The 57,535-nt window shown below is 64.1% G+C and carries 48 protein-coding genes and 3 pseudogenes; 17 read left to right on the forward strand and 34 right to left on the reverse strand.

Going from position 1 to position 57,535, the window contains the following annotated elements:
• From QTI45_RS32485 to QTI45_RS32495, 3 genes are all read right to left on the reverse strand, one after another.
• Window positions 1-751, reverse strand: a 751-nt coding sequence (locus QTI45_RS32485) for an HlyD family secretion protein (protein WP_286657301.1), incomplete at its 3' end; no start/stop codon positions are given.
• Window positions 748-2,343 (reverse strand): efflux transporter outer membrane subunit, encoded by a 1,596-nt coding sequence (locus QTI45_RS32490; protein ID WP_353621364.1) that lies wholly within the window; start codon window positions 2,341-2,343, stop codon window positions 748-750. The genes QTI45_RS32490 and QTI45_RS32485, both read right to left, overlap by 4 nt.
• Entirely contained in the window at window positions 2,321-3,577 is a 1,257-nt protein-coding gene (locus QTI45_RS32495; protein ID WP_286657302.1) for an AI-2E family transporter, read from the reverse strand. Before QTI45_RS32495 ends, QTI45_RS32490 begins: the two co-directional genes overlap by 23 nt.
• A gap of 82 nt (window positions 3,578-3,659) precedes the next feature.
• Here QTI45_RS32495 and QTI45_RS32500 point away from each other — a divergent pair, with 82 nt between their 5' ends.
• Window positions 3,660-4,232, forward strand: a complete 573-nt coding sequence (locus QTI45_RS32500) for a hypothetical protein (protein WP_286373155.1) — start codon at window positions 3,660-3,662, stop codon at window positions 4,230-4,232.
• Here the strand turns inward: QTI45_RS32500 and QTI45_RS32505 are convergent.
• Window positions 4,229-5,671 (reverse strand): patatin-like phospholipase family protein, encoded by a 1,443-nt coding sequence (locus QTI45_RS32505; RefSeq protein ID WP_286657303.1) that lies wholly within the window; start codon window positions 5,669-5,671, stop codon window positions 4,229-4,231. The genes QTI45_RS32500 and QTI45_RS32505 overlap by 4 nt on opposite strands.
• A 1,216-nt stretch (window positions 5,672-6,887) precedes the next feature.
• Between QTI45_RS32505 and QTI45_RS32510 the strand changes: the two genes are divergently transcribed.
• Window positions 6,888-7,796, forward strand: coding sequence for an alpha/beta fold hydrolase (locus QTI45_RS32510; protein WP_286657304.1), 909 nt, complete (start codon window positions 6,888-6,890; stop codon window positions 7,794-7,796).
• A 60-nt stretch (window positions 7,797-7,856) separates the two neighbouring features.
• Here QTI45_RS32510 and QTI45_RS32515 read toward each other — a convergent pair whose 3' ends face one another.
• The 3 genes from QTI45_RS32515 to QTI45_RS32525 form a co-directional block, all read right to left on the reverse strand.
• Complete coding sequence (locus QTI45_RS32515; protein WP_286373158.1) at window positions 7,857-8,048, reverse strand: hypothetical protein; 192 nt, start codon at window positions 8,046-8,048, stop codon at window positions 7,857-7,859.
• Window positions 8,049-8,290: 242 nt separating this feature from the next.
• Window positions 8,291-8,692, reverse strand: coding sequence for a ferric uptake regulation protein (locus tag QTI45_RS32520; protein ID WP_286373159.1), 402 nt, complete (start codon window positions 8,690-8,692; stop codon window positions 8,291-8,293).
• Window positions 8,693-9,617: 925 nt separating this feature from the next.
• Complete coding sequence (locus QTI45_RS32525) at window positions 9,618-11,261, reverse strand: amidohydrolase (RefSeq protein WP_286657305.1); 1,644 nt, start codon at window positions 11,259-11,261, stop codon at window positions 9,618-9,620.
• Between the two features lie 148 nt (window positions 11,262-11,409).
• Here QTI45_RS32525 and QTI45_RS32530 point away from each other — a divergent pair, with 148 nt between their 5' ends.
• Window positions 11,410-13,113: a winged helix-turn-helix domain-containing tetratricopeptide repeat protein gene (locus QTI45_RS32530; RefSeq protein WP_286657306.1), complete on the forward strand. Its 1,704-nt coding sequence runs from the start codon at window positions 11,410-11,412 to the stop codon at window positions 13,111-13,113.
• 304 nt (window positions 13,114-13,417) lie between these two features.
• Here QTI45_RS32530 and QTI45_RS32535 read toward each other — a convergent pair whose 3' ends face one another.
• The 6 genes from QTI45_RS32535 to QTI45_RS32560 all read right to left on the reverse strand — a co-directional run bounded on the left by QTI45_RS32535 (window position 13,418) and on the right by QTI45_RS32560 (window position 20,273).
• The gene (locus tag QTI45_RS32535) at window positions 13,418-14,635 is read right to left on the reverse strand and encodes an FAD-dependent monooxygenase (RefSeq protein WP_353621367.1); all 1,218 of its coding nucleotides are present in this window, start codon (window positions 14,633-14,635) and stop codon (window positions 13,418-13,420) included.
• A gap of 328 nt (window positions 14,636-14,963) precedes the next feature.
• Window positions 14,964-16,202 (reverse strand): multidrug effflux MFS transporter, encoded by a 1,239-nt coding sequence (locus tag QTI45_RS32540; protein ID WP_286657307.1) that lies wholly within the window; start codon window positions 16,200-16,202, stop codon window positions 14,964-14,966.
• A 32-nt stretch (window positions 16,203-16,234) separates the two neighbouring features.
• On the reverse strand, window positions 16,235-18,025 hold the full coding sequence (locus tag QTI45_RS32545) for an acyl-CoA dehydrogenase (protein ID WP_286373164.1): 1,791 nt from the start codon (window positions 18,023-18,025) through the stop codon (window positions 16,235-16,237).
• A 28-nt stretch (window positions 18,026-18,053) separates the two neighbouring features.
• Complete coding sequence (locus QTI45_RS32550; protein ID WP_286373165.1) at window positions 18,054-18,992, reverse strand: electron transfer flavoprotein subunit alpha/FixB family protein; 939 nt, start codon at window positions 18,990-18,992, stop codon at window positions 18,054-18,056.
• A gap of 11 nt (window positions 18,993-19,003) precedes the next feature.
• Window positions 19,004-19,753: an electron transfer flavoprotein subunit beta/FixA family protein gene (locus tag QTI45_RS32555; RefSeq protein WP_286373166.1), complete on the reverse strand. Its 750-nt coding sequence runs from the start codon at window positions 19,751-19,753 to the stop codon at window positions 19,004-19,006.
• A gap of 139 nt (window positions 19,754-19,892) precedes the next feature.
• Complete coding sequence (locus tag QTI45_RS32560; RefSeq protein ID WP_286373167.1) at window positions 19,893-20,273, reverse strand: carboxymuconolactone decarboxylase family protein; 381 nt, start codon at window positions 20,271-20,273, stop codon at window positions 19,893-19,895.
• A gap of 149 nt (window positions 20,274-20,422) precedes the next feature.
• Between QTI45_RS32560 and QTI45_RS32565 the strand changes: the two genes are divergently transcribed.
• A complete protein-coding gene (locus QTI45_RS32565; protein ID WP_286373168.1) occupies window positions 20,423-21,442 on the forward strand; it encodes an AraC family transcriptional regulator in 1,020 nt (339 codons plus the stop codon).
• 60 nt (window positions 21,443-21,502) lie between these two features.
• Here QTI45_RS32565 and QTI45_RS32570 read toward each other — a convergent pair whose 3' ends face one another.
• Window positions 21,503-22,510 (reverse strand): GlxA family transcriptional regulator, encoded by a 1,008-nt coding sequence (locus QTI45_RS32570; protein WP_286373169.1) that lies wholly within the window; start codon window positions 22,508-22,510, stop codon window positions 21,503-21,505.
• Between the two features lie 116 nt (window positions 22,511-22,626).
• Between QTI45_RS32570 and QTI45_RS32575 the strand changes: the two genes are divergently transcribed.
• Window positions 22,627-23,880, forward strand: coding sequence for an acyl-CoA dehydrogenase family protein (locus QTI45_RS32575; RefSeq protein WP_286657308.1), 1,254 nt, complete (start codon window positions 22,627-22,629; stop codon window positions 23,878-23,880).
• 559 nt (window positions 23,881-24,439) lie between these two features.
• On the opposite strand, the gene QTI45_RS32580 is transcribed toward QTI45_RS32575, so the two are convergent.
• The 5 genes from QTI45_RS32580 to QTI45_RS32600 all read right to left on the reverse strand — a co-directional run bounded on the left by QTI45_RS32580 (window position 24,440) and on the right by QTI45_RS32600 (window position 28,947).
• Window positions 24,440-25,231: an SDR family NAD(P)-dependent oxidoreductase gene (locus QTI45_RS32580; protein WP_286373171.1), complete on the reverse strand. Its 792-nt coding sequence runs from the start codon at window positions 25,229-25,231 to the stop codon at window positions 24,440-24,442.
• Between the two features lie 11 nt (window positions 25,232-25,242).
• Complete coding sequence (locus QTI45_RS32585; RefSeq protein WP_286373172.1) at window positions 25,243-26,310, reverse strand: TauD/TfdA family dioxygenase; 1,068 nt, start codon at window positions 26,308-26,310, stop codon at window positions 25,243-25,245.
• A 24-nt stretch (window positions 26,311-26,334) separates the two neighbouring features.
• Complete coding sequence (locus QTI45_RS32590) at window positions 26,335-27,357, reverse strand: Bug family tripartite tricarboxylate transporter substrate binding protein (protein WP_286373173.1); 1,023 nt, start codon at window positions 27,355-27,357, stop codon at window positions 26,335-26,337.
• A 22-nt stretch (window positions 27,358-27,379) separates the two neighbouring features.
• Window positions 27,380-27,793, reverse strand: coding sequence for a carboxymuconolactone decarboxylase family protein (locus QTI45_RS32595; RefSeq protein WP_286373174.1), 414 nt, complete (start codon window positions 27,791-27,793; stop codon window positions 27,380-27,382).
• Between the two features lie 149 nt (window positions 27,794-27,942).
• Window positions 27,943-28,947: an AraC family transcriptional regulator gene (locus QTI45_RS32600; protein WP_286373175.1), complete on the reverse strand. Its 1,005-nt coding sequence runs from the start codon at window positions 28,945-28,947 to the stop codon at window positions 27,943-27,945.
• Window positions 28,948-29,126: 179 nt separating this feature from the next.
• Here QTI45_RS32600 and QTI45_RS32605 point away from each other — a divergent pair, with 179 nt between their 5' ends.
• From QTI45_RS32605 to QTI45_RS32630, 6 genes are all read left to right on the forward strand, one after another.
• Window positions 29,127-30,182: a beta-keto acid cleavage family enzyme gene (locus QTI45_RS32605; RefSeq protein WP_286373176.1), complete on the forward strand. Its 1,056-nt coding sequence runs from the start codon at window positions 29,127-29,129 to the stop codon at window positions 30,180-30,182.
• 10 nt (window positions 30,183-30,192) lie between these two features.
• Window positions 30,193-30,525, forward strand: coding sequence for a Rieske (2Fe-2S) protein (locus tag QTI45_RS32610; RefSeq protein WP_286373177.1), 333 nt, complete (start codon window positions 30,193-30,195; stop codon window positions 30,523-30,525).
• 117 nt (window positions 30,526-30,642) lie between these two features.
• Window positions 30,643-31,566, forward strand: a complete 924-nt coding sequence (locus QTI45_RS32615) for a Bug family tripartite tricarboxylate transporter substrate binding protein (RefSeq protein WP_286657309.1) — start codon at window positions 30,643-30,645, stop codon at window positions 31,564-31,566.
• A 23-nt stretch (window positions 31,567-31,589) separates the two neighbouring features.
• Window positions 31,590-33,218 (forward strand): 3-(methylthio)propionyl-CoA ligase, encoded by a 1,629-nt coding sequence (locus tag QTI45_RS32620; RefSeq protein WP_286373179.1) that lies wholly within the window; start codon window positions 31,590-31,592, stop codon window positions 33,216-33,218.
• A gap of 4 nt (window positions 33,219-33,222) precedes the next feature.
• On the forward strand, window positions 33,223-34,236 hold the full coding sequence (locus QTI45_RS32625; protein WP_286657310.1) for a YeiH family protein: 1,014 nt from the start codon (window positions 33,223-33,225) through the stop codon (window positions 34,234-34,236).
• 29 nt (window positions 34,237-34,265) lie between these two features.
• A complete protein-coding gene (locus tag QTI45_RS32630; RefSeq protein WP_286657311.1) occupies window positions 34,266-35,090 on the forward strand; it encodes an SDR family NAD(P)-dependent oxidoreductase in 825 nt (274 codons plus the stop codon).
• 217 nt (window positions 35,091-35,307) lie between these two features.
• On the opposite strand, the gene QTI45_RS32635 is transcribed toward QTI45_RS32630, so the two are convergent.
• The 4 genes from QTI45_RS32635 to QTI45_RS35440 form a co-directional block, all read right to left on the reverse strand.
• Window positions 35,308-35,460, reverse strand: a complete 153-nt coding sequence (locus QTI45_RS32635; RefSeq protein ID WP_286373182.1) for a hypothetical protein — start codon at window positions 35,458-35,460, stop codon at window positions 35,308-35,310.
• Window positions 35,461-35,589: 129 nt separating this feature from the next.
• Window positions 35,590-36,096 (reverse strand): hypothetical protein, encoded by a 507-nt coding sequence (locus tag QTI45_RS32640; protein WP_286373183.1) that lies wholly within the window; start codon window positions 36,094-36,096, stop codon window positions 35,590-35,592.
• Between the two features lie 234 nt (window positions 36,097-36,330).
• On the reverse strand, window positions 36,331-36,867 hold the full coding sequence (locus QTI45_RS32645) for an adenylate/guanylate cyclase domain-containing protein (RefSeq protein WP_286373184.1): 537 nt from the start codon (window positions 36,865-36,867) through the stop codon (window positions 36,331-36,333).
• A gap of 264 nt (window positions 36,868-37,131) precedes the next feature.
• A complete protein-coding gene (locus QTI45_RS35440; protein ID WP_353621368.1) occupies window positions 37,132-37,308 on the reverse strand; it encodes a transporter in 177 nt (58 codons plus the stop codon).
• On the opposite strand from QTI45_RS35440, the pseudogene QTI45_RS32650 reads away from it, so the two are divergent.
• Window positions 37,284-37,502: pseudogene (locus tag QTI45_RS32650) on the forward strand (carbonic anhydrase family protein); the annotation flags it as partial. The gene QTI45_RS35440 and the pseudogene QTI45_RS32650 overlap by 25 nt on opposite strands.
• A 211-nt stretch (window positions 37,503-37,713) precedes the next feature.
• On the opposite strand, the gene QTI45_RS32655 reads toward QTI45_RS32650, so the two are convergent.
• The 8 genes and pseudogenes from QTI45_RS32655 to QTI45_RS35445 form a co-directional block, all read right to left on the reverse strand.
• Entirely contained in the window at window positions 37,714-39,768 is a 2,055-nt protein-coding gene (locus tag QTI45_RS32655; RefSeq protein WP_286657312.1) for an AsmA family protein, read from the reverse strand.
• Window positions 39,769-39,994: 226 nt separating this feature from the next.
• Window positions 39,995-40,855: an SDR family oxidoreductase gene (locus QTI45_RS32660; RefSeq protein WP_286373186.1), complete on the reverse strand. Its 861-nt coding sequence runs from the start codon at window positions 40,853-40,855 to the stop codon at window positions 39,995-39,997.
• A gap of 37 nt (window positions 40,856-40,892) precedes the next feature.
• Window positions 40,893-41,435, reverse strand: coding sequence for a hypothetical protein (locus QTI45_RS32665; protein ID WP_286657313.1), 543 nt, complete (start codon window positions 41,433-41,435; stop codon window positions 40,893-40,895).
• A gap of 120 nt (window positions 41,436-41,555) precedes the next feature.
• A pseudogene (locus QTI45_RS32670) lies at window positions 41,556-42,544 on the reverse strand (NAD(P)H-dependent flavin oxidoreductase).
• 43 nt (window positions 42,545-42,587) lie between these two features.
• Window positions 42,588-42,725 (reverse strand): annotated as a pseudogene (locus QTI45_RS32675) (acyl-CoA dehydrogenase C-terminal domain-containing protein); the annotation flags it as partial.
• Window positions 42,726-42,832: 107 nt separating this feature from the next.
• The gene (locus QTI45_RS32680; RefSeq protein ID WP_286657314.1) at window positions 42,833-43,351 is read right to left on the reverse strand and encodes a Bug family tripartite tricarboxylate transporter substrate binding protein; all 519 of its coding nucleotides are present in this window, start codon (window positions 43,349-43,351) and stop codon (window positions 42,833-42,835) included.
• Between the two features lie 674 nt (window positions 43,352-44,025).
• Window positions 44,026-45,012 (reverse strand): Bug family tripartite tricarboxylate transporter substrate binding protein, encoded by a 987-nt coding sequence (locus QTI45_RS32685; protein ID WP_286373190.1) that lies wholly within the window; start codon window positions 45,010-45,012, stop codon window positions 44,026-44,028.
• Between the two features lie 76 nt (window positions 45,013-45,088).
• Window positions 45,089-45,631, reverse strand: a complete 543-nt coding sequence (locus QTI45_RS35445; protein WP_353621369.1) for a CoA transferase — start codon at window positions 45,629-45,631, stop codon at window positions 45,089-45,091.
• Window positions 45,632-45,721: 90 nt separating this feature from the next.
• Here QTI45_RS35445 and QTI45_RS32690 point away from each other — a divergent pair, with 90 nt between their 5' ends.
• Window positions 45,722-48,493 carry an adenylate/guanylate cyclase domain-containing protein gene (locus QTI45_RS32690; protein ID WP_286373191.1) on the forward strand — a complete coding sequence of 924 codons (2,772 nt, stop codon included), beginning with the start codon at window positions 45,722-45,724 and terminating at the stop codon, window positions 48,491-48,493.
• Window positions 48,494-48,864: 371 nt separating this feature from the next.
• Window positions 48,865-50,667, forward strand: a complete 1,803-nt coding sequence (locus tag QTI45_RS32695; RefSeq protein WP_286373192.1) for a sulfatase family protein — start codon at window positions 48,865-48,867, stop codon at window positions 50,665-50,667.
• Window positions 50,668-50,981: 314 nt separating this feature from the next.
• Here QTI45_RS32695 and QTI45_RS32700 read toward each other — a convergent pair whose 3' ends face one another.
• The 3 genes from QTI45_RS32700 to QTI45_RS32710 are packed head-to-tail and all read right to left on the reverse strand — an operon-like array spanning window position 50,982 to window position 53,786.
• Window positions 50,982-51,899, reverse strand: a complete 918-nt coding sequence (locus QTI45_RS32700; protein ID WP_286373193.1) for an alpha/beta hydrolase — start codon at window positions 51,897-51,899, stop codon at window positions 50,982-50,984.
• A 4-nt stretch (window positions 51,900-51,903) separates the two neighbouring features.
• Window positions 51,904-52,878, reverse strand: coding sequence for a Bug family tripartite tricarboxylate transporter substrate binding protein (locus tag QTI45_RS32705; protein WP_286657315.1), 975 nt, complete (start codon window positions 52,876-52,878; stop codon window positions 51,904-51,906).
• A 26-nt stretch (window positions 52,879-52,904) separates the two neighbouring features.
• Complete coding sequence (locus tag QTI45_RS32710) at window positions 52,905-53,786, reverse strand: TauD/TfdA dioxygenase family protein (protein ID WP_286373195.1); 882 nt, start codon at window positions 53,784-53,786, stop codon at window positions 52,905-52,907.
• 23 nt (window positions 53,787-53,809) lie between these two features.
• On the opposite strand from QTI45_RS32710, the gene QTI45_RS32715 reads away from it, so the two are divergent.
• The 3 genes from QTI45_RS32715 to QTI45_RS32725 all read left to right on the forward strand — a co-directional run bounded on the left by QTI45_RS32715 (window position 53,810) and on the right by QTI45_RS32725 (window position 57,518).
• The gene (locus QTI45_RS32715) at window positions 53,810-54,859 is read left to right on the forward strand and encodes a LysR family transcriptional regulator (protein WP_286373196.1); all 1,050 of its coding nucleotides are present in this window, start codon (window positions 53,810-53,812) and stop codon (window positions 54,857-54,859) included.
• A gap of 149 nt (window positions 54,860-55,008) precedes the next feature.
• Window positions 55,009-56,007, forward strand: a complete 999-nt coding sequence (locus QTI45_RS32720; RefSeq protein WP_286657316.1) for a Bug family tripartite tricarboxylate transporter substrate binding protein — start codon at window positions 55,009-55,011, stop codon at window positions 56,005-56,007.
• A gap of 14 nt (window positions 56,008-56,021) precedes the next feature.
• Window positions 56,022-57,518 carry a hydroxymethylglutaryl-CoA lyase-like TIM-barrel protein gene (locus QTI45_RS32725; RefSeq protein WP_286373233.1) on the forward strand — a complete coding sequence of 499 codons (1,497 nt, stop codon included), beginning with the start codon at window positions 56,022-56,024 and terminating at the stop codon, window positions 57,516-57,518.
• Window positions 57,519-57,535: the final 17 nt, after the last annotated feature.

Raw genomic sequence — 57,535 nt, forward strand, 5'->3', positions numbered from 1 at the left:
CGGGCGTGCCGGCCTGCGCGAACTGGCCGGCATCCGTGCGCAGGTCGGTGACCCGGCCGCGGGCGGGTGCGACCACGCGGGTGCGCTGGAGGTCGAGTTCGGCCTTCTCGACCGCCGAGCGGGCACTGATCAACTGCGCGTTGGCTTCACCGCTGTCACCCGCGGTCTCCTGGGCGCGTCGCAGGTCGGCCTCCGCCGCCTTCACCTGGCTCTGCGCCTTGATGAGGCTGGCCTGCGCGGTTTCTACGCGGCGAACCGAGATCGCCCCGGGGTCCTCCTTGAAGATCTGCTCCAGCCGGCTTGCATCCTGGCGGGCATAGACATGGTTGGCCACGGCCGCCTGCAGGCTGGCCCTCGCCGCCTCCACGCCGGAGGTGGACGCATTCACCGAACGCCGCACCGACTCGTAGTCCGAACGGCTGCGCTGCAGCGCGATGCGGTACGAGCTCGGGTCGATGTCGAACAGCGGGGCGCCGCCTTGCACGTCGTCATTGTTCTTGACGTACACCTTCAGAACCTTGCCCGTGACCTCGGCCGCCACCGGCAACACGAAGGCCTGCACCCGGGCCTGGTTGGTGTAGGGGGTCAGTCGGTCCGAGACGAAGTACCAGAGCAGGCTGATAAGGATCAGTGCCAGCACGATGAAGGCACCCAGGCGGGCGCCCTTGCCTTTGCCGGGCGGCATCGGCGACACGGCGGCCTCGGCGGCAGGCGGCGTCGATGGTGCCGCGGGGACAGGTTCTGGACTCATGGTCGTGGGGTTCCAGCAGAGGTGGGTGTCGCGTCGGGGCCGGGCGCGGGCAGGGGGGCGGCCAGCAGGTCTTTCCAGTCGTTGCGCAAGCCCATGGTCTCGCGGGTCGCATCATCCAGCACGGGCCGGCTGCGGGCCCCTTCCCAACCGCCGCCCATGGCCTTGTAAAGGGCGATCAGGCTCTGCGCCAGGCTGCCTTGGTTGGCCACAAGCAACTCCTGCTGGCTGAAGAAAGTCCGCTGGGAGTCGAGGACGCGCTGGAAGTCGGTCAGTCCTTCCCGATACTGGAGCGTCGCGATGTCGAGCGAGCGCCGCGCGGCCTTCACCGATTCAGCGAGCAGCACGATCTGCTCCTTCGTCCGGGCGAAGCTCACGGCCGCGTCGTCGACCTCGCGCGCCGCGCTGAGGACGACACCCTGATACTGTTCATAGATCTGCTGGAACCGGGCATCCTGGACCAGCACGGTGTCCGTCAGCCGGCCATGGTCGAAGACGTTCCAGACCAGACTCGGCCCAACGGCCCAGCTGAGGACATTGGGCGAGCCGTTCACGGATGTGGCCGACAAGCCGAGCGATCCCAGCAGCGAGATCGCCGGATACAGGTCGGCGGTGCTCACGCCAATCAGGGCGGACTGGGCGGCCAACTGCATCTCCACGGCCCTGACGTCGGGCCGGCGGCGCAGCAGATCAGCCGGCAGGTCCACGATGACCTCCAGTTCGGCCTTCGGGATGACTTCCCGGCCGGTTTCCATCGCGGGCAGCGGACCGGGCGGGCGGGCCAGCAAGGTGCTCAGCGCATTCTGGTTCTGGCGCAGGGCGATCTCCAGCTGAGGAATCGTGGCCAGTGTGCCCAGGTACTGGGCCTTGGCCTGTTGCACATCCAGCTCGGAATCGCCGCCGCTCTTGAACAGCAGTTCGGTAATGTCGAGGCTGCGCCTCTGGAGAGCGGCGTTCTCGCGGGCGATCCGCAGGCGTGCCTCTGTGGTGCGAATCGCCGCGTAGAGCCCCGCCACCTGCGCCGCCATCAGCACCTGCACGTCGTCGTACTGCGCGATGCTGGCGAGGTAGCCGGCGTCCGCGGCTTCGATGCTGCGCCGGAACTTGCCCCAGAAGTCGAGTTCCCAGCTGATGCGCGCTCCCAGGCCGAACGATGCAGCGCTGCTGTCCGGCCCTCCAGCTCGCCGCGTGCCGACGTTCAACAGTTCGCCGGTGGCCTGCTGCACCTGGGGATACAGCGTGCTGCCTGCGATCCCGAGTTGCGCACGCGCTTCCATGATGCGCATGCCGGCGGTGCGTACGCCGGGATTCACACGCTGGGCCTCGGCGATCAGCTGATCGAGCACGGGGTCGTTGAAGGTCCGCCACCAGACCTGCAGTTGCCCGGCGCTTGCCGGCCGCGGGCCTGCGGCGATGGCCTCGTCGAGCGAGCCGCCCTTCCAGTCGGGCAGCCAGGGCACTGCGGGACGCTGGAAATCAGGTCCCACGGTCGTGCAGGCTCCGAGCAGCAAAGCGCCCATCAGCGCCAACCCCAACAGGCCGGACCTGACCATCGACCGGCCGCTCGCGGGCTCAGTCGACACGTCGCGGGGCACTTTCGGGTTGCACGGCATCCGGCGAGGTCGCAACCCACCACATGAAGATCTGATAACCCAGGGCCAACAGGGTCGCGCCGACGAACATCCCGACGATGCCGGCGCTTGCCAGGCCGCCCAGCGCTCCCAGCAGGATGACCGGCATCGGCGCATCGACACCGCGGCCCAGCAGCAGTGGCTTCAGCACGTTGTCGAGCATTCCCGCCACGAACAGCAGCACGCTGAAGAGGACGGCCGACGCGGTGCCGTACTCGCCGCTCATCCAGATCCAGGCGATGACCGGCAGGGTGACGATGACCGCGGGCGCCTGCGCGACACCCAGCACCAGCACGACCATGGCCAGGACGCCTGCGAACGGAACCCCGGCGACGATCATGACGAGGCCGACCACGATGGCTTGAATGAAGGCGACACCGAGGACGCCAAGGGCCACCGCGCGGATGGTGGCGGTCGAAAGTCTTGCAAAGCCTTCACCGCGCAGCGGCCCCACGATGCGGTCGAAGATCCTCCGGGTGCTCGCGGCGCCGGACTGGCCGAAGGCCATGATGATCCCGGCGATGATGAATGACGCCAGGAACAGCAGCACCGTGCCGGCGATGTTCGCCACCATCTCCAGTGCGGTCCGGGCCAGGTCTCCGATCTGGGGCTGCATGCGCTGGACGACACTCGGCAGATCTTCATGGGCCTGCGACCACAGGCCGTGGATCGCGTTCCCGACAACCGGCCACTCGGCCACGCCGGGTGGGGGCACGGGAACCCGCAGGGTACCGTCGCGCACGCTGGCGATCAGTTCATGGACCGAATCGCCCATGGAGGCCAGCAGCACGCCGGTGGGCGCAACGATCAGCACGATGCCGGCAAGCACCAGCAGCGTGGCCGCGAGCCCTTGCTTGCCCCCGAGGCTCCGGGCGAGCTTCTGGTGCAGCGGATAAAGGGTGACGGCCAGGATCAACGCCCAGACCATCAATGACAGGAACGGCGAAAAGATCCTGTAGCACAGCAGCGTCAAGGCCAGGATCAGGCCGGCCCGGATGAAGACATCGAGCAGCTTCCTGGACAGGCGCTGTTCGAGGTCGACATCGACCTCATGGGGTATAGGCATCGCATGCTTCCTCATCCGAAGGGACTGTTCCCGTACAGCGGGCGATCGTATCTCGGAAATGCGGCCTCCCGGCCTCCCCCAACGCGGGACCGTGAAGCCGGAGTCGTGCCGTCCGTCCTTGGCCTGGTGCATGGAGCGCTTAGACTCGGCCGCGGCTTGGCAGGACGCTCGAGGTGAGCCGATGGGCCAATCCAACTTCCAAAGGAATCAAGCAATGACCAGTGAAGCGCTCATGCAGCGTCCGGTAGCGGCACCCTCGAACCGGCAGCGTCTTTTCGTTCGCTACTTCACGGCGATCCTCATCGACCTCGTGGTTCTGAATCTGTTCGTCGAGTATTCGGACAACGTGACGATCGACTCGTTCACCATCTCGTTGCTGGCGGCCGTTCTGCTGCAGGTGCTCTTGCAGCTCACGATCGCCGTCGAGAACAGGGTCGCGGCCGTCTTCAAGGCAAGATCCGGCGGCCTCATGACATTCCTTCGGTTCTTCTTTGCGTGGCTGGTGCTGTTTGGCTCGAAGTTCGTGATCCTCGAAGCGCTCAGCTTCGCCTTCGGAGACAAGGTCCGTTTCGAGGGTGCATTCAACGGGATCGTCGCGCTGATCGCCGTGATTGTCACCATGCTCGTCGCAGAGGAAGCCATGGTCCTGATCTTCCGAAGGCTTGGCGGCAAGCCGGACGGCGCCCAGGCGACTCACCGCGATTCAAGGACGCTCGAGACCTCCCCTAGAGCGGTCCAGGAAGACCCCACTCGAACCGGACCGACGACCGTCTCGCAACGAGTCTAGGGGGCCGCGGCCGGCGCCGGAACCAGCGTGCCCCCGACGTCCCTGAGAAGGCGCTTGAACTCGGGAGAATCCGCCATGACGGTTCCTGCAGCAGCGCGCAGCCGATCGACGGCCTCGTCCGGCAGCACGAACGTGGTCGGCTGCTGGTTGAGATAGGCCAGCTCCCCCTTGTCCTTGAGCGCGGCGAACGACACGTCGATGGCGTAGATCTCGGCATCCGGACCGCGGGTGATGGCCGCGACGGCCGGGTCCTTGTTGCCCGCCATCGCCGCCGAGGTCCGAATCTTTCGCATCGTGTTCCAGCGAGCGGCCATGTCCCTCAGCAACTCGACCGCCTCGAACGAGTAGCGGTCAATGGGCACGCCGCTCGACTTGAGCAGGATCTCCACGCTACCCGGCGGCGATTCGGATTCGTCCCATGTCGTCGGCGGCACGGAGAGCGAATTGACGATGAAGACCACGATCCGCTTCGCACTGTCGAGTTGCGTCGGCACGCCGGCTTCCTGCATCGCTTCGAGGATCTCCAGCGAATCCAGCACGCCGCGCATGCCCACGTTGTCCGACACGCCGCCGTCCACGAGATGGACGTAAGGTCGCTTGGCGCTGTCTTCGAAATCGGCCAGCGACTTGAGCGAGCGGATCGCGCGCGCGGCTGGACGCGGGGGATTGTCGGTGTCGACGAATCGCTTCACCCAGGCGGGCGGTGTCATGTTGCAGGTGCCACCGTAATTGTTGAGCGTGACCGGCGATAGCACCACCGGCACCGCCGACGAGGCGGCGGCGGCGCGCGACAAGGGCACGGCGTTCAGGTCCGAGCACAGCACGTCGAACGTGCCCTGCTGGAAGACCACGCGGGCGCCGCTTGAAATGTCGGTCGCGGAGGCCAGGATGAGCGGCCCTTTGCCCCGATTCAAATCGCCGAAGGTGGCGTTGTTGAAGAGGACCTCGTCGTACAACTCGGCCGCAAGCTCGGAACGGCCCCACGCGGTCGACGACAGTCTGGCCCAGTTGCCGGGATTCAGCGAGCGCGAAATGATGGCGCCCTGCACGTCGCGCTTCAGAAAGCGCTGCTCGTAGTCGTCGAACAGCTTGTCACCGTAGAGACCATAGGCCAGCGCGGTGAAGCTGCCGCCCGATACGCCCGTGATGATGTCAACCTGGTCGATCAGCCGGCCCCTCCCTTTCGGCGTGACGATCTCGGTGCGCCGCAGGTATTCGAGCGCGCCGTACGAGAAGGCGGCCGCGCGCGTGCCGCCGCCGGAGAACGCGAGGATGACGAGGGCGTCCTTGTCCTTGACGTCGGCCTGGCGCGTTTCAAAGCGATAGCCGCTGCTGGGATTCGCTTGCGAAATGGGTGGGTTGACCGGGCGGGTGGCGCAACCCGCGAGCATCACTGCGCAGGCCACAAGGCCCCAACGAGAAACATGCGGTTGAGCCATGGGTCCTCCAAGAAGTCGATCGATGCGAACGACTGGGTTGATCCAACAATCTCACACTGTAACCGCAGCCTCTCAAGGCAACAGGGCGCACCGAGTGGGGGACCTCCTGTTGCTGCTGACCCGAACTAGCCATTGGCCGCCCTCTGACAACGGCATGTCCCGCCCGCGGCGACGCGTCTGGCGCTGCACCTGCATCGGTGACGCCGCCAACGCCGGTCAGGCCAGTCGCAGTGGCGGATGCGGCGGGCGCCGGCGGCCTCGGCGGGGTCGGAGCGCCTTGCTGATCGCCCATGAAGAGCAGTCGTCCCGCTGCCCTTCTGCCGTTGGGGCGATCACCTCTTCGCTAGGCAGCCGTACTGGCGCGACTGCGCTTGCAACCAGCCCGAGCGTGCAGGGGCAGGTCACGTGTGCCGCCCGGCGAGCGCAGCGCCTGACCGGAGGAATGCTGGACTTCACGCTGGCCCGTTTGGACGCGGCCTCACCGTCGCACTGCCCGCAGTGGATCCGCACCGCCGGGTGTCGCGGTGGAACTCGTCCTGGCGCTTCCCGGTCGCTCGATCGTTCACCGCGCACGGCGAAGGCTCGCACCGCCGAACCGGACCGGCCGATCGAGGGGAAATATCGCGACGCGATGCCAGTGGACTTGATCATGTCGCTCACCTGTTGGTAAGCCATGCCCCCCACAGCATTTGGGCTTGTCGGCGATCGACACGGCCGGCGTGACGAGACTCGTCCAGGGATGCGAGATCCAGACCAAACGGGCTCCGCGCCGGCGCGAACACCCCAACCCCGGACCGGCACCCAATTCCGTTCCAGCACCATCTCGCCGGCGAGGCGCCCTGCCCCGATTCCCGCGCGCGGAAGCAATCCGGGAGGCGCAGCAACTCGGTCACGCAGCAACCTCGCATGCGCACCGGTCCCGGACGCGCAGACATCTCCGCAGGCGGATCAAGTCCGAACGCGAAGCAGGTCCGTAGTCGGTTCAGTTCCGCATCCGAAGTGCATCCGAGAGCGGAAGGGATCATCCGGGTCCGCGGTAGATCCGCCGGCGAGCACTGATCACACCGGATTGCCATCGCATCGAATGCCGTTGCCACCTCCCTGGCAAGCAGCGAGACAATAGGCGTCGCAGGAAAGCCATCAGACTAGCTGCGCGTAAGGGCCGTTCCGCGCGCCAGACTGCTAAAAGCCGATCGGCCCAGGCATGGGGGCACGTATGCGCGCACTAAAGATCCTGTCGGTCGCAGCCTTGGTCCTTGGATGTCAATCGACACCCACGCCGATTGCTCGGACCTGGGAGCTACCCGCCGGCGTCAAGGCCGTACAGGTCAATGGCTATGAAATGGCATACGTCGAGCAAGGTTCAGGGGTGCCCGTGATATTTGTTCATGGCGCCGCGGTTGACTACCGCTACTTCTCGGCGCAGATGGAGCCCTTCTCCGGCAAGTACCGAACGATTGCCGTCAGTCTGCGGCGCTACTACCCTGAGCCATGGCGCGGCGACGGGGAATTCAGCCTTAACCAGCATGTCGACGATCTGATGGAATTCATCAAGCAGCTGAACGCCGGTCCAGTGCATCTTGTGGGCCACTCACGTGGGGGTACGGTTGCGCTCTATGCTGCGAGCAAGAATCCTGGCATGGTCCGAACGCTCACGTTTGCGGAGGGTGGAGCGGGCATGCCGGCTTTCTCGCCCGAAGATCCCGCGCTCGTGCAGCGCCGAGCGGTTGCCATGCCAGCGATTACCGAGAGACTCAAGGCGGGCCAAACCGATGCCGGCCTAGAAATTTTCATCGACTACGTGAGCGGCCCCGGCGCCTGGAAGACACTTCCGGAGGCAATCAAAAGTTCGCTTCGCGCAAATGCCTGGACGCTTACGGCCGGCGAGAAGGACACTGCGTCGTGGCCCCCGCTCTCGTGCGGCGAGGTCAAGCGGCTCGCTATGCCGGTCCTGCTCCTGGAGGGCGAGAGGACGCCAGGAACGTTCAAGGCGATCCTCGACAGCGTTCAGGTCTGCCTGCCCCGAGCCACGCGAGAGGTTGTGAAGAACTCTTCCCATGGGACGCCTAGAGCGAACCCGCAGGGCTTCAACGCGGCGGTCATGGCCTTTATTGCGGCGCACTGAACATTGCAGATGGCTGGCGGGCCGCCTGACGAACGGCGCCGCCAGTTCGACGCGAGGATTTCAGAGATTTCCTGGCTTGACCTGCTTTTTCTTCTGGAGGTTGTGCAGGCGATCGGCAGAGATCGCGGCAAGCCCGGAGGTGTCTGTCTTCCCGTTGCGCTTGCGCTTGCGCATGACCATGAGCGCGCCGCTCGCATCCTTCCACGCGGGGGTGACTTGGTCGAACTCGACGCCGAACCCGTTGCGTTCCACCGATCACTGGGTCGGTGGCGTGCCAAACTTCGCGACAACTGCGGCGGCAAACTTGTTGTAGTTGTTGACGTCGGTATCGAGCATCAGCACCTCGACTCGCCCCGTCTTGGTAAGGACAGTTTCGACCCCAGGTGGTCGCACGCGGGATGTGACGTCTGCTCGAGATGGTCGTAGCCGCAACTGACGTGGGCGCGCACCAGCTGGGGCACGGCCAAAGTCCAGGGTCGGGTCCGGCGTGGCGTTCAGCGTGGTCGTCCGAACACCGTCACGACATAGTCGGTCAATTCGAAGCCCTGCTCCAGTGCGATCGCCGTGAGCCGTTCTTCGATTTGCGGATCGAAGAATTCGTGGACCGTGCCATCCACCAGCGATACCAGGTGGCCGTGGTGCTGCTCATCGTTGAGTTCGTAGACCGCCCTGCCTGCACCGAGCTGACTTTTCTTGAGCAGCCCCGCCTGCTCGAACTGCGCGAGGACCCGGTAGACGGTGGCCAGGCCGAGATCCGTGCCCACGCTGAGCATCTGGCGGTACACGTCCTCGGCCGCGAGGTGGCGCTGGGCGCTGCGCTCGAACAGTTCAAGCACCTTCATCCTTGGCAGCGTCGCCTTCAATCCCGTGTCTTTGAGTTTGCTCGCGTGCGCCATGCGACCGGTTGGGCAGAGGAAAGTGAAGAGAAGAATGCGGGGATGGCAGGCACTTGCGTGGAAAAAAATGCATGGCTGGCCGGAGACCGGTGGCTAGCAAAAAACGACCTTGGAGACTTGGAGGTCCCGGGTCGCCCCACGATGAAAGCGGCGGAAAGGAACGAGAGTGCGTCGGACCTTTCGATGCGTGGATCATACATTAAATGCAAATGCTTCTCATTTATTAGTCATTTTTTCGCAGGGGCCTTGTAGATCTCGCCGCTACGGGTCGGGCACGACACGCCCATCCGAAGATGCACGACGCGGATGCCGGGCGGGACCATGACTGTGGCCAGCCTTCGCCGGTGGGCACGCCAGCTCTACGGCGAGCGCAGCGAGGACTTCCTGACGCTCTATTCCACCGCACCGATGCAGAGGCCTGGAATGCCATGGTCGACAGCCTCAGCGACAGGATCCACTGGGGCGCCCTTGTCTGGGCGCGCGAGCATGCCAGGACAGGCGTCGGGCCCGTCTATGTCCATGCATTCGATCGCGCCCCCCGGAGCGCAACAGCGAGTTCTCCGGCGCGTACCACATGTCTGACATCGCATATGTCTTCGACAATCTTTGGGCGATCGATCGGCCATGGTCCTTTCAAAGGTCGCCGTCGTTCGCCCCAGAAATTCGATCGGCCGCAGCAGTCTGGAGCACGCTTTCGAGCTTGGATCCCGACATGGATCTGTCGGCCATGAGCAGGCGGTCGACCACCTCCCCGCGCGCTTTTTTGATGCGTGAAGAAGGCCGCAATCGCAATCCTCGTGCCAGCATATGCCGGCATCCAAGGGGCGCATGGGATTGGGACCAGGCGATGAATTCACATGACCTTCTTGACAACTTGTTTCTGGTCTCATTCGTTGTATGCGGCACCGATGGCACCCATTCCAAGTCACTTGGGCGAGGACGTATCTGTCAAGGTCGGATCCTCGAACACGATGTCGCCGTCCACCAACGTCAGCAGGCTTCTCGTGGCGGGCAGTGCCGCCAGAGGAACGCTCAGGATGTCCTGCGACAGCAGCGCCAAGTCGGCCGCCATGCCCACCCCGATGCGTCCCTTGCTGCGCTCTTGCTTCTCAGCGTAGGCCGCACCGGCCGTATAGGCGAGCAAGGCTTGCTCGCGCGACAGGGCCTCGGGCGGAAATGCGGCGTAGGTGGTGGCCAGCATGATGTTGAGGAAAGGGTTGGCTTCCTCGGCACCTGCGTCCGATCCCAGCGCGATCGGCACCCCGGCTGCCAGTAGGCTCTTCAGCATCGAGTGTGGTTCTGCAGGACGTCGCGGTGCGCCGGCGGGCGGAAAGTGTGTCGGGTTCTGGATGACGACGACGCCCAGCCGCGCCGCCTGCGCAAGCGTGTCGTCGCGGATACCGTCGCCGTGCTCGATTCGAACCCTCTTTTCCCGCCACGCGTCCGCGGAGGCCAGCGATTCCATCATGGCGAAAACACGATCGGTTTCGGCATCGCCGACGACATGCAGCGACACCTGCCCGGGGCGACGCAACGCAGTCTGCAGGATCTCGCGCAGCTGCGCGTCGCTGTGATTCGAGCGACCGCGCCAGTCCGGGCGCCCGGCGTACGGTTCGCGCCGCAGCGCGTTCTGCTCGATAGGGGTACCGTCGAGCATCCATTTCGGGCCATCGATGCGCACCCGTAGCGGCAATGTCTTCGGCGCGGCGTCCATTGCAGACCACGCGCCGGCAATGCTGGGTACGGCACCGGTCGCCCATGAATAGACCGTCCACTTCTGCGGTGTCTCTGCCTTCGCCAGCGTGTCCAGCGTGACCTCGAGCGTCTTGCCGCTGTTCATCAGGTGGATGCTGGTCACCCCCCAGCGCGCATAGCGCTGTGCCGCGGCCTGGAACGACGGCGCGAGCTTGGCTGGGTCATTCGGCGTTGCGCCGATCTCGGGAACGGGTGACGCGCCCTCGTCCGCGCGGCCGTTGAGGCGTCCGGCGGCGTCACGCCTCCAATGGCCGCCGATCGGATCCGCGACGTCCTCGGCGATTCCGATCCGCAACAGAGCGGCGCTGTTGACGATTGCCGTGTGGCCCCAAAAGCCGCGTAGCAGCACCGGCCGGTTGGGCGCGACGGCGTCAAGCGCCACCCGCCAGTTGCGCTGGTCGCGGGCAACGAGCGGGCCGATCCAGGCGCTGATCCAGTCCCCAGACGTTCTTGCCGCGGCGGCGACGGCGGCAAGTGCCTGTTCGGGCGTCGGTCCGGGAAAGGGCAGACCTGGCATGAGCAGCGGCGCAGAAGGCAGCGTGCTGCCGAGGTGGACATGGGTTTCGATCAGGCCCGGGGTGGCGAGTCTGCCGCCTGCGTCGATGACGCGCGTGGCGGGACTTGCCAGCGCGCGAATCTGGGCATTGCCGCCGACGGCACTGAACAACCCGTCCTCGACCGCCACGGCTTCGGCCCGGGGCTGCGCCGGGTCGGCGGTGAAGACGTGGGCGTTGACGATGATCAACGAGGGTGCGGCAATGGCGACCTCGCCAGAAAGGGCCAGGGCAAGAATGGCGTGACGCGGGAAGGGCATGGCGAGCCTCGGAGGTTGACGATCTCGCACCATCGATCCGCGCGCGGGGAAAGTCCCGATCGCAGGACGAAAACGGACGAAATCAGACTAAATCGAGGTGTGCCGCGCGCAGAATGGTGCACGCGCGTTCCTGCGCAGAGGCTTCGCCGTGGATCGAGCCATACAGGATTCCATCGTCACACCGACGCGCCTGCAAGTCGCTGGCTTCGTCGTCGACCTCGCCCAGCAGGCCCTCCTGGACGCTGCCGGTCGGCCGGTGGAGCTTCGGCCGCAGGCGTTTCAGGTCTTGCGTCACCTCGCGCAAAGCGCGGGCCGGCTGGTCACCAAAGATGAGCTGATGGCCGCTGTCTGGCCGGGGGTCGTTGTTACCGACGACTCGCTCGTCCAAGCGATCGGCGACGTGCGTCGCGCCATCGGCGACACAGGCCATCGCATGGTCAAGACGGTGCCGCGCCGGGGCTACCTGCTGGTGGCGGCCACCATGGCGGATGAAACCCTGACGCGGCGCGCCGGGGTTCCGAGCGCTTCATCGAGTCTCGCGCACCGTTGGCTGGTACTCGGCAGCGTCACAATCCTTCTGGGCGCGGCGGCCTTGTGGCAGGCGCGCGTTCAGACAGAAGCGTCCAGGGCAGTGGGCGATCCCAGTGGACTGCCTTCAATCGCAGTGATCGCATTCAAGGGCCCGCCCGGTGACCCCGACAGCGCGGTGATCGCCCGCAACGTGGCGGCGGACTTGGTGTCCGAGTTGGCGCGCAGCCCCAACTTGCGCGTCGTCTCGAGCCAGTCAAGCTTCCAGTTTGCCGACGGCAAGACGCCGTTGGCGGAGGTAGGCAGGCGCCTGAGCAGCCGCCACATCGTGGACGGAACGGTGCGGCGCGAAGGCGAGCAGTTGCGGATGGGTATTGAATTGCTTGACAGTCAGGAGAGTCGGGTGGTCTGGTCTACCTCCGAAATCGTCGATCGGGCCACGCTCGGCGCCGCCCAGCTGGCGCTGGCAGGCCGAATCGCCGGCACGCTGCAGGCTAAGGTGGCCGGGACCGAGCAGCAGCGTGCGATTGCGCAGCCGCCGAAGACGTTGGACGCCTATGTGTTGGTGGCGCATGGAAGGGCCAGGCTGTTGAGGTACAACGCGCAGGGCATTCGCGATTCGCGGCGCTATCTAACCGAGGCCATCGCGATCGACCCCGACTACGCACCCGCCTGGGCCTTTCTCGGCATTGCAAACACAGTCGACATTGGTCTGCATCTGACTGGCGAGTGGGACGAGCGGCGCATCGACGAAGCGCTGCACCAAATCAGACGTGCGATCGAACTGCAGCCGGGCCTTCCGATCGCCTATGTCGCTTTGTCGCAGGCGCTGAGTCGGACAGGTGACCTTGATGGCGCACTGGCCGCCGCGCAGCAGGCATGCCGACTCAGTCCGAACGATGCTGAATGCTTTTACGTCGTTGGCGCGGCACATCTTCAACTCGGCCAGATCGAACCCGCTCTCGGCAACCTAGAGCAGGCAATGAACCGAAATCCGCTACCACCTGCGTACCTTCCGGCTTTCTATGCCACCGCGCTATGGGCGAATCGACGCTTCGAAGAAGCAATCCGCGTGGCAGATGACTGCCTGACGCGGGCGCCGGACTTCTGGCGTTGTCGCCAGGACCGGATCGCCGCCCTGGTCGAACTCGATCGCCTGCCCGAAGCGCGGAAGGAGGCGGCAGTGCTGCAGTCGAAGATTCCTCGCATAGGGAGCGGATGGTTCGGCTCGACATTCGGCGATCGCGCCGCGGCCCTGCGTGAGCGGCGCGTGACTGCTGCGCGGGTGGCTGGGATCCCTGACAAGCCCAAAGTCGAGCAATAGAAAATTGGATTAGCCAAGCATTCGTCGAAAGCCGGGCCAGAACCAGTTGCCAGTGTCTTGGCTGCGAATGCGACCGCTTTCGGGCGGGCTGTGCGGTGCCAGCTACTTTCGCTCAGGGCCCGTCCCAACCCTGTCTTCTCCACATCGAGGTCATGCGCCCGGTGAGCAGATTGCAGCGTACGAGTTCCGGGCGGCAAAGGCTTAGATCGACCAGAAGCGGTAGTTTGACCAACCGCCCTAAAGCGGGCGGCCTGGACGACCCGCTTGATCCGATGAAGCCGGTCGCGCCGGCCCCTAAAGAGACCTATTCCAGAAGCGCTGTCGCGGCGGCGCGCGCATGCGGCACCACGTCGTAGGCATAGAGGTGCTTGCGGAATTCGGCGTGCGCGGCGAGCTGCGCGTCACGGGCACTGAGATCGATGTCGGTCGAGTCGAGACGCAGTCCATTCTGCCGGGCGCCAAGCTGAATCTCTGCCACGCGCTTGCGGCGCAATCGCTCGTAGGCAAGCAACGACGCCGGTACTCTCGTTGTGTCCACATGGCCCAGAATCGTCGCGAGCGCCATGCCGTCCTCGATGCACTGGTTGGCCCCCTGACCCAGATGCGGCAGCATTGGATGTGCTGCGTCGCCGAGCAGCGTCAACCGGCCCTTGGTCCAGGTCGGCAGCGGCTCACGGTCGTAGAGTGCCCAGCGAAATGTCTCGTCGACTTGCTGCAGCACATCGGCGATGCGCGGGTCCCAACCTTCGAACTCGCGACGCAGCACCGCTGGATCGCCGGGCGCGGACCATGATTCCTTCATTTCCTGATCGGTCGGTACAAACCCCACGTAGTTGACCATCGTTCCGTGACGAACAGGGAAGACCAGGAAATGCCTGGACGGACCGGCCCACATTTGCCATCGGTCCATCGGCCAGTTCGGCAGGCGCTCGCGCGAAACCAGACCTCGATACGAAATGGTGCCGTGAAAGACGGGCTTGGAGGGCGGGAAAACATGGGAGCGCAGTTCGGAATGTATGCCGTCGGCGGCAACTACAACGTCGGCCTCGGCAATGGCGCCGTTGGCAAATTCGACGCGGGCAACGTCCTCGGTTTGCGCGAATCCGACAGCACGATGTCCGGTGTGGACGATTCCAGCGGGCAGATTGGCAGCGAGAAAACCGACAAGGTCGGCGCGGTGCATGCCAAAGGTCGCGTTCCAGCCAGAGGCATCCGACACCTGCACCGGGGCGATTGGCGTACCGTCGTGGCGAAAGTAGTAGGAACCGGAACCGACTCGCGCACCCCATCTTTCGACGGCGGGCCCGAGGCCCACACGCTCCAGGTGGCGCACCGCGTTCGGTGTCACAAACACACCAGCGCCGATCTCGCCCAGTGCAGACGCCTGTTCGTAAACCGAAACGCGCAGCCCCTGTCCGATCAGCGCGTTCGCGGCGAACAAGCCGCCAATGCCGCCTCCGATAACCAGGACGTTTGGCCGAGGTGCCATTTCATTCCACTCGAAAATGCTGTCACACGGCATTCTGCGAGCGTGGCGGGCAGAGGGCAACGGGCCATCAACAAGCAGCCGCTTCTCGCCATGCCGGTTACCGCGACTGAGGTGGGTCGTGGGTGGGTCGCCACGCGCGAAAGCCGCCTGGCCATGTGGCAGGCCGAACACGTCGGTGAAGATCGTGAATGGCCGCTCTGAGCCGCCGCCTTTGACCGTTTTGGGCCCAATCCGGTCAACCGAGGCGACGAATTCGCTCGCATAAAGCGGTCACTCGATGTCGATTTGCGGCCGGCGAATCGGTGCTCGCCACGAGCTGCTTTTTCCCTGATCGCCACTTGTAAGTCGTCGTGCCCGGCTGCTAGGCCGGGCCGGTCGCACTTTGACTCAGGGCTTCGCGCTCGGCGTGGCCTTGCCACAGCAGCAAGATGGCTCCAGACACAATCAGCGCCGCATTGCCCAGCGCTAAACGCAGTAGCGAGTCCCACAGCAGTGGAGCAAGCAGGCCCGAACACAGTGCCATGAGGGCGAATTGAATGAACAGCTGGGTGGATGCGGCCAAGCCGGCGTTGTTGCCCATGGGCTGCAGTGCATGGCCCAGGAGCAGGGGCATGGACATGCCGATGGCATACGATCCCACCGCGAGGGGAAGCAAATGGGCCAGGCCCATGGGGGCCAGCCATGCCAGCCCCAGGTTCAACACGACGGCCAGCATGAAAAAACCATAGCTGACACGCATCGCGCCCTGCAGGCGAAAGCGCTCAAGCCATCGTGGCAGGGTCGCAAAGCCCAGACTCATCGCCACCATGATCGGCCCGAATATCAGGTACATCTCCGTGACCGAACGACCAAGCAGTGTCACGAGGAATTGCCCAGCGCCTGCCACATAGATGAACATGGCGACCCAATTAAGCCCATGCGCAAGCGACACGCGCATGAACTGCGCCGAACTAAACACGGCACGGTAGCCGGACAGGATGTTGCGGGCATTCAGGCGTTGACGACGCTCTGGCGGCAATGACTCTGGCAACTTGCGCGCATACATGATCAGCATCAGCGCGCCGACTGCGCCGAGAAAGGCGAACACAGTGCGCCACCCCCCAAGTACGGTGAGCCAGCCCGCTAGCACGGGCAGAACAATGGGGCCAGCGGTCTGGATCAAGCTGGTGCGGGCGATCATCTTCTGTGCGGTTTCTCCACTGTACAGATCGCGGATGATGGCGCGCCCGAGGATCAGACCCGAGCCGGCGGCCAATCCTTGCACGATCCGCAGCGCCCACAAGTGTTCGATTCGAGTTGCCAGCAAGCAAGCGAGGGAAGTCACGGTGAGCACGCCAAGCGAGGCGAGCAACACCACTCGGCGTCCCAACGCATCTGACAGCGCCCCGTGCCAGAGAGCCATAAAGGCGCTGGCCAGTAAGGACAGGGAGAGCACCTGCTGCGCTTGCGATGGGGACGCATCCAGATCTTTCTGCAGAGCTGGCAACACGGGAATCAGCATGTCGTTCCACAGGGATGTAAGCACACCCATGAACCCCAGCAATAGCATCATGTGGACGGCCTTGAAATCGGCGGGCGCTGAGGGAGCGTCGGTTGTCATGGCGGCCTTCGGCAAAGTTTCAGCGCCCCCCGTCAGAACGCTTCCGGCACGAAGTGATTGACCGAGCGCGCGCCGTCCACGATGCTGTCCCGAAGCCCTGGCACACGTGTGAGCACATGATCTGCGTAGAAGCGTGCCAACGCAATTTTCTGGTGCATAAACTCGGCATCGTCGCTGTCAATCCGCTTGCGTTCCGCCACCAGCAGCGCGCGGCCGAGTTGCCAGCCTGCCACGAGATTGCCGGCGAGCATCAGGTAGGGCACTGACCCGGCGTAGACCGCATTGGGGTCGCTCTTGCCGCGGATTGCGACAAAATCGACCACGTCGAGAAAGGCATGGCGTGCTGCAGCCAGACGGGCCGCCACTGCATGCGCCGCCTCGCTGTCGCAGCGAACCAGTGCCGTCTCCGTCACCTCGATCTCCCCGGCGATGGCTTGCGCGAGGGCACCGCCGTCGCGCGCCGTCTTGCGGCCCACGAGATCGTTGGCCTGGATCGCGGTCGTGCCTTCGTAGATTGTGAGGATCCTGGCATCACGCAGGTACTGCGCCGCGCCAGTCTCCTCGATGAAGCCCATGCCGCCATGCACCTGCACGCCGAGGCTGGCGACTTCCACGCTCGCTTCGGTGCTGTAGCCCTTGACCAGCGGCACCAGGAATTCGTAGAAGGCCTGAGCGCGCTCGCGGACTTGCGCGTCGGGATGCGCGTGCGCAGTGTCGTATGCCGACGCGGCGGTGAGTGCCATCGCGCGGCAGCCCTCGGTCAGCGCGCGCATCGTCAGCAGCATGCGGCGCACGTCGGGGTGATGGATGATCGCGCCGGCGCCCGGCAGCGAGCCGTCGACCGGTCGGCCCTGCACGCGATCCTTCGCGTATGCGACAGCCTTCTGGTAGGCGCGCTCTGCCACTGCGATGCCCTGCACGCCCACCGCGTAGCGCGCGGCGTTCATCATGATGAACATGTACTCCAGGCCACGATTCTCCTGTCCGACGAGATAGCCCACGGCGCCTCCGTGATCGCCGAACTGCAGGACGGCGGTGGGGCTTGCCTTGATGCCCAGCTTGTGTTCGATGCTGACGCAGTGCACGTCATTCCGGACACCCAGGCTTCCGTCGTCGCCGACCATGAACTTCGGCACGACGAACAGGCTGATGCCCTTGACGCCTTCGGGTGCGCCGGCGACGCGTGCCAGCACGAGGTGCACGATGTTCCCGGCCATGTCGTGTTCGCCGTAGCTGATGAAGATCTTGGTGCCGAAGATCTTGTAGGTTCCATCGGATTGCGGCTCTGCACGGCTGCGCACCAGCGAGAGGTCGCTGCCGGCTTGCGGCTCGGTCAGGTTCATCGTGCCAGTCCATTCGCCCGAGACCATGCGCGGCAAGTAGGTCTTGCGCAGTTCTTCGGATCCTGCGGTCAACAGCGCCTCGATGGCACCGTCGGTGAGCAGCGGACATAGGGCGAAGCTCAGGTTGGCGCTGTTGCTGATTTCGATGCAGGCCGCACCGATCGTCTTGGGCAGACCCTGGCCGCCGAGGTCGGCAGGGTGCTGCAGGCCCTGCCAGCCGCCCTCGGCGTACTGGCGGTAGGCGTCCTTGAAGCCGGGCGTAGTGGTCACGGCGCCATCTTTCCAACTGGAGGGATGCTTGTCGCCTTCCGTGTTGAGTGGGGCGATTACGCCTTCGTTGAAGCGCGCGCATTCCTCGAGGACTGCCTGCGCGGTGTCGATTCCAGCCTCCTCGAAGCCAGGCAGCGTTGCTATCCGGTCGAGGGCGGCGAGTTCGGTCATGCAGAACAGCATGTCCTTGACGGGGGCTTGATAGCTCATGGGGAATTTCCTCGAATTCGACGGCGGGTCAGTCCAGCGCTTTCACCAGTTCCGGCAAGACCGTAAACAGGTCAGCCACCAGGCCGTAGTCGGCCACGCTGAAGATCGGGGCTTCCTCGTCCTTGTTGATCGCCACGATCACCTTGGAGTCCTTCATGCCCGCCAGATGCTGGATCGCGCCCGAGATGCCGGCGGCGATGTACAGCTGCGGGGCGACGATCTTGCCGGTCTGGCCGACCTGCCAGTCGTTCGGGGCGTAGCCCGCGTCCACCGCCGCGCGGCTGGCGCCCAGGCCCGCGTTGAGCTTGTCGGCCAGGGGCGCCATCACTTCCTGGAACTTCTCGGCGCTGCCCAGCGCCCGGCCGCCCGAGACGATGATCTTGGCGGCGGTCAGTTCGGGGCGTTCGCTCTTGGTGACTTCGCGGCCGACGAAGCTGGACTTGCCGCTGTCGGCCACGCCGTCCATGGTTTCCACTGCGGCGCTGCCACCGGTGGCGGCTGCGGCATCGAAACCCGTGGTGCGCACGGTGACGACCTTGATCGCATCGCTGCTCTGCACGATCGCAATCGCATTGCCCGCGTAGATCGGACGCTCGAAGGTGTCGGGGCTGTCGACCTTGGTGATGTCGCTGATCTGGGCGACGTCGAGCAAGGCCGCCACGCGCGGCGCCACGTTCTTGCCGTTGGCGGTCGAGGGGAACAGGATGTGGCTGTAGTTTTTCGCGATCGCGAGGACCTGGGCCGCAACGTTCTCGGCCAGGTTCTCGGCCAGGGACGGGCTGTCGGCAACGATCACCTTGGCGACGCCTGCGACCTGGCTCGCGGCCTTGCCGGCTTCGGCAGCGTTGGCGCCGGCCACCAGCACATGGACGTCACCGCTGGCGCAGGCGATCCCGGCGGTCACGGTGTTGAGGGTCGCCGGCTTAAGCGTGGCGTGGTCGTGTTCGGCAATAACAAGTACGGTCATGTCGTTGTTCCTCAGATCACCTTGGCTTCGTTCTTGAGCTTGTCCACCAGGGTGGCAACGTCCGGCACCTTGATGCCAGCACCCCGCTTCGGCGGCTCGCTCACCTTCAAGGTCTTCAGGCGCGGCTTGACATCCACGCCCAGGTCTTCAGGCTTGAACGTGTCCAGCTGCTTCTTCTTGGCCTTCATGATGTTCGGCAAGGTCACGTAGCGCGGCTCGTTCAGGCGCAGGTCGGTCGTGATGACCGCTGGCAGCGAAAGAGAAATGGTCTCCAGCCCGCCGTCCACTTCACGCGTCACGTTGACCTTGTCGCCCGCCACCTCCACCTTCGAGGCGAAGGTCGCCTGCGGCAGGTCCGCCAGCGCCGCCAGCATCTGGCCGGTCTGGTTGGCGTCGTCGTCGATCGCCTGCTTGCCCAGGATCACCAGCGCCGGCTGCTCCTTGTCGACCAGCGCCTTCAGCAGCTTGGCCACGGCCAGCGGCTGCAGCTCCTCGGTGGTCTCCACCAGGATGCCGCGGTCGGCACCGATGGCCATCGCCGTGCGCAGCGTCTCCTGGCACTTGGCGTCGCCGCACGAGACCGCAATGATCTCGGTGGCCGCGCCCTTCTCCTTCAGGCGCACCGCCTCTTCGACCGCGATCTCGTCGAAGGGGTTCATGCTCATCTTCACGCTCGCCAGTTCGATGCCGGAACCATCGGACCTGACGCGCACCTTGACGTTGTAGTCAACGACACGCTTGACAGCTACGAGAACTTTCATTGCTTTATCTCCATCTGTTTTCATAAACAAGTAGGCAGCCCGTGCTCAGCGAAGGAGCCGGCAACCGATCTTCGTCAGGCAGCCAAGGAGATGATGTGGGTCCTTGGGGTTCAGAAAATGAAGTGCTGGAAGCTGCCTGTCAGCGCGCCGACGCGGACGCTAGTTCGTCCAGTAGGATGGGCGCGGCGAGGCTCATGGTGTGGATGCCCAGGACGCTCACGCACTGCAGCACGGCGGTGATCTCTTCTTTGGTGGCGCCCAGTTCAAACGCCTTGCGGATGTGGCGGCGCACTCCCGGCGCGTACATGTGGGTGCACGAGGCGTCCACAGCGATGGAGATGAACTCGATGGTCTTTGCATCGAGTGCCCCCGAGACCATGGGTGTGATGCCCATCGCCATGAACTTCTCGGTCCAGGCCGGGTCGAGCTCGGCAAAGGGCTCCCAGTTGGGGTTCCAGTTGCCACTCTCGCGCAGGCGGTCGCAAGTCGGCGTGGAGGGAGGTGCGCTATCGGGGTTCATGGGGGGGCGTGTCTCCTGAGGTTATCGCTGCAGTGGGCTTTGAATCTGCCGCTGCTGGCTCGAAGACTGAATTGTTACGAGCAGGGGGAGATGCCGATTGACTCGCTGTGACACCTGCTTAACCTGATGTGACACTTCGCGTAAACCCCATGTCGAACCTCGTCCGCAGCGCCAGCCTGACCAACTACGCCGAGGTCGCGCGTGCGGTCGGACTTGATCCGCTGGCTCAGCTGGCCAGGGCGGGATTGAGTCCGACGTGCCTGCGCGATCCGGACATGCGCATACCGAGCCACGCGGTGCGAGACCTGCTGGAGGCGTCGGCGAGTGCCAGCGGAGTGGACAATTTCGGTCTGCGCATGGCCGAGACGCGTCAACTCTCGAACCTTGGCGCCGTGGCGCTCGTGGCCCGCGAGGAGCCGACAGTGCGGCGCGTCGTGCGAGCAATGATGCGCTACAGCCACGTGCTCAACGAATCGTTGTTCGTTGAGCTTGAAGAGGAAAATGGCATCGCCGTGATGCGAGAGGAGTTTCTCGTCGGCCAGGGTGGCTCCTCGCGTCAGTCGACGGAACTGCTTGTAGGGGTGATGTTCCGGAACCTGAAGTTCTTCCTCGGGCCAGCGTGGAACCCGTTGCGGGTCTGCTTCGCGCACGCGCCCCCGCGCGATCCGAGCCTGCACTTTCAGCTCTTTGGCTACGGCGTTTACTTCGGACAGGATTTCAACGGGCTTGTTTGCACGACAAGCGACCTCGATGCACCGAATCCGATGGCCGACCCGGTGATGGCGCGCTACGCGCGGCAGGTTCTGGAAGCCTCCGCCGGTTCGGTGCGCATGAGCACGGTCGACAACGTGCGCAACATCCTGCTGGTGCTATTGCCCTCTGGCAAATGCTCGATCGAGCAAGTGGCGCAGCAACTTGGCGTGGACCGGCAGACCGTGCATCGGCGTCTCGTCCGCGAGGGCACCGCGTTCCGGGAGGTTCTGAACGTCATTCGGCGCGAACTCGCCGCGCACTATATCGATGAAGGCACCCGGCCGCTGTCGCAGATTGCCGAGTTGCTCGGGTTTTCTGCGTTGAGTGCTTTCTCGCGGTGGTACAAGCAACAGTTCGGCGAGGTTGCCGGGCTGCGACACCGCGTGAACGTCGTTGCACGACGACCCGACGCCTGAGCGACGCCTCCGCTCGCCGCCGTTCGTCCCAGAAACCCGAGCGACCGCAGCCAGGTGCGACTACGAGCTCCCAAGGCGGTCAGGATCCAAGGACCGGAATCGATTCCGATACGCGCCGGGACTGAGACCCATACGCTCCCGAAACAGGCGTGAAAAGGAACTTGGGTCGTTGTAGCCCACTTGCAGGGCGATCTGGTCGACCCCGAGATCACTGGCTTCCAAGAGGGCACGCGCGGAGTCGATGCGCAGGTGCTGAAGGTAGGTCAACGGAGATTGATCGAGCACCGCGTTGAACCGCCGAATCAGCGTTCGTTCGCTCACGGCCAGTTCGCCGGCGAGCTCGGCAATGCGAACCGGCTCGGACATGTTCCTTTGCAGCCACTGCTGGGCACGATGAACCAACGCGTCTGTGTGGGCGATGTCCGCGAGCAGCGGCAGGTACGGGGTCTGGGAAGTCTGGCTCACATCGATGAGCATGCTCTTTGCACATTGCGACGCGATCGCCGGCCCGGCAAATCGTTCGACCACGCGAATGGCCTGAAGGAGGTAGGACGCGGAGGCGCCGGCGCAAAGCAGGCGATCGACTTCCGTGAGTACGGGTCGCATCTGCAGGTCGACACGCGGAAAGCGCGTGCGGAACTGCCGCTCCAGCCACCACGTCGTGGTGGCAACACGGTCATCCAAAAGACCCGTCTGGGCAAGGATGAAGGTTCCTGTGCAGTTGGCCGCCAGCCAGGCGCCGCGACGCCACTGCGACGCAAGCCAGGCGCAGGCGGCCGGCTGGCCCCTGAGCAACAGGTCGAACTTTCGGTGGCCCGCGTAGTGCAGGCTCGGGATGAACACGAGGTCGTAGTGCTCGCGCGCCCCGACCTTGTGGGTCTGCAATTGCAGGCCGTTGCTGGCCGCGATGGCCTCGCCTGAAAGCGAGACGAAGCGCCATTCGAAGAGCGCGGCCGACGCACCCTGCTGCCTGCGCAGATGCGCGTTCGCTACTTGAAGGACGTCGGCGAACCCGCCAAGGCTGGAGGCGTAGCAGCTATCAAAGGCAAGGATTGCGGCGCGCGGCATGGCTTGTCGTATTTCGCACGGAAACCGTCGGTTTCGCCAATGTACCTCGAATGCGACCAAACCTAGACTCGATCTCACATCAACCGTCAGGCCCAGCGCCAAAGGAAATCCGAGACATGAATGCCAGAGACAACACCATCGCGACGCGCGAGCAGGCGCCTTTTCGCCACCAACCGAGGCTGTATCACGATCTGCTCACGCCGGAGGAAACGAAGGCGGTTCGCGAAGAGGTCCGCCGCTTCGCCGATGAGCACGTCGCGCCCGTGGCGTGGGAGATCGGGCACCGCGCGGAAGCGGTCGAAAATTTCCCTCGCGAGCTCTTCCGCAAGATGGCCGAGGCCGGGCTGTTTCGCATCCCCTTCGGCGCCGAAGCGGGCGGACGCGGCTTGAAGTATCCGGCCTGCGCGACCGCGGCGCTGATCGAGGAACTGGCCTATCACTCGAACTCCGTTGCTGCCGTCGTCGACGTTCATTGCATCCTGGCCGGCCACGCGCTGGAGCATGCTTCACCCGAGTTGCAGCAGCGCTACCTCGCGCCGCTGCTGGCCGGGGAGAAGATCGGCAGCTTCGCGACCACCGAACCGGACGCCAGCACGGACCTGAGCATCAAGACGATGCAGACTTTTGCGAACCGCGAAGGCGCGGGCTATGTGATCAATGGCCGCAAGCGCTTCATCACGAACGCGCCGGTGGCCGATTTCGTCGTCTTGCTGTGCGCCGAGGAAGGGCGCATGACGGAGATCGTGATCGATCTTGATGCGCCGGGTGTGCGCGTCGGCGCACCGGACCGGAAGATGGGCAATCACGGCCAGCTCACGGCGGACATCTATTTCGACAACGTGCATGTTCCGGTTGACAACGTGGTCGGATCAACGGGAGGCGGCCTGAAGATCGCACTGCAGACATTGACCTACGGCCGTATCGGCATCGCGGCCAGCGGCGTCGGCATGGCGCAGGCGACCTTTGACCACAGTGTCGAGCGCCTAAAGACGCGCCAAGCATTCGGCAAGGCCATAGCGCAGTTCCAGCACTGGCAGTTCAAGCTCGCCGAGCGCGCCACCGAGATCGAGAATGCGCGCAACCTCTACATGAAGGCGGCTCTGCGAATGGATTCCGGTGAGGCCTTTCCGGAGCCAGAGGCGGCCATGGCGAAGTGGTACGCGACCAACCTCGCTGCGGAGTTCGCACGCGATGGGGTTCAGATCTTTGGGGGATACGGGTTCATGTCCGAACTCGCGGCTGATGGTTCGCACTACCGAGTGGAAGAGATCTACCGCGATTGCAAGATCGCCGAGATCTACGAAGGGACGAACGAAATCCAGAAACTGGTAATTGCGCGCTCCATTTTTGGCAAGGACATAACGGGCTAGGTCTGATTGGGCAACCTCGGCAACACCGCTGCTGACGACAACGCAGCCTTGCTTTCTGGGGCCTGGTTGCACGAAGGCTCTCCGCTCTTGCATCCATGCCCGCCAGTGCGGCCACCAGCTCCCTTCGTTCCGCACCGCAGTGCATGACCAATCGTCCGGATCGGCGGCGCGCACCGGTGCCGTCGAAAAAAACCTTTTGTCTTCAGGGGTGCCTTCTCAGCGGCTGATGATGTTGCCGACGTTGTCTGGCTCCCTGTTCTTCGTCGGAGATCAGGCCATCAGCGAGGGACTTGAAGATGACCTCAGGGGGCTGGCGATTGGGGATTCAATGAATGAGAGGAACGGCCAGGCACCCCGAAGACTTCAGGGCCTGTCCAGCGTCGCGTAGGTCGAGACGCGGGATTTACCGTAGCACGGACTTGGGTCTATCTCGCGCCGCCTGCGACCTGGGCGATGAATTGCGTTGCGCTGTTCGGCCCGTTGGAGCCATTCGTTCGATCGCTGCTATGGTCGAGCTTCGTCGGCCTGAGCCCGCGAGCAGCGCAAGTAGGGAGGCCCATCACCGGACACCGAACCTTTGTCCATCGTCCACCGTCAAGGTCGACGCGTTGATAAAAGCGCCCGCCGGCCCAGCCAGTAGCAGCAGGGCGCCGTTGAGAACATCGGGCGTCCCGAGGCGCTTTCGCGGCAGTGTGTCGATCATTGCCTTGCCGGCCGGGGTCTGGAACATGGCCCGGTTGATGTCCGTCTCGATGTAGCCCGGGCTGATGGCGTTGACGTTGATCCCGTGGTGCGCCCACTCGCTGGCCATCGTCCGGGTCAGATGTTCCAGCGCAGCCTTGCTGGCGCCGTAAACGCCCAGGCCATGCGGATGGGACTGCGCTGCAAGCGAACAGATATTGATGATGCGTCCAGGCCTTTCCAGGCGGATCAGGTGACGGGCAAAGGCCGACGCGAGCAAGGTCGCGGCGCGCACGTTGACGCCGAAGATGTGATCGAACTGATCTGCCCGCACGTCGACGAGGGGAGCCCTGCCCCCGACGCCTGCGTTGTTCACAAGGATGGTAGGAGCGGCTTCATCCACCGAATACGCGACGAGGGCAGCTTCGAATCGTTCGGTATCCGAAACGTCGAGGGGTAGCGGTTCCGCATCGCCGCCTGCAGACCGAATGGCCCGCGCGGTGTCGTCCAAGGGTTCGGCGCGGCGTCCGACCAGAATCAGTCGGGCGCCGGCCATTGCCAACGCAAGCGCGCCTGCGCGCCCGATTCCGGAGCCGGCGCCCGTCACGAGCACGGTGTGTCCAGCCATGCTGAAGTTTTGCGCAAGGAATTCGCCACTTGTCGTGTTCATTCGCATGCCCTTCAGTGGGCAAGCTCAGCACTGCGCGCGGAATGATCGAAGATCGGGGGCTTGGGGTTGGCTCCCCAGATCTTCATGTCCTCGTAGCGATCCCGATAGGACTCGGGCAGCTGCTCAATCAGGCCGGTGTCCAGCCACAGGCGCAGGAGGTATCGGCGCCGGTCCAGCTCGGGCCAGTCGGTGTACTCGGTGCGGGAATGAAGGACGCTGTAGTTGGAGATGAACTGCATGTCCCCCCGCTGGAAGTCCATGTCGAGATACAACGCCGGGTCGCGGCATAGGTCATCCATCAACTCGAAGGCTTCAATCTGTAGGGAAGTGAGGGCGGGTACGCCATCAAAGCGTTGCGCGCTCTCCATGTACGTCCGGTTGTATCGGCAGAACAGGCGCTCCCCGATCCACTCGAAGACGCAGCCGCGGTAATAGGGGAGCTTTCCCTCTGGCGCCTCGCCCCTTCGATCTACGGCGATGGGTCGGTAGAGTTCGGCCAGCAGGTCCGGCCTGCGCTCGAACACAACGTTGTGAATGGCGGTGGAACTGACGATGCGAGACTTGCCGCCCTCGCGCGCAGGGCGAAGACACAGCAGGCCCACCACGTCCTGCGCGTCGTTGTGAAAGGGCAGCCCCAGTCGCGTCTGGTAGCCGCGGACGTTCATGTCCGTTCGGTAGTCGACCCCCAGATCGGTGACATGACCAAGCATGTCACCCTGGGCGTTCTGAGCCTTGCCCGCGCCAAGATAGCTGCCGATTCCCCAATACACCAGGGCCGTGTCCTCGAGCGTCAACTCGTCAATCTCGAGACCGCGCACCAACGCGAAGCCAATGCCGTTGACGATTTCGTCGCGAATGCCGAGCAACTTGGCTCCCAGGGTCGGAAGGGCGAAATGCTGCTTGGCGAGTGCTGGAATGCGTGCTCCCTGCTGTTTCGCGCGCAATAGCGCGGCGCGTATTTCCGCGTTGTGCTCGGGCGTCAGCATGAAGATCCAGTCGTCACGCTGGGCCATGCGGTCGCCATGCCAGGCGCTTCGATGGGCATAGGCGCGATGCGTTGGAGATGAGTTGATGTTCATGGTCGATTCCATCGTCGAGGAATGTCATTCGGGCTTGATGCCGTTTGCGACGACGATCCGGGTCCAGCCTTGGATGTCGTCGCGCAGGGTCTGCTGAAACTGCTCCGGCGTGTTCGCCGGCACCAGGCCCACGTTCATCTGGAACATGCGCTGCTTCACCGCTTCCGTCTGCAGAAGGGCGTTGACTTCAGAGTTGATCGCGCGGATCACTGCCGGTGGAGTACCCGCTGCCGCGAAGAGGCCCGTCCATCCATTCAGCTTGAACGGATAGCCCTGCTCCGTCATGGTCAACACCTCGGGATTCGCGGGCGCGCGGAACGTGCCGCTGATCGCGATCGGACGGATCTGCCCCGCCTGAATCGCGCCGACCGACGATGAGACGTCCACCCACCCGATCTGGAGAACGCCGCCCACCATGTCTCGGACGACTTCGTTGCCGGCCTTGTAGGGCACGTGACCGATCTTGAGCCCTTCCTGGTTTTGCAATGCTGCCATGGCCAGGTGGCCCACCGAGCCGTTGCCCAATGTCCCAAAAGTGTGCTTGTCCGGATGAGCGCGGACCAGCGCGATCAGTTCCTTCAGGTTGTGGGCCGGGAACGCGGGGACGACGGCCAGAAACTGCCCACTGGCCCCGATCTGGACCACCGGCGTCAAGTCGCGCATCAGGTCGTAGCTCTTCGGCGGGCTGATCGCTTGCAGTACGGCCGTGAACGAAGCGTTCGTGAAAAGAAGTGTGTGTCCGTCGTTGGGCGCCTTCACGACGGCCAGGCTGGCGATGGCTCCGCTGCCACCGGGCTTGTTGTCGACGATGAAGGGTTGCCCGAAGGTCCTGGTCAGATGGTCGGCAATGATGCGCGCGAAGGTATCGGACATGCTGCCGGCCGAACTCGCCACGACGATCCGGACAGGTCGCGTTGGCCAGTCAGAGGGCCGGGCCGCCTGCGCTGCGGAATCCAGGGGTAGCGCCAATGCCAGCGGCAGGAGCGCCGATCCTGCTGATGCGCAAGACGCCAGTATGAACCGCCGGCGGGATGAATCGAGCTTCATTGAGGTCCCCAAATGGATGTTTTCAGTCGGCGCCGGCTTTCGCAGCGGCCGCCAGGATCTCTTCGGCGAGGATGGGAACGCCGAGGCTCATGGAATGCAGGCCCAGCACGCTGACGTACTCCAGCACGCAGAGGATCTCCTCCTTCGTCGCTCCCAACTGAAGGGCCCTGCGAACGTGACGCCGAACGCCCGGCGCATACAGGTGGGTGCACGAGGCGTCGACGGCGATCGCGATGAACTCGATGGTCTTCGCATCGAGCTTGCCGCTCGACTTCGAATGCGCACTCATCGTCATGAATTTTTCGGTCCACACGGGATCCATGGCCGCGAATTCGTTCCACAGCGGGTTCCAGTTGCCGGAGGCGCGCATCTGGTCGCAGATGGGTGTAGCCCCGTGCGACAGGGCAGGGGATTGGTTCGGCGACTCTGTATTCATGGCGGCTTCCTCGAATGTCGATGCAGGCGATGGGCCCGGCTCCTGGATCCCATGAGTTGCAAGCATCGGGCATTGGAGGGCCGCGCTCTTGACATGTTGTGACACCGCTTTGCCATTTCGCGACAGGCGCGGCCGCCCTGTTCTTCGGCTCAGCCCGCGGGAGCTTGCTGGTTCGCCCGCCATTGCGTGACCGAGCATCCGAAGTGCGTACGGAACCACCTCGAGAACGAGCTCAGCCCGGAGAAACCGAGGAACTCGGCAATATCGCTGAGAGCTCGGTTGCCTGCGGGAAGATGCCGCATGACCCACTCGCTGCGCACCTCGTCGACCAGCGAGGTGAAGGGCCTGCCCTCTGCTGCCAGGTGGCGGTGGAGCGTGCGCCGATCGACGTTCATGTGCTGTGCAACACGCGCCGTGGTGCACTGGCCCGCAGGCAACAGCACGACCACCAGTTCCCGCACCTTGTCGGCGAAGGTGTTTTCCTTCTTAGCGGCAAGGAGAGAGTCGAGATATGCGCGGGCATACTGGGCCAGGACCGGATCGGAATCGCGGATCGGCATATCGAGATCCTCCGAGCGGCACACGATGCCGTCGAAGTCGGCATCGAACTGAACGACCGTCCCGAAGAGGCGCCTGTGCCGGGTGAAATCGGCAGGAGCGGTGTGAACGAAGCAGACGTACAGCGGCTTCCAATCCGTTCCCAGGAACAGCTGCATGATGCGAAACAGCACGCCAACGCCAAGTTCAACCGACTGGCGGATCTGGTTGGGCTGGGCCGTGATCAGTTGCTGATGGATCGTGACGCGGCCGTCTGCCTCCTCGATTCGCAACAGCAATGATTCGTTGTGCAGGCGCATGTAGCGAACCACAGCGTGCAGCGCCTCGCGCAGCGTAGGTTCCTCCTTGACCACGAGCCCCAGTGGACCGAGGTTTGAAAGGGAGCGGTTCTCGGCCATTCGAAGCCCGAAGTCCTCGACGCCGGAAATACGTGCCGTACTGGCGATCAGGCCGCGTACGGTATCGCCTGGAATACGGATCTCGGGGTCGACGAGGCACGAACGGTCCAGCCCCGCTGCGTCCAGCATCTGAATAGGGTCCACGCCGACCGAGCGGGCGACCGCAGCAAAGTCTGTCAGCGCAGCGCTGCGGATCATGCCTCTCGTGGGGCGGTCTCGCTCCATACCCACCTTCCGTTGCTTGTTGATGCTCGGGGTTAACGCGTAGTGTCACAACAGGTTAAAGGGCTGTCACAGCGGGTCAATCGGCATCTCCCCTTGCCCGGAACAATCCTCCTGCAGCAACCCACCCCTTCTGAACCCCAAGGACCCACATCATGCAATTCTTCGACGACTCCCTCCTCCCCGAGAACCAGCAGCCCCTCGTCATCCAGGTCGCGCCCTACGGCCCCCAATGGGACGCCAGCGACTCCGACGACATTGCCGTGTCGATGGACGATCAGATTCAGAAGGCGGTCGATTGCTGGAACGCCGGCGCCACCGTACTGCACGTGCACGTGCGTGAAGAAGACGGCAAGGGCAGCAAGCGTCTGTCCAAGTTCAACGAGATGCTGGCGCGGCTGCGCGAAGCCGTGCCCAAGATGATCCTGCAGGTGGGCGGCTCGATCTCCTTCGCCCCCGAGGATGACGGCCAAGCCGCCAAGTGGATGAACGACGACACGCGCCACATGCTCACCGAGCTGACCCCGCGCCCCGACCAGGTGACCGTCGCCATCAACACCTCCCAGATGAACATCATGGAGTTGATGACCGAGGCCGACGTGGCCGGCACGTCCCTCGCCAATCCGGCTCTGCAAGCTGCGTACCGCGACATGATCGTGCCCTCGAACCCCTCCTGGCACGAAGAGCACCTGCGCCGCCTGGTGGCCAACGGCATCCAGCCGCACTTCATGCTCGCCCATCTCAGTCAACTCGAGACGGTGGAGCGACTCATTCGGCGCGGCGTGTACATGGGCCCGCTGATCCTGAACTACGTGGCGATCGGCGGCGGTGCGGCCGGCGTAAATCCCGCCGACATGATGGAGTTCGTGCGCCGCACGCCTGATGGCGCGACGCTGACGATCGAGACCCTCAACCGCAACGTGATCCCGCTCAACACGATGGCGATTGCGATGGGCATGCACGTACGCGTGGGCATCGAGGACACGCTGTTCGGGCCGACCGGCGAGCGCATGACCTCGGTCCAGCAGATCGAGGCCATGGTGGCCATCGCGCGGGTTCTGAACCGTGACATCGCCAGTGGAGACGAGGCGCGCAGCATCTACCGGATCGGCGAGACCTACCGAAGCACGGAAGAGACGCTGGCGCGTATCGGATTCGCACCGAACCGCGCGCAGGGCCAGCGCGGCGTACCGATGCGCATGGCCGCCTGAGGAACCAGCAATGTCGACCGCCCAAGCGTGGACCGACCTGCTCGCAGAGCACGATCTGACAGAGCGCGGCCGTTGCTTTGCCCGCCTCGACGGCCACGAGATTGCCCTCTTTCGCATCGAGGACGCCGTGCATGCGATTGCGGACAGTTGCCCGCACGCCGGTGCGTCGCTCGCCAGAGGTGCGCTCAAAGGCACCACGATCCAATGCCCCGCACACGGCTTGCGGTTCGACCTTGCAAGCGGCTGCATCCACGGCGCAGGCGGCGGGCTCGCGGTCCGCACGTACCCGGTCCGGATACATGCCGGCCGCGTCGAGGTCGACCTCGGCGGCGCAGTCAACTGACACCAGCCCAACGACACGCACACCACATTTCAATTTCCGGAGACACGAATGCAACAGCTCACGAAACCCCTGCGCCGCATCATGCTCGGTGCTCTGACGGTCGCTTCCCTGCTGGCCATGGCACCCAATGCGCTGGCCCAGACCTGGCCCAGCAAGCCGATCCGTTTGGTCGTCGGCGCGCCAGCCGGCGGCACCGCCGACATCGTCGCGCGCACATTGGCCGAAGGGCTGACGCCACTGCTCGGTCAGTCTGTCATCGTCGACAACAAGGCCGGGGCCATGGGCGCCATCGGCACCCAGGACCTGCTGCAATCTCCGCACGACGGCTACACCTTCATGGTCGGCGTCAACGGCCTGGTCACCGAGGTCCCGCATGTCGTGAAGGCCCGCCTTGACATGTTCAAGGACATCAAGCCTTTGGCCCAGCTCACCCAAACCGGCCTGCTGCTCGTCGGCACGCCGTCGTTGCCGGCATCGACCCTGAAGGAAGTCATCGCCTATGTGAAGGCCCACCCCGGCAATGTGAGCTACGCCTCGTACAGCAGCGGCACGATGTCGCACACCATGGGGCAAGAGTTAAACAAGCTGGCCGGCCTGGACATGACGCATGTTGGCTACAAGGGCTCGCCACCGGCGCTCCAGGACGTGATGGGTGGCCATGTGGCGCTGATGTTCGACGGCCCGGCGACTTCCGTTCCTCTGATCAAAGCCGGCAAGCTGAAGGCCTTCGCCGTCGGCACACCAAAGCGGCTGGCTGCACTGCCCGACGTGCCGACCTTCGCGGAACTCGGCTATCCGAAGATCGGCGACATCGCATGGATGGGCCTGTGGACCACGCCCGACGTGCCGGCCGATGTGCAAGCAAAGGTCCGCGAGGCCACGCTGAAGGTGCTCCAACAGCCGAAGGTTATCGAGCGCTTCAGGGAACAGGGTCAGGACATCGGCCAGCCGCTGACGCCCGACGAGCTGTCGAAGTCGCTGCGCGCGGCGTCCGACAGGCACGCCGCCAACCTGAAGGCCATCGGCTTCCAGCCTGAATGACTACGAATCAAGGAGCACCCATCATGAACGGACAGATGATGCAGCAACCGCTGCTGATCTCCACCCTGTTAACGCACGCTGAACGCCACCACGGCGAACAGGAAATCGTGTCCCGTCGCGTCGAGGGCGATATTCATCGCACCACTTACCGCGCACTGGCCTCCCGCGCGCGCCGCGTGGCCAACGCACTGGCGCAGCGCGGCATCAAGTTCGGAGACCGCGTCGCCACGGTGGCGTGGAACGGGTACCGCCACATGGAGCTGTACTACGGTGTCTCCGGCTCGGGCGCAGTGCTGCACACGCTCAATCCCCGCCTGCACCCCGACCAGGTGGTGTGGATCGCCGACCACGCCGAAGACCAGGTGCTGTTCTTCGACCTGACCTTCCTGCCGATCATCGAATCGATCGCTCCGCGTGTGAAGACGATCAAGGCCTTCGTCGCGATGACCGACCGCGCCCACATGCCCGCCTCGACAAAGATACCCGGCCTCCTGTGCTACGAGGAATTGCTGGCCGACGCGACCGATCGTTTCGAGTGGCCGACCTTCGACGAGAACAGCGCCAGTTCGCTTTGCTACACCTCGGGCACCACCGGCGACCCGAAGGGCGTGCTGTACAGCCATCGCTCGACCTTGCTACACACCTACGCCGCCGCGCTGCCCGATGCGCTGAACTGCTCGGCGCGCGACTCCATCTTGCCCGTGGTGCCGATGTTCCACGTCAACGCCTGGGGCCTGCCCTATGTCGGTTGCGCGGTCGGCGCCAAGCTCGTCTACCCGGGCCCGTACCTGGACGGTAAGAGCCTGTACGAACTGTTCGAGACCGAGGGCGTCACGATGTCGGCCGGCGTCCCCACCGTCTGGCAGGGCCTGCTGGCGCACGTCGAGTCCCACGACCTGGCGTTCAGCACCATGCGCCGCACCGTGATCGGCGGCTCGGCTTGTCCGCCGGCCATGATGCGCGCCTTCCAGGAACGTCATGATGTGCAGGTGCTACACGCCTGGGGCATGACCGAGGTGAGCCCGCTGGGCACCGTCTGCACGCTCAAACCGGCGCACCTGGCGCTGGGCAGTGAAGAACGGCTCGCCGTCCAGTCCAAGCAAGGTCGCGCCGTGTTTGGCGTGGACCTCAAAATCGTCGATGCCGACGGCGACGAGCTGCCCTGGGACGGCAAGACCTCGGGCGAGCTGCTGGTGCGCGGCCCCTGGATCGTCGCGAGCTACTTCAAGGGTGCCGGCGGCAACCCGCTGGTGGACGGCTGGTTCCCGACCGGTGACGTCGCCGTCATCGACGCCTATGGCTTCATGCAGATCACCGACCGCGCCAAGGACGTCATCAAGTCCGGCGGCGAGTGGATCGGCTCGATCGACCTGGAGAACATCGCGATGGCACACCCTGCAGTGGGCATGGCCGCCTGCATTTCCGCGTTCCATCCCAAGTGGGACGAGCGCCCGCTGCTGGTGGTGGTGAAGAAGCCGGGTGTCGAGGTGACGCGCGAGGAACTGCTGGCCTTCTACGACGGCAAGATCGCGAAGTGGTGGACGCCCGACGACGTGGTCTTCAGTGAGACGATCCCGCTCGGCGCGACCGGCAAGATGCTCAAGCACCGCCTGCGCGAGCAGTTCAAGGACCACAAGCTGCCCACGGCCTGATGCCATGACCACCGCACTCACGATCGGCGCGGTTCCAGGGCAGGTGCGCCTGCTGTTTCCAGGCGTGCTGGCCTGCGGCGTGGTCGCTGCGGCCTCTACCTTCCTCTCAGAGCACTATGGTGCGCCGGTGATGTTGTTCGCGCTGCTCCTGGGCATTGCGATGAACTTCCTCTCCGGCGAGGGCGCCTGCAAGCCGGGCATCGAATTCGCGGGTCGGACGCTGCTGCGCATCGGCGTCGCGCTGCTCGGCCTGCGGATCACCGTCGGCCAGGTCGTCGAGCTCGGATGGCAGCCAGTGGCGATCGTCGTGATTTGCGTCGGGGCGACGATCCTGTTGTCGATGCTGGCGGCGCGCCTGATGGGGTTTCAGACCCTGTTTGGCCTCCTCAGCGGCGGGGCTACCGCGATCTGTGGCGCTTCTGCGGCGATGGCACTGGCCGCAGCGCTGCCGAACCACCCACTGAAGGAGCGCGCGACCCTGTTCACCGTCGTCGGCGTGTCGGCGTTGTCGACGCTGGCGATGATCGTCTATCCGATGATCGCGCAGGCGGCAGGGCTGGACCCTCGTGCGGCCGGGACGTTCCTGGGCGCGACGATCCACGACGTGGCACAGGTCGTCGGGGCCGGCTACAGCATGTCGCAGCAGACGGGCGACGTGGCCACCCTGGTCAAGCTGATGCGCGTCGCCATGCTGTTGCCGGTCATCGTATTCGCGGTCGTGCTCTCACGTCGCCAAGCCGGTGAGTCCGGTGGCCCGCGCCCCCCGTTGCTGCCGGGCTTTGTCATCGCCTTCGCGCTCCTGGTGGCAATCAACAGCACCGGGTGGCTGCCCAGCTTCGTCGCCAAGGGCGGCAGCGATTTCTCGCGCTGGTGCCTGGTGGCTGCCATTGCCGGCATCGGCATGAAGACGCAGTTGAAGGATCTGGTCACCGTCGGCCTCAAGCCGGTGCTGCTGATGATCGGCGAGACGGTCTTCCTTGTCGTGCTGGCACTTGCGTTGTTGCATTGGCTGACCTGAACGAGACACCAACGTTCGAGGAGTTGAACATGAAGCTGAAAGGCAAGGTTGCACTGATCACGGGTGGCGCCCAAGGCTTGGGCAAGGCCATTGCACTCGCCATGGCGAAAGAAGGCGCTGACATTGTCATTGCTGACGTGAATGCCAAGACGCTGCCCGGAGCACAAGCCGAGATCGAGGCAACGGGCGCCCACTGCCTGGGCGTGCAGTGCGATGTCTCGTCGGTTGAGAGCGTCGCCGGTCTCTTCAAAGAGATCGTCTCGACCTTTGGCACACTCGACATCCTGGCGAACAACGCCGCCCTGGTGCAGGCAGGCGAGCGCAACGAGCAGATGCGTTCGAAGTTCTTCCGGATGATGACGACGCCTGTGGCCAAGGAGTCACTGAGCGTGACCAAGGATTTCACCGACGAGGAGTGGCACAGGTACTGGGGCGTCAATGTGCACGGCGCTTTTTATTGCACCCGCGAGGCGTTGCGCATCATGGAGCCGAGGAAGTGCGGCAAGATCATCAACGTCGCCTCGATTGCCGGCATCGGCGGATTCAGCGCCTTCCACCCTGCGTATTGCGCGACCAAGGGCGCAGTGCTTGCGTTCACGCGATCTGTCGCGATCGAAGTCGCCGGGGCCAACATCTTCGTCAATGCCATCGCTGCCGGCGGCGTCCTGACCCCGCCGATGGAGCATTTCCTGGCGACCTTATCCGAGGAAGCCCGGGCCGGCGTGCATCAACTGATCCCGCTCGGACGCCTTGGCAGGCCGGAGGAGTATGCATCGCTGGCCGTCTATCTCGCGTCCGACGAGCACTATCTGGTCGGTCAGACGATCAGCCCAAACGGCGGAATGATCGTTTGACGGAATACAGTAGCGACGATAGGCCGATCCCGAAAATTCTTCGCAGTCACCCGCAGCCTTGGAGTTCGCCAATATCGCGCCCCGAAAGCCGACTTTCGCGTACTTCCGCTTGTGGCCGTTTTGAGCCGGCGCCAGTTGGCCATCGCGCCCTCGTAAGGTTCTCTAGAACCGGCAGGCTTGTGCATCCCCTGCCATGGCGCTGAGGCAGCCCGCCGCGCTAGCGCCCCTCTCCGGCCCGGCGGAACACCTTGGCGTCCAACCGCTTGTCCTTCAACTCCTGCTGGTCGCTGTGACCCACTTTCTCCCCGACCTCCGCCTTACCGTACTTGTCGAAGCCGAGCTGGCGGGCATCGAACAGGCGATGTCGCATGCGCCATCGAAGCGAACCTCGTTTGCAAGGTGCGCGATCAGGACCTCATGCGAGGATCCCGCCTCGCCGGAGGAGATGCAGCCCAGCCCTCAATGAGGAGTGCAATTCCTTGGTCGCGTCGTTCGGCCATCAAAATCGGCGGTTGTAGGAGAACATCAGGCCGGCCGTTCCCAGCAAAGAGACCTGCAGCGCGTCTTTGGGCGTCAATCGGTATCCGAGGGCCGGCCCGACGATAGGCGAATACCCATTGTGATTGAACGGAACCTTGTCCTCGTAGGGCGCCACATAGCCGTACATAATGCCGCCCACCAGCTTGGCATAGAGTCTGGGCACGTCGAACAGGTTGTTCCACACATAGCCGACGTAGACGGTGCCCGACTTCTGCCCAAAGGAATTGCTGAAATAGGCGCCGCCCCACAACCAGCCGTCGGCGCGATGTCGTTCCAGTCCTATCAGCCATACGGGCTTGTGCAGCGGGTCGCTGTGGAAGTGGTACGCATAGGGCGATAGAGTGAGTTCCCATGCGGAATCTGTCGGGATAGGGTTCGACTCTGCTGCGCCGATGGCCTGCGCGTTCAACAGGCTTAGGATGCAACTTGCAAGGCTCGCTCCGCGAGTGGTCAGTGAAAATTTCATCAGAAGCTTTCGTTGAGCGTTGTTCTCGGGACAAGATGGCGATCGGTCAAATGCGAAGAGGTATACCAGCTCGCCTATGAATCGGTTGGCCGCGCCAGGGCAGGCATCGCGCGCTTATCGATTTCTTCAACGTCCGGCGTCCCACGACGACCAGTCAATGCGCAACAGCGAACAGTCGCCATGTTCCCGGAATTCCATTGGGTGCTGCTGCTCGCGGTCATTGAACGATATGCCCTAGCCTGAGACAAGATCCTTCACCATGCGCGAGACGATCACTTCCCCGGCAGCAGCCCTGGCAGCAATGCGAGCCCCAACGTGCACCGCAATGACTCCAACCTTATCGCCCATCAATTCGCATTCTCCGGTGTGCACCCCAGCGCGCATTTCAAGACCAAGCGGTCGCAGCGCCTCACCGATCGCACAGGCACATCGCACGGCACGCGCTGGACCGTCGAACGCGGCGAAGAAGGCGTCGCCTGTTGTATCGATCTCGCGGCCGCGAAACTGCCGGAGCTCGTGCCGAACTGCGTCGTGGTGGCGCGCCAGCACCTCGCGCCAACGTCGGTCGCCCATGCGCGCCGCGGCTTCGGTGGCGCCAACAATGTCCGTGAACATCAGGGTGGCAATCAAACGGTCATCGACATAGTAGTGGCGCATGCCGGTCAGGAACTCCTCCGTCGCGCCGATAGTTGCATTGCAGTCGGACAGGTACGGAGGATGGTCGATGCCCCGCAACTCCAAGTTCTTCGCCTCCGGGATGCGCTCGTCCATGTAGCGGCTCGTCTGAACCGGTGACGCTCGGTGATTCACGCTGTGCCGAATCAACGTCGGCACTCGAGCGCGCAAGAGAGCGCCGCGGCGATGATGATGGAATGGGTGTGTCTGATCTCCACAGCTTTCCCCTTTCGACCGGCCAATCGAGTTGTCCCAGCTTCACACCACTCGCTGCAGCAGTTGGTTCTGTTGCCCGCCAAGCGGGATTGCCAGGGTGACCCAGGCGTTCCATCCTTTAGGTCGGTTCCGAGCCTCGAACTCTTAGTAGGATTTAAGATTGAGGTACCACTTCTTTCTGCCCACTGGGAGGAAGTAGCCAACCTGGGGCCCGATGGCGTAGACGTGCGACCTGAAGTCGCCGAGTCGCGCACGGGGCCCGCTGTCACCGGTCAGTTGTTGATGTCGACCCTGCCTTCGACTTGACCGTGCTGCTGCCAGCTAACCGTGCCTTCTACGCATTCATAGGTTCGCTGGCGATCAGGCCGTGCAGCGAGGAGGTCCGTTGGAAGGTGATGACGATCCCTATCGAGCTTTCTGCCGCACAGTTGGCTGCATTCAGAAGGGTCTTCAAGATGAATGCACGACCGGTGCAGCCGCAGAATGGCCGCAAAGTGATGTTGGTCGGCCGGTAGACGGCAGTTGAGTCAGATGGCCTAGTCGGCTTTCTTCAGTACGATGAAGGGTGGGAATACCGGCTCGCCGCATGTAGGCGCCCCTCAAGGATCGACGTCACGACACAGGCTCGGCCGGGAGGCGAACCAGCTCTCTACCCCATGTGTTGACTGGCATGACCCGCAAGTTCTATAGAGCACAGTCTACATTTCGCGGCAGGCCACGCCGTGGTCATCTATTCAAGCGATCCCGAATCGGCTGACGCTTGACGAGCCGGCCGGCGGGTGCCTCGATCTTGCTGCCGGCAGGCACGCCGCGTGCCGCTTGTTCGCATGCGGACGCCTGGTTCGCGTCACCTCGAAGAGCCGGAGCGAGCAGCGTCAGGCCACCGGTCGCGCCTGCCGCGGCGAGGGTCGCCGCTTCGCGTGCTGCGCCCATGGGGCTGATGGTCAGCTGCGGGCTTTCAAGCGGCCCGGAAAGCTGCAGCATCTGAACCAAATTGCTCACGTTCAGATTTAGCCCCTTCTTCACTCGCGGCACGAAGGCCAGCGTCAGAACCTGCTTTGCCAGATCGACTTTCCCGCTGGCCGAAACGCCGATCTGTTGCGTCTCGATCGCTATCGATCGGTCAATCTGCGCCACGCCGCTGCGCAGAGGCAGACGCACGACAGCACACCGAATGATGAGATCGTCGCGCGGCGATGACCGAGGGATCAGCGCATCGAGGAGGCGTGACACGATGTCTTGATCGAGGGTAGACGCCGTGCCAGCCAAGGCCACGTCGCTCACTGACACCAACACGCTGCCGGTCGATGACGCCGCCAGCCCGCGTGGCGTCCGACCGGACATCGTCAACTTGAGTTCGGCATTCACGCGACCGCCGTTGAACCGCTTCGCCTGACCACGCAAGGCGTCCGCAGCTTCGACAGAGAGCGATCTCGCGTTCAGCTGCGCGTCGAGTTTCTGCTCGGCGCCGGAGCGCACACGCATGTCCAGCCGCCCGCGCACATCACCGCCGAGTACCGAGAAGTTCAACGGCGCGGCAGAAAGCACACCAGGGCCTGAAACGATGCGAGCGTCGAGCGCAGACAAGGTTGGCATGCCTGGAACCACCAGACGCTGAACCTTCACCTGGATGTCCGCGTCGATGTCGGGCAAGGCCGGCAGGGGCAGCGCTGTATCGTCGAACAACTGGCGATGCTCCCCGGTCCGTGATTTGGCCTTCGCGTTCGGAGTTGCGTTCGCTAGCCATCGGCTCGCGTCGATCACCGGCGCCGTCAGCATTACCTGAAGCTTCATCGGTGAAGACTCGGTGCTCGCGCTCACGTGTCCGGTGACTTGCTGGCCTGCGATCGTCGCGGTCAGCGACTCCGCGCGAAACACCTTCTTCCCGTAGAACACTGTCGCCTCCAGATCCACCGGCATCGGCAGCTTCTGCGCGCCGGCAACGAACGGTTCCAATGCCTCGGCCGACTCGAGCTTGGCGGTGACTCTTGCCTCGATGGTCCCGGCACTCGGGCCTATGCCGACCTCCCCCTGCACCGAGCCCGCTGCGCCTTCTGTGTCGAAATGGAAGCTCACGGGCCACTTGCCAGTGCCGGCAAGCAGGGTGGCGACGGCACCAATGTCCCCGTCGAGTTTCCAGGTTTTCCCTACGAACGCAAGGTTCGCCGCGACATGGTTTCCGAGTTCATGGCGTTTGAGCTCCAACGACGCGACGCTGACCTGATGCGAAGCCCCGCTCCTCGCATCGCGGTAGCTCACCTGTGCGTCCGCCACGCTAAGGCCATCGGGCGCCGGAACGAACGCGCTGCTTTCGCCTTGCTTCTGCTCGCCTGCTAGCTGCCAGTTCAAGCGGCCCTTTCCATCGGCTTCGAGGGCCAATTCGATGCCCTTCACATCGATTCGAAGAACTTCGATCTTGCGGTGCAGCAGCGCCGGCAAGGACAGCTCGAACGCCACCCGTCGAGCGCGCAGCAGGTCCTTCGACGAGCCCCAGTCCGCGTTGCTCAGAGAGATGTCGTTCACTTCGACCGCGATGTTGGGGCACAACCGCATCGACGACGGGCCCGCGATGCGAAACGTGCGCCCTGTCACTTTGCTCACATGCTCAGCGACCAATGCTGCCACGCGCTCGGGCGGGTAGGCTAGACGGAGCGCCACGGATGCGATGACCAGTAGCAGCACAAACACGCCGGCCGCTACTGCTACGATGCGCGCCACGCGCATCAGCTTGCGCTTCGACGGGCTGGCGCTGGTCAGTAAGGCGGGGTCTCGAGTCACCATGGCACGCCACTGACAACGAAGGTCATTCTTCCCCGGCTGATAGGTCGGCGTGTCTCCCTCGTCCGGCCAGACGGGGTCGACAGCGCGTCTTGGCAAATCCTGGCGTGGCATGCGACAGCATGAAGGCCATGCGCTTTGCGTGCCTTCGCCGAAAGCGCAGCCAAGCGCTTGTCGCCGACAATGCAAAAAATCCGCGCGCGCAGCTGCGCCGACCTCGTCATTGCGATCACCCTCCAGTCTCGAATCCGGGGTAGAGGGTCATGCCGCCATCGATGAACAGCGTTGTGCCGACGATGTAGTCGGTGAAGTCCGACGCGAGCCAGACCGCCGCGCGCCCGATCTCCTCGATCTCCCCGATGCGCTTGTAGGGCACCAGTTTCATGAGCTCGGCATATGCTTCCGGCGTAGACCAGGCGGCGTGGTTGATCGGCGTTCGGATGGCGCCCGGCGCGATGGAATTGACGCGGATTCGCTTCTCCGCGACTTCCTGCGCGAGGCTCTTCATCAGCAGCATCAGGCCGCCCTTGGAGGCGGCGTAGTTGACGTGGCCGGCCCAGGGGATGACCTCGTGGACCGAACTGGTGAAGATAATTTTGCCGGCCGCCACCGAAATACCCTCGCGCACGCCACGGCGAAGGAACTCGCGCACCGCCTCGCGCGCACAAAGGAAGGCGCCGCGCAGGTTGACGTTGATCACCGCGTCCCACTGCCCGAGGGTCATCTCGTGGAATGGCGCGTTGCGCTCCATGCCCGCGTTGCTGACCAGGATGTCGACGGTGCCGAACTCGCGCACTGCCACGGAGAACATGGCTTGCACCTGTGCTTCATCAGCCACGTCGGCGTGCACGGCGATCGCGCGCCGCCCGTCGCTGCGAATCGCCTCAGCCACCGCCTCGGCGTCCTCCGGGTTGACGACGTAGTTGACGATCACGTCGGCACCCGCCCGGCCGAGCGAGACAGCGATGGCGCGGCCGATGCCGGAATTCGCCCCCGTGACGAGCGCAGTCTGGCCTTTGAGCAAGGCATACGTGGGCGGCGCCGGGATGGCAGGTTCCGGCAGATTCCTGTGGGTGTAGTAACTCTGCATGGTCTTCCTCTCTCAGGCTCGAACATCCCGCGTGGAATCAGACGGGGTTTGATCGTCTTTGCTTTCCTCGCGGCATTGCGGAGTTCCGCTCCGTGCCGTGCAACGCCCGCGCCGCGGCAGCCTCGGCGCTCCGCATGCGCAGCAAGTCCCTGGTCGACACCGCGTTGAACTGGATGACGCGCGCCACGCAGCAGGTCCCGCCGGCGTGGTGGTTGGCGCCGATGCCCACCCCTGTTGCCGTCGAAGTATTCGAGGTAGTGCAGCAGGTCGCGCCAGTGCTGGTCGTCCCGGAACTTCGGTGTCGTGCCGTACGCGGGCCGGCGGCCGCGCCACAGCGCCAGGGCGAACGTCGCGTCTGTTGATCGTCGCTGATGCCGGCCAAGCCGTCTTCGCCGGCGCGGCAGGCGCGGCAGGCGCGCAAGCGGACCCGATGGAGGGGAAGGTAGTTCCAGGTCTCGCCGTTGTCGCTGTAGTCCTCGCAATCCCATTGCAGCTCGCAGGGATACTGCCACTTCATCCAGGCTGCGCGATTCGCGTGCGCCTCGTCAAGGCGGTGCTTCTCTGTCGCTTCGGTACTCATCGGATGTTCTCCTTGAGGCCACTGCTTACGCGCTCATGCTGCTACCGGCCACCAATGCTACATCGTTGATCGTCGTCGTGACAGTGGCCATTGCGTCGGTCCAAGGTGCGGATCGCTCGGTCAGCTGTGGCTTTCAGGTGCAGTTGATGCGCAGCGCTGAAGCGCTAGCCGTTGGCGCGCCGGCTTGTACTCACGCTCGAGATTGCGGACGAAGGCCGCCGCGGTCGCGACTCGGGTCACGACGCCGATGCCTTGGCCGGAACCCAGATGTCCTTCCAGGCCTCGGCCTTGCTGCCCTCGCCGCCGCCGAAGTTCATGGTCTTGAGGTCGCCTTCGGGCAGGTTGGCCGGGTCCATGCCGGCAGGTACGATGCTGAGCGCGAGGTTGTTGCCGTGCACGCCGGTGAACAGGTTCGAATAGACGATGTCGTCGGAGCTGCCGGCGACGATCGCCTGCTTGTACTCGTCGCTCGCGCGGGCCTCCTCGGTGGCGATGAAGGCGGTGCCGATGTAGGCGAAATCGGCGCCCATGGCCTGCGCGGCGAGCACGGCGTCGCCGGTGGCGATCGAGCCCGACAGTGCGACCGGGCCGTCGAACCACTGCCGGAATTCCTGGATCAGGGCAAACGGGCTCTTCACGCCGGCATGGCCGCCCGCTCCCGCAGCGACCTCGATCAGGCCGTCGGCGCCCTTCTCGATCGCCTTCTTCGCGAAGCTGTTGTTGATGATGTCGTACAGGGTCACGCCGCCGTAGCTGTGGACCGCATCGTTGACGTCGGTGCGCGCGCCGAGCGAGGTGATGACGATCGGCACCTTGTACTTCACGACCATCGCCATGTCGTGCTCGAGCCGGTCATTGCTCTTGTGCATGATCTGGTTGATGACGAAGGGTGCCGCGGGCTTGTCGGGATTGGCCTTGTTGTAGGCGGCCAGTTCCTCGGTGATCTCGGTCAGCCATTCCTCGAGCTGCGCGGCCGGACGCGCATTGAGCGCGGGCATCGAGCCCACGACACCCGCCTTGCACTGGGCGATCACCAGCTTGGGGTTGCTCATGATGAACAGGGGCGAGCCGATGATGGGCAGCGGAAGATTGGCGAGCACGGGCGGCAGCTTGTAAGTGGAGTCTCCAGGATTCGATGAATGGGATCTGGTTTCAGAACGATTCGAGCGCAAGGGCGGTGACGCTGTCGGGGCCCTCGACGATGCTGTCGCGCAGGCCCGGCGCCTTGTTCAAGATGTGCTCGGCGTAGAAGCGCTCCGTGGCGACCTTGGCCTTCATGAAGGCAAGGTCGGTCAACATGGCAAGGGATGCTCTCCATCTTTGGAACAACGCGAGACCGTCGCGCCGACAAGCTGTCGCGCGTTTGATTCTTCGATCCCGGGGGCCGCGCCCGGAGACTATTCAGGCTTGAAGTCGATCGACTTCAGGACCGCCCCGATGCGCTCGTAGTCGGCGGCCAGCGAGGTCGCCAACTCCTCCGACGTGCGCGGCTGGCCCGAATCCATGCCCAACTCCTTCAGTCGCTCGCGTATCGCCGGCTGCCCCATGGCCTTCAACGCGGCTGCGCGCACCCGCTCTTGCGCCGCCGGGGGGGCGTTGGGCGTCACCCAGAGGCCGATCCATACCATCGCCTCGTTCTGCGGATAGCCCAACTCGTTGAAGGTTGGCACGTTGGGCAGCAGCGGCGACCGATGCGGGAGGCTCACGGCATAGGGCACGACTCTGCCGGCCTTGATCATCGGAAGCGAAGTGGGGATCCCGTCGAACATGAGCGGCACGTGTCCACCCACGACGTCGGCGAGCGCCGGAGGGGAGCCCTTGTATCCGACGTGCTTCATGTCGATGCCGGCGGCCTTGTTCAAGTGAAGCCCCATCACATGCGACATGGTGCCGGCGCTGTAGGAGGCGTAGCTCACCTTTCCCGGTGCGCCAACCAAGGCTTTTTTTGAGAAGCAGTGGCGGCTGCCAGATATTGAACGCGTTAAATAGGTCCGGAGCGCGGCTGGACGTACGCTTTTCGGCGCCGAATCGCGATCGTTCGAAGTCTGCTGTGGGCCGAGGCTGTGTAAAAACGTACGCGAATCAACAAATCGACGACTGCTTCAGTGGCTCGCTGCGTCCGCTCATCCAGTGCACCGATTCGCCAGAGTAGGCCTGTTTGAAGGCGTTTGAGCGCCATCGGGCGCGCAACTAGAGTCAAGCAGGGCTCAGGGGCCCACCAATTGCATCGCCTTCATCGTTTTGGCGATACCCAATACGCTAATCACCCGCTTGAAGTTGTAAGCCAGGACGCGATCACTGCGAAGCGCGTGCGCACTGGCCCAGTGGCGGGCAGCAATTCTCAGCCACCCTGCCAGCCCGTTTCCTGTCCTCCTTGTGCCAAGGAGCCGCGGTATCGATGGCTAGACCCAAGGTATTGCAGACATAGTCCGTCTGCTTGCCCCCGGGCGATCGTGTCGTCGCAGACCGAATAGCTGCAATCTAGGAAACCGAAGTGGGAGTCTGGGCCTGCCGCCCTTCGAATTCGTGACGTCAGCGCCCGCAAAGTTTGGGAGTTGTCCTTGAAGGCAGATCCTGGCGGCGCGCGAGCCTACTGCGGCTCGATCCCCGCCTTTTTTACCAAGCTTGCATATTTTGCCAACTCGCTCTTGAATTCAGACTGGGCTTGTGCGGACGTGCCGATGCGGATGGTGGTCCCCTGCTTGGCCATGGCGTCCATGACCGCCGGATCCGAAAACGCCGCCGCCACTGCGTCGTGCGCCTTCTTGACGTTATCCGCCGACATGCCTTTGGGTCCGATCACCGCGAGCCAGGCGTCCACCACGAGATTGGACAACCCTTGCTCGACGAAAGTCGGTATCTCCGGCGCGGCGGGAGTGCGCTGGGCCCCGAGTGTGCCGATAGCGCGAAGCGCGCCGCTCTTGATGTGCGACTGGACACTCGGCAATGCAGCGGTGCCGAACTCGACCTGTCCGCCGATCAGGTCCGTGACCATTGGGCCAACGCCCTTATAGGGAATGTGCTTGGCAGTAACGCCGGCTTGCTCGAGGAAGAGTTCGGTCGCCAGATGCAGGATCGTGCCGTTGCCGCCGGACGCGAAGTTCAGGGCACCCGGCTTGCTCTTGAGCAGCGCGATCAACTCCTTGCTGTTTGTCGCCGACACCTTGGCTGGATTGACCACCAACACCATTGGCGTCGCGCCGATTACTGCAATGGGCGTGAAATCGCCCGGCATGTCGAAGGGCACCGACTTCAACACACTCGGAAGGATGACCACGTTGCTGGACACGATGGACAACGTGTTGCCATCGGGAGCCGAACGCGCCAGTGCCTGCAGACCCACTACGCCGCCTGCACCGGGCTGATTCTCGACCACCACGGCCGCGTTCAACGCCTTCGACAATGCCGGCTGGGCAGCGCGTGTGGTGGCGTCGACGCCGGAACCGGTCGCGTTCGGCAGGATAAAGCGCACAGTGCCCGACTGCGCACTTACCGTGAGGGGCCAGGCACCCGCCGCGATCGTTGCCGCCGAGGCGGCCAGGATCGAGCGACGTGAGAAGCTTTGCGTTGAGATCATTGGTTGTCTCCATGGATCTTGGGGTTACGCGCGTGGCTCAACCACCACATTTCGGGACCGCATACCCTCCAATTCGTCATGGCCGTAGCCCAGTTGTTCGAGCAGGTTCGGCGGTGTGCTCCCCCAGCCTCGGAGAACTCAAGCGTACACCGAGGCGTTGACGTTCGAGCGTGATCGGAAATAGCACGGTCTCGACAGTTTCATCGGCTCGCGGACCATCGGACACGCGCATGTCCGCAATGTCGCCGGTGGCCCGCAGGTGCTCGTCGTCATACAGGTCTTGGGGCCTGCGATTCGGGGCGAATGGCAGCCTTGCATTCTCCATCGCCTGCGCCAGTTCGTAGGCACCTCGGCGCGCGAAGCGTTCGCCAATCGTCTTGGGCAGTCGCGGCCGATGGCGATGCGCTCGTTGTTGGTGGCGAGCGCGGGCTGGCGAGCGAATTTGGGTTGCAGATCGCCGGTGCCCTCGATGCCCTGCGCGGACGGCCTGCGGCGTCTTCGCAGGTGCGGACAAGCCGAACCAAGTGCCCGAATAGTTGCGACAGTGGCCAAACCCGGCGCGGTGCGTGCTGGCCTCGTTGCCAGCCCGGGCGCGGCCGGCGGGCGGCGCGCCTTGCATGAGTGACACGGCCCTGCGCGAAGACTACGATGCTGCTCCGCATACGGGCGGGGGTGTCTCGTGAACGATTCGGGCTTGCGGCATAGGTTGATGGCGATCCTCTGCGCCGACGCGTCGGGGTATTCGCGTCGGATGGCGCAGGACGAGCGTGCGACCGTGGCCGAGCTCGATGCGGCGCGCCAGGTCTTTCGCGAGCGCGTCGCCGAACATGGCGGGCGCATCGTCGACACGGCCGGAGACTCGGTGCTGGCAGTGTTTGAGACCGCTGCCGGTGCAGTGGATGCGGCCATGGCTGTGCAGCGACAGCTTGCATATGCGGGCCCACTCGAGGCCGCGCGCCTGCGTTTTCGCATCGGCGTCCACCTAGGCGACATCATTGAGAAGCCCGACGGCTCGGTCTACGGCCACGGGGTGAACGTGGCGGCGCGTCTTCAGGCGCTGGCACTCGAGGGCGGCATTTCGGTCTCGGACTCCGTGCGCACCACATTGGGTGAGTGGACCGTGCACCGCTTCGTGGACCAGGGCCAGCATGCGGTGCGCAACATCGGGCCGCCGCTGCATGCGTTTGGACTCCCCATCGAAAGGGCGGTGGCGCCGCATTCAGAAACAGCGGGGGCAGCGCCTCACCCAGAACCCACGCCGGCACAGGCCTTGGGCAATCTGCCGGCGCATCTGCCGCCCCTGTATGGACGCGCAGAGGACATTGCTGCACTGGTCCGGCTGTTGGAGCTTCATCGCGTGGTGAGCGTGGTAGGCCCTGGAGGTATCGGCAAGACCCGGGCGGCGCAGGCGGTGGCCCACGCCGCGCGCAGCAGCTATGCCGACGGCGCCTGGATCGTGGAGTTGGCTCCCCTGGCAGATGGGCAGTTGGTCGTGCCCACGGTGGCGCGGGTGCTCGGGCACCCCATCGCGCTGAAGGAGACGGCGCTTGCGTCCCTGGTGCAGGTGCTCAGGGACCAGCGACTCCTGCTCGTGCTGGACAACTGCGAGCACCTGCTTGAGGCGGTGGCCGAGCTGGCCGCGCAGGTCGTTTCGGGCGCCCCGGGCGTGCGCATGCTCGTCACGAGCCAGGAACCGCTGCACATCGCTCAAGAGCAGATCAGTCGCCTCAATGCGCTGGCGGTGCCCCCGAGCGCGGGCGTACGTGTGGCGCTCAGCTACGGCGCGGTACAGCTGTTTGTCGCGCGCGCCCAGGCCGTTGATTCAGGCTTCGCCGTGGACGCCGAGAACCTGGACGACGTGGTCGAGATCTGCCGGCGGCTCGATGGCATGGCACTCGCGATCGAGCTGGCCGCGGCGCGGGTGTCGCTGCTGGGCGTGCGCGGAGTGCGTCAGCGGCTGGACGAGCGGTTGAAGCTTTTGGCGGCGGGCAGCCGCACGGCGCCGCCACGGCATCAGACACTGCGGGCGGCGCTGCAGTGGAGCCACGGGCTGCTCACGGCGGCGGAGCGGACGGTGTTCGATCGGCTCGGCGTGTTCATTGGCACGTTTTCACTCGAGGCCGCGCAGCAGGTGGCGGCCGACGAAGCGATAGATACCTGGGCGGTGCTCGATCACCTGGCCTCCCTGGTGGACAAGTCGCTGGTGCTGGTGGAGGGCGGGGAGACAAAGCGCTATCGAATGCTCGAGAGCAGCCGGGCTTTTGCGCTGGAGCGGCTGGCCGCGGCAGGATCGCTCGAAGCGATCTGCAGCCGGCATGCACAGGCGATCGCCGACACCTTGACCGGTGATGATCCCTTCGAGGAGCCGCTGGCGCGGATGCGCCGCATCGCGCCCGATCTTGACAACGTCCGCGCGGCCTCAGCTTGGGCGATGGGGTGCAGTGGAGATCGCCAGATCGCCGTGGCGATCGCCGCTGCCACCGACAGACTCTGGGATGCTCACGGCTTCAACGACGAAGGTGCACGCTTGTACCGAACCATCGAACCCTGGCTGGACGAAGCAACGCCGACTCGACTGGCAGCGCGTTTTTGGTTCGCCGTCGCGGACCTGGGACTGTGGACCGACACGAAGCGCCAGGCCGAGGCAGGACTCAGGGCCGCCGAGCTCTTTCGCGGCTTGGGCGATCGATTCTGGGTGTTCAGGTCATTAACACCAACCGCGCTCTCATTCGCACATCTCGCCGACCGTGTTGCGGCGGAAAGAGTGCTGACCGAGATGGAGGCGCTGCTTGACCCGGCTTGGCCGTTGTGGACGCAATTTGCTACCGCCTGGTGCAAGGCATTCTACGAATACCACATTGAGCGCAGGCCGGAGGAGGCACGAAAACTCGTTAACGCTGTCCTGCAGAGTCATCGTCGAGAAGACATCTATTTCAGGGACTGGTGCGAAGGCGTGCTGCCACTTTACGACTTGGCGGCGGGCGACTTTTCTTCCGCATTGCATCGATGCGACGAGCTTCTTGCCCGGCCAAGGGCAATTGAAAGCTCCTCCCTCCGCGCACATCTGCTCTCTCGGCGCAGTTTGGCACTCGTTGGTCTCGGCGATTTCGAAGCGGCTGAGACCTCGTTGCGGACCGCGACGACCATGATCATGCACGCGATAGGTCCGGGTGCCTGGGCATTTTGCTACATCGCGCATCTGCTCGCGTGTCAGGAACGATTCGTCGAAGCAGCGAAGACGATAGGTTACATCGACAACCGCTTGGGGTCCGACCTCAAAGGCTTAGCTCCAGTGCCAGTGCGCTGCTACGAAGAAGCCCTCGCCATCATCAAGAAAGCTCTCGACACCGAGGCGCTCAGTCGGCTTCGGCGTGAGGGTTGCCAGCTCAGCGCGGACGAAGTGATCGCGATGGCCTTCCCCCCCGAACGTAGCGATACCAACAGCGACTTGGCGCAACCGTCGGCAAGCGGCCAGTCGTGAATGACTCGGCATGCCGCGAGTGCCAGTTCTCGGCCGCGCTTGGTAGCTGACCTTCGCATGTTCGCGCGGTCGGCGCAGGGCTGCTATCGGCGAGATTGGCGAACAGGCAATCCCGGCCAGGAACGGCCGCTCGCTGGAGCACGGGCTACGTCGGGTCTGCTTGAATGCTGCCTTTGCGGGGTCACCGTCCACCCAACTCTCTGCTTCCTTCTGTGCCGTCTAGGCTTGGACCCCCTCGGGCGCGGCGCCCCCGGGGGCAATGGCGTTCCGCCGTGATAAGGAATAAGCTTCCACATTCAGTCAAGGGGCCTTGCGCACCATTGCATTCATCCGGAGCACCAGTGTCCCGTTGGCTTTAACGAGGAGTGGGCATGGATCACAACAAGCGGATCGACTCTGCGGCATCGCGGCGGGAGTTCCTGGGTGGTGCGGCTGGACTGGGAGTCATGGCGCTGGGCCTTGGCGCACATGAGGAGGCGGGCGGTCAACCTGCCACCACCGCTCGAAACACCTCAGCGGGCGCAGCAAGCGGCCCCTACAACATCTTGTTCATTTTGGTCGACCAGGAGCGCCATTTCCGCCCGGGCGAGCTTCCGGCCGGCTATCGGCTGCCGGCCCATGAGCGGTTGAAGAAGCAAGGCACGACGTTCGTCAACCACCGCATCGGCTCGTGCGTGTGCACGCCCTCCCGCTCGGTGATCTATACCGGGCAGCACATCCAGCAGACGAAGATGTTCGACAACACGAACTTCCCCTGGATCGAGAGCATGTCCACCGAGATTCCCACGCTGGGTGACCTGCTCCGGAATGCCGGCTACTACACGGCGTACAAGGGCAAGTGGCACCTGACGAGAGAGTTCGAGACGGTCAATGAGCACGGCAACTTGACGAAGATCTTCACGCAGGAGATGGAAGCCTACGGCTTCTCCGATTACTTCGGTGTCGGCGACATCATCGCGCACACAAGGGGGGGCTACCTTCACGACGGCATCATCTCGGCGATGGGCGTGAACTGGCTCCGCGGCAAGGGACGCGAACTGGCGGCGGAACAGAAGCCGTGGTTCCTCGCAGTGAACCTCGTCAACCCGCACGATGTGATGTACTACAACACGGATGCGCCGGGCACGGCGGTTCAAACGAAACGTGGCATCAAGCGTGTCGATCGCGACCCGGTCGACCCGCTTTACGCGAAGCAGTGGGAGTACCGGACTCCGGCGAGTCATGGGCAGGCGCTCGATGCTCCGGGGCGTCCACCCGCACATCGGGATTTCCTGCATGCTCATGACGCCTTGGTCGGCACCATCCCGAATGAGGAAGCCCGTTGGCGCCGGCGGCACAACTACTACTTGAATTGCATGCGCGATGTGGATCGAAACATTGCGACGCTTCTTTCCGAGCTGGACGCCTCGGGGCTGTCCGACAAGACGATCGTGATCCTAACCGCCGATCATGGCGATATGGACGGCGCGCACCAACTGCACGCCAAGGGTGCTGTCGCGTACCGCGAGCAGAACAACGTGCCCTTCATCGTTTCCCATCCGGCCTTCGCGGGCGGCAAGCAGTGCAAGGCGGTCACTTCGCACGTCGACATTGCGCCAACACTGATTGGACTCACAGGAGTGGCCCCCGACAAACGGTCGGTCATCGCCAAAGGACTTCCTGGCAAGGATGTTTCCGGACTCCTCGCGGCTCCCGAGCGCGCCGATTTCGCGGCTGTGCGCGACGGGGCGCTCTTCAACTACAACATGTTTGCGTACATCGACGGCGACTTCCTGAACAAGGCCGTCGACTACATGCAAAAGGGCGGGAAATCGAGTGAGCTCCAGAACGCGGGCATCCGCCCAGACATGATGAAGCGCGGCGCGGTTCGGTCGGTGTTCGATGGCCAGTACGTGTTCGCGCGCTATTTTTCGCCGAAGCAGCACAACCGACCCACCACGGTGGAGGAGCTCTATCGTTCGAACGATGTCGAGCTGTTCGATGTGCGGGCCGATCCGAGCGAGATGAACAATCTCGGCACGCAAGGCGGGCGAAACCGGGAGCTTGTCCTCGCAATGAACGAGAAGCTCAACCGGCTAGTAGATGCCGAAGTCGGCGAAGACCGCGGGCAGATGCTTCCCGGCGGCATCGACGCCGGTTGGGAGGTTACGGCGGAGACAATGTCGGGGGCTTGAGCCTCTCGCGCCTCGCGCAACTCCATCCCCGCTGGCTTTTTCAGGTTGTGCGGGCCCGCGACCGCTCCCGCGTGCATCGCTGACATTCGAAGCGAGAACTCAAAGGATGGCAACGGGCCGTGAGCACGCCTTCGTGACGAGATCGCGGATTGGAACTGACGGCCAGAACCGGGTGTACACCAATGACCGCTCCGGAGCGGGCTGGTGCCCACCAGCGGGGAGGAGTCCAAGCTAACAGCCAGCATAGATCTGTCCAGTTCTTGCGTCTACCCGGCGGCGCTGCGGCATGTCCTTAGTCGCCAGCCCAGTTTCGCTCACAAGTGCTTGCTAAACCACTCGAGCGCCGCCTCGCTTCCTTCGTCAAATCCGCTGAAGTAGATGCCGTAGTGGTCGATGCCGTCGATGACCTTGTAATGGACCGGTACAGTCCCTTCCGACTTCAGAATGTCATAGGCCTTGCCGCTGTTCTCCCTGATGTCGAACAGCTCTTCGTTGCCCGCGTCCATCATCAACGTGGGGACCTTGAGCTTGCTCACCTCGTCGATGGTGTTGTACTGAAGAAAGCGTGCCAAGTGCGGTGTGCCGGCGAGCCCCGGATAGGCATCGATCCCTTGGGGCACCGGCGCGATCCTGCCCCTGGCAATGTCGACGGCCCGCTGCCTGGCGTGCGCGGCCAACGGCCCCTTGAGAACGGATGAGAGCGACGCGACTTGAATCGCCAGCACCTTGATGCGGTCGTCGTTCGCGGTGTGGTGCATCGCGATGCCGCCGCCGAAGCTGGTGCCCCATGCCCCGATGCGGTCCGGATCCACGTTCGGTTCTCCTTCGATGAAGTCGACGGCGGACCGGTAGTTTTGCAGCCATTCAACAGGATCGACCACTTCGCGGACGAGGCGAACCTTCGCGACGACCTCGTTCGACTCCTCCAAGTCGGGTCGATCGCCGACCAGCAGCACATGGCTCCCCGAGGCGGCCCATCCGCTGTAGGTAAAGCAAAGGCTCACGATGCCGGCTTCTGCGAACTTCGCCGCATACCGCTCACCGGTCGATTTGCTCCCGCCCCAACCGTGGGACAGCACGACTGCCGGTGCACGCCGGTCTCCACCAAGGTCCTTCGGGCGATAGAGGTCGGCATCCAGCGCAATTCCGTTGCTCCAGATCTTCACGCGGGTCCGCTCGACCGTGTCCGGCATGACGAGCTTGGGGTATTCAGGTTCCCTCGGCGTCGACATGTGCTCAATCCACCTTGATGGCGTTCGTTCTGACAATCGATTGCCAGACCTTGAGATCGGCCGCCACGATCTGTTTGAACTCGGTTGAACTCTTCGGCGGTGGGCTTGAAAGATTGAGCTGAAGCATCCGTGCTCGGATCTCCGGATCGGCCAGAACCTTGATGATCTCGCGATGGAGTCGGCTGACGACGGCGTCCGGCGTGGCCCTGGGAACGAAGACGCCGTACCAGCCGTCCACAGCGAAGTCCACGTCTTGCTCCTTGAACGTCAGCACGTCTGCAAGGCCCGGCGCACGTGCAGTGCCGGAGTTGCCCAATGCCTTGATCTTCCCGGCCTTGACCAGCGGGACTGAACTCGCGGCATCGACGAACGCGACCTTGACGAGCCCGCCTGCCATGTCCTGATAAATCTGGGGCGTCGACTTGTACGGCACATGCGAAAGATTGAGCCCATATCGGTTCTTCAGCCACTCCATCACGAGGTGGCCGCTGGAACCTACGCTCCACGTGGCGTAGTTGATCTGGCCGGGGTGAGCCTTTGCATGGGCGATGAATTCACGCAGGTTGGTGGCAGGAAAGTCGGGCGCCACGACGAGATTGACCCCACCGGCGCCGAGTTGTGCGACCGGGCTGAGCTTGTCAAGCACATTGACGGCCAGCGCAGGTTGCAGCGCCTGATTGATCACTGTTGCACTGGCGCCGCCGAACAGCACCGTGTAGCCGTCGGGTCTGGAGTTTGCGACGTCCGCCGTGGCGACGAGCCCATTGGCCCCGACCTTGTTCTCCACGATGACCGGCTGCATCAGCGACTGCGACATGCTGTTGGCGACCAGGCGCAGCAATACGTCGCCGCCGGTCCCAGCGGTCGTGCCGATCACCATGCGGACGGGACGGGCGGGCCATGCTTCCTCGGCACGCAACGGAGCGGCAATCGCGGCGCTCGCCAGGACCGCCAGCACAAGAAGTCTTGCGAAGTTCATGACGTCTCCATTGGTATGCGCTGCGTTCAGGCCGCCTCGGCCATCGGGCTCTGGACCGCGACCCGTGTCGGGTCGGCCGCAGCAGGCGCATGGCCGTTGATGGTCACCCGATGCCCATGCCGCCGCGCCGGGAAGTAGTCCCACAAGGCGTGATGTTGCGTGCATCGGTTGTCCCAGAACGCGATCGAATTGTGCTCCCAGCGAAAGCGACACTGGAACAGAGGGTGCGCCAAGTGGTCATAGAGAAAGCCAAGCAGTGCATCGCTCTCTGCCCGGGTGAGTTGGGGAATGTGGGTAGTGAAGCCACTGTTGACGAACAGGATCTTCCTGCCGGTTTCGGGGTGAACCGTCACGACCGGATGCTCAGTGCGTGAATAGGCAATATCCACCGGCTTGACGCCAAGACCGTTCAACCACGGCTTGGCGCCATCGTGGATCGCAGTCAGGCCCTCAAGCAAGGTTTTCATGCTCGTCGACAGGGCATCGTAGGCGGCGTACATGCTCGCCCACAGCGTGTCGCCGCCCACCGGCGGGACATCCGTCAAGTGGAGCATGCTGGCCATGGGCGGCGCTTGGTCGCAGCTCACGTCGGTGTGCCAGCTCTCGCCCGTCGCACGGGTGGAATTTGCATCCGCATGAACCACCAGAAGCTCCGGGTGCTCCGGATGGCGGCTGCGCTTGACCGGGTGCACGTGGAGCGAGCCGAATTGCTTGCCCAGGCTCATGTGCTGCTGCGGCGACAGCTGCTGGTCGCGGAAGAAGATCACCTGGTTGTCCCACAGCGCTTGCTTGATGCGGGCCAAATCCCCGGGCGCCACAGGCTTGCTCAAGTCGACGCCGAACACTTCGGCTCCGATGGTCGGGGTGAGCTTGCGGATGGTCAGATTGCCTTCATGGATGGCGTTCATGGGGTGGTCTCCGATGAGTTTCGTTGGGCGATGCGCTGACCGAAGTCTGGTCAAAGCCGCTCGAAAACACCAATGAAAGCCTGGGCCGCGCGCATTACTCTTTGGTTATGTCGACCCGCCGCCCACGAGCATCTCCACCTGTCAGCGCGCAGGCCTTTCTGCAGCGACATCTCAAGCTGCGCCAACTTCGCCTGTTGGTAGCACTCGACCAGCATCGCCACGTCGGCCGGGTCGCCGAGGCCATGCACCTAACGCAGCCGGCCGTCTCGAAGGCCCTGGCGGAACTTGAACGCGGGCTCGGGATGTCACTCTTTGCTCGGACGCCCCAAGGGCTGGTTCCCACGCCTGAAGGCGTTTGTCTGACCCGCCATGCGCAATCCGTCCATGAAGACCTGAACCGCGCCGCCCTGGCACTGGACTCGATCGGCCAGCCCGAGGTCTGGCGCGTGGCGGTAGGGGCTATGCACGGCACCACATCGGTCATACCCATGGCGTTCGAGCGCCTGCAACGACAGCGAACACCGACGACAGCTTTCGATCTCACGGTGCAGGAAGGCTCTCCCGACCTATTGCTACCCCTGCTGCGCGCTGGAAAGCTGGATGTCGTGATGGGCGTGGCGCCGGAACGGAGCGCCGCGGCCGATCTGCACGTCGTGCCGCTGTATGTCGACCCCATGGTGTGGATGGTGGCGCCCGGCCATCCGCTGGCTCGCGCCGATCGACCCACACTGCACGATCTGGCCGACTCGATGTGGGTATTGCCGCCCCGTGTGGCCCGGGTGCGCGCCGTGATCGACGCGATGCTTCGCAGGAACAGGGTGCTCGTGCCATCCAGGCTGGTGGAGACCGTGTCGTTCGATTCGTTGCTTGGCATGGTTTGCGACCACGGTGCGGTTGCGCTGTCAACCAGACGGCTTGCCCGCAGTGCCGAGACTCGCGGGCTCGTGCAGGTGCTCGACATCGACATGGCCGGGCTGGTCCTCCCGATTTCGGCAATGACGCTGGTCGAGCCGGAACCGAGCGCCTATGCGGTCGAATTCTTCCAGTGTCTGGTGGAGGCCTCGGCACGATAGATTGGCTCCCGCGACCGCCTCGGGCGCCAGGTTGGTGGGCCTCCATGACCAAAGAGTTATGGGCTTGGCTTGGGTTTTCATTGGTGTTTTGGCGTAACGTTGTTCAGACTTCAGGCAACGCCATCAACGACAAACATCAGAGACAACCCATGAAGCGACAACTGACTCCGCCCATTCTTCGCCGCACCCTGGGAGCCGTCGTTGCCGCCGCTTTCGCAGTGCTGGCCTCGCCCGCCGCGTTGGCACAGGTACCCACCGACAAGCCGATTCGCATCGTCGCGGCCGGGCCAGCCGGCGCGACCACCGACATCGTGGCGCGCCTTTTGGCGGACGGCCTGCAAAAGGAACTGAATCAGACGGTCGTCGTCGATCCGAAGCCCGGCGCCGGTGGTGCGGTGGCAGTGAACGATTTGATGCAGGCGCCGCACGACGGCCATACGGTGCTCGTCGCGCTCAACGCGCTGGTCAGCGAGATCCCTCATATCGTCAAGCTGCGCTTCGACATGGCCAAGGAAATTAAGCCGCTCGCCGAACTTGGGCGCGCAGGCATCGTGATGGTGGGTCACCCGTCGGTACCCGCGAAGAGCCTGGGCGAGGTGATCAGCTATGTCAAGACATCTCCGGGCAAGGTGAGCTATGCCTCCTACAGCGCCGGCACACTGTCGCATGTGATGGGGCTGCAGTTGAACAAGGCTGCCGGCATCGACATGTCGCATGTCGGCTACAAAGGCTCGACCCCCGCGCTCACCGACGTGATGGGTGGCCACGTACCACTGATGTTCGACGGGATCCCGACCGCGATTCCGATGATCAAGGCCGGCAAGATCGTCCCCTACGCGGTCAGCCTCCCGCAGCGTTCGCCGCTGCTGCCCAACGTGCCGACATTCGCCGAACTCGGCTACCCGCAACTCGAAGCGACGGGCTGGCAGGGACTGTGGGTAACGCCCGACGTGCCGGCAGCGGCGCAGAACCGGCTGCGCGAAGCGGCCCTGAAGGTGATGGCGCAACCCGCGACGCGCGAGCGACTCAGGGAATTGGGCCTCGAACCGGGCCAGCCGCGGACGCCGGACGAGTTGGTGAAGTCGCTGCGCGTCGACTACGACCGCGTTGGCGCCGTGCTGAAGTCGATCGACTTCAAGCCCGAGTGAGCAAGAGTGCAGCCATGCTCGAACACCTCAAGAAAGTCGTCGCTGCGGAAACCGCGCGCACCGGCAAGCGCCGCACGATCCACCTGACTGACGACACCCTGCGTGACGGCCAGCAATGTCTGTGGGCCACCCGCATGCGCACCGAGCACATGCTGCCGATCGCCGAGCGCATGGACCGCGCCGGCTTCCTGTCGATGCAGGCGATCGCGCTGGTCCAGTTCGATGCCAGCGTCCTGTTCCTGAACCAGGACCCGTTCGAGCGCATCCGCCTGCTGCGTGAGCGGATCACGCACACGCCGATGCGCGGCGCCGTGCGCAGCAACCTGATGCGCGGCTTCTTTCCGGTGGCCGATGACATTTCCGAGCTCTTCGTCGAACGGCAGATCGCCAACGGCATCCGCGACATCGCGGTCTTCGACGCCTTGATGTGCTCGGAAAACCTCGCCTCCAGCATCGGCACGGCGCGCCGCCTCGGTGCCCATGTGACCCTCGGGCTCGGCTACAACATCGCGCCGGGCTATGACGACGCCTTGTACGCAAGCAAGGCGCGTGAAGGTGTGGAGCGTTTCGGCGTGCAGGCCGTCGCGCTCGCCGATGCGGCTGGCATCCTAACGATCGAACGGGTGCGCACGCTGGTGCCGGCGCTGAAGCTTGCCATCGGCGACAACGCACGACTGGAGTTCAATACCCATTGTCTGACCGGGCTCGGACCGCTGCTCGCGATCGAGGCCGCGGTGCATGGCGCCGACAGCATCCTCACGGCGGTGGACCCGCTTGCCAATGGCAACTCGCTGCCGGCCAGCCAGATGATCGCGCGCAACCTGCGCGAGGTCGGCTTCGACGTGGTGGTGGATGACCGCCTGCTGGATGAGGTGGGCGACTACCTCGGCGCACTGGCAGAACGGGAAGGGATGCCCGTCGGCGTGCCTGCCGAGTACGAGCCCAGCCACTACATCACGCAGTACGCGGGCGGGGCAATGAGCAACCTGGAATCGCAGCTCAAGCTCGCCGGCATGATGGACAGGATGCCGGCAGTGCTGGAGGAGATCGGACGGGTTCGCGTGGAGCTTGGCTCGCCGATCATGGTCACGCCCTATCCCGCGATCATCTCTGCGCAGGCGGTGATGAACGTGCTGAACGGCGAGCGCTACAAGGTTGTGCCGGACGAAGTGAAGAAGTATGTCTGCGGCTATTTCGGCGAGCTGCCGCTGCCGGTGGATGCGAACGTCAAGGACCGGATCATCGCCAACGGATCGAAGGACGTAGCTCTCATTCCCCCCGTCATCGAACCGGTGCTGCCAGGCCTGCGCCAGCGCTACAAAAACATCGGGGACGATGAATTGCTGCTGCGCTATATGTACGGCGACGAGAAGATCAACGCGCTGAAGCCGACGCCTGCAGACGACAGCTACGGCCTGCGACACCCGGTGGTCGACCTCGTGAACGGCCTGGCGCAACGCGAGCGCAAGGCGCAAGTGGCCGGCAGCGGCTTCTCGCTGAGCGCGAACTAGGCTCGTCGACTGCCCAT

The sequence above is a fragment of the Variovorax saccharolyticus genome, from assembly GCF_030316765.1.
Taxonomy (GTDB): domain Bacteria; phylum Pseudomonadota; class Gammaproteobacteria; order Burkholderiales; family Burkholderiaceae_C; genus Variovorax; species Variovorax saccharolyticus.

Coding starts and splice junctions, on each gene's coding strand:
- QTI45_RS32495 (WP_286657302.1), bottom strand. CDS start 3,577: ATGCACCAGGCCAAGGACGGACGGCACGACTCCGGCTTCACGGTCCCG.
- QTI45_RS32500 (WP_286373155.1), top strand. CDS start 3,660: ATGACCAGTGAAGCGCTCATGCAGCGTCCGGTAGCGGCACCCTCGAAC.
- QTI45_RS32505 (WP_286657303.1), bottom strand. CDS start 5,671: ATGGCTCAACCGCATGTTTCTCGTTGGGGCCTTGTGGCCTGCGCAGTG.
- QTI45_RS32510 (WP_286657304.1), top strand. CDS start 6,888: ATGCGCGCACTAAAGATCCTGTCGGTCGCAGCCTTGGTCCTTGGATGT.
- QTI45_RS32520 (WP_286373159.1), bottom strand. CDS start 8,692: ATGGCGCACGCGAGCAAACTCAAAGACACGGGATTGAAGGCGACGCTG.
- QTI45_RS32525 (WP_286657305.1), bottom strand. CDS start 11,261: ATGCCCTTCCCGCGTCACGCCATTCTTGCCCTGGCCCTTTCTGGCGAG.
- QTI45_RS32535 (WP_353621367.1), bottom strand. CDS start 14,635: ATGCCGTGTGACAGCATTTTCGAGTGGAATGAAATGGCACCTCGGCCA.
- QTI45_RS32540 (WP_286657307.1), bottom strand. CDS start 16,202: ATGACAACCGACGCTCCCTCAGCGCCCGCCGATTTCAAGGCCGTCCAC.
- QTI45_RS32545 (WP_286373164.1), bottom strand. CDS start 18,025: ATGAGCTATCAAGCCCCCGTCAAGGACATGCTGTTCTGCATGACCGAA.
- QTI45_RS32550 (WP_286373165.1), bottom strand. CDS start 18,992: ATGACCGTACTTGTTATTGCCGAACACGACCACGCCACGCTTAAGCCG.
- QTI45_RS32555 (WP_286373166.1), bottom strand. CDS start 19,753: ATGAAAGTTCTCGTAGCTGTCAAGCGTGTCGTTGACTACAACGTCAAG.
- QTI45_RS32560 (WP_286373167.1), bottom strand. CDS start 20,273: ATGAACCCCGATAGCGCACCTCCCTCCACGCCGACTTGCGACCGCCTG.
- QTI45_RS32565 (WP_286373168.1), top strand. CDS start 20,423: ATGTCGAACCTCGTCCGCAGCGCCAGCCTGACCAACTACGCCGAGGTC.
- QTI45_RS32570 (WP_286373169.1), bottom strand. CDS start 22,510: ATGCCGCGCGCCGCAATCCTTGCCTTTGATAGCTGCTACGCCTCCAGC.
- QTI45_RS32575 (WP_286657308.1), top strand. CDS start 22,627: ATGAATGCCAGAGACAACACCATCGCGACGCGCGAGCAGGCGCCTTTT.
- QTI45_RS32580 (WP_286373171.1), bottom strand. CDS start 25,231: ATGAACACGACAAGTGGCGAATTCCTTGCGCAAAACTTCAGCATGGCT.
- QTI45_RS32585 (WP_286373172.1), bottom strand. CDS start 26,310: ATGAACATCAACTCATCTCCAACGCATCGCGCCTATGCCCATCGAAGC.
- QTI45_RS32590 (WP_286373173.1), bottom strand. CDS start 27,357: ATGAAGCTCGATTCATCCCGCCGGCGGTTCATACTGGCGTCTTGCGCA.
- QTI45_RS32595 (WP_286373174.1), bottom strand. CDS start 27,793: ATGAATACAGAGTCGCCGAACCAATCCCCTGCCCTGTCGCACGGGGCT.
- QTI45_RS32600 (WP_286373175.1), bottom strand. CDS start 28,947: ATGATCCGCAGCGCTGCGCTGACAGACTTTGCTGCGGTCGCCCGCTCG.
- QTI45_RS32605 (WP_286373176.1), top strand. CDS start 29,127: ATGCAATTCTTCGACGACTCCCTCCTCCCCGAGAACCAGCAGCCCCTC.
- QTI45_RS32610 (WP_286373177.1), top strand. CDS start 30,193: ATGTCGACCGCCCAAGCGTGGACCGACCTGCTCGCAGAGCACGATCTG.
- QTI45_RS32615 (WP_286657309.1), top strand. CDS start 30,643: ATGGCACCCAATGCGCTGGCCCAGACCTGGCCCAGCAAGCCGATCCGT.
- QTI45_RS32620 (WP_286373179.1), top strand. CDS start 31,590: ATGAACGGACAGATGATGCAGCAACCGCTGCTGATCTCCACCCTGTTA.
- QTI45_RS32625 (WP_286657310.1), top strand. CDS start 33,223: ATGACCACCGCACTCACGATCGGCGCGGTTCCAGGGCAGGTGCGCCTG.
- QTI45_RS32630 (WP_286657311.1), top strand. CDS start 34,266: ATGAAGCTGAAAGGCAAGGTTGCACTGATCACGGGTGGCGCCCAAGGC.
- QTI45_RS32635 (WP_286373182.1), bottom strand. CDS start 35,460: ATGCGACATCGCCTGTTCGATGCCCGCCAGCTCGGCTTCGACAAGTAC.
- QTI45_RS32640 (WP_286373183.1), bottom strand. CDS start 36,096: ATGAAATTTTCACTGACCACTCGCGGAGCGAGCCTTGCAAGTTGCATC.
- QTI45_RS32645 (WP_286373184.1), bottom strand. CDS start 36,867: ATGGACGAGCGCATCCCGGAGGCGAAGAACTTGGAGTTGCGGGGCATC.
- QTI45_RS32655 (WP_286657312.1), bottom strand. CDS start 39,768: ATGGTGACTCGAGACCCCGCCTTACTGACCAGCGCCAGCCCGTCGAAG.
- QTI45_RS32660 (WP_286373186.1), bottom strand. CDS start 40,855: ATGCAGAGTTACTACACCCACAGGAATCTGCCGGAACCTGCCATCCCG.
- QTI45_RS32665 (WP_286657313.1), bottom strand. CDS start 41,435: ATGAGTACCGAAGCGACAGAGAAGCACCGCCTTGACGAGGCGCACGCG.
- QTI45_RS32685 (WP_286373190.1), bottom strand. CDS start 45,012: ATGATCTCAACGCAAAGCTTCTCACGTCGCTCGATCCTGGCCGCCTCG.
- QTI45_RS35445 (WP_353621369.1), bottom strand. CDS start 45,631: ATGCAAGGCGCGCCGCCCGCCGGCCGCGCCCGGGCTGGCAACGAGGCC.
- QTI45_RS32690 (WP_286373191.1), top strand. CDS start 45,722: ATGGCGATCCTCTGCGCCGACGCGTCGGGGTATTCGCGTCGGATGGCG.
- QTI45_RS32695 (WP_286373192.1), top strand. CDS start 48,865: ATGGATCACAACAAGCGGATCGACTCTGCGGCATCGCGGCGGGAGTTC.
- QTI45_RS32700 (WP_286373193.1), bottom strand. CDS start 51,899: ATGTCGACGCCGAGGGAACCTGAATACCCCAAGCTCGTCATGCCGGAC.
- QTI45_RS32705 (WP_286657315.1), bottom strand. CDS start 52,878: ATGAACTTCGCAAGACTTCTTGTGCTGGCGGTCCTGGCGAGCGCCGCG.
- QTI45_RS32710 (WP_286373195.1), bottom strand. CDS start 53,786: ATGAACGCCATCCATGAAGGCAATCTGACCATCCGCAAGCTCACCCCG.
- QTI45_RS32720 (WP_286657316.1), top strand. CDS start 55,009: ATGAAGCGACAACTGACTCCGCCCATTCTTCGCCGCACCCTGGGAGCC.
- QTI45_RS32725 (WP_286373233.1), top strand. CDS start 56,022: ATGCTCGAACACCTCAAGAAAGTCGTCGCTGCGGAAACCGCGCGCACC.